This window comes from Megasphaera sp. An286, assembly GCF_002163455.1.
GTDB classification, from domain to species: domain Bacteria; phylum Bacillota; class Negativicutes; order Veillonellales; family Megasphaeraceae; genus Megasphaera; species Megasphaera stantonii.
This window is the reverse complement of record NZ_NFIY01000014.1, coordinates 1-57,671: the sequence shown is the minus strand read 5'-3', so window position 1 is coordinate 57,671 and position 57,671 is coordinate 1. Positions and strand designations below refer to the sequence as shown.

The 57,671-nt window shown below is 53.4% G+C and carries 50 protein-coding genes and 4 tRNA genes; 12 read left to right on the top strand and 42 right to left on the bottom strand.

Annotated features, from left to right (window positions below; all coding sequences use genetic code 11):
• Positions 1-84: 84 nt before the first annotated feature.
• The 18 genes from B5F80_RS07675 to B5F80_RS07590 form a co-directional block, all read right to left on the bottom strand.
• Positions 85-888, bottom strand: coding sequence for a polyphenol oxidase family protein (locus B5F80_RS07675; protein ID WP_087478235.1), 804 nt, complete (start codon positions 886-888; stop codon positions 85-87).
• Positions 869-2,617 (bottom strand): radical SAM protein, encoded by a 1,749-nt coding sequence (locus B5F80_RS07670; protein ID WP_087478234.1) that lies wholly within the window; start codon positions 2,615-2,617, stop codon positions 869-871. The genes B5F80_RS07675 and B5F80_RS07670 overlap by 20 nt, the downstream gene beginning before the upstream one ends.
• A 25-nt stretch (positions 2,618-2,642) precedes the next feature.
• Positions 2,643-4,253 (bottom strand): FAD-binding protein, encoded by a 1,611-nt coding sequence (locus B5F80_RS07665; protein WP_087478233.1) that lies wholly within the window; start codon positions 4,251-4,253, stop codon positions 2,643-2,645.
• Between the two features lie 8 nt (positions 4,254-4,261).
• Positions 4,262-4,945: a 4Fe-4S dicluster domain-containing protein gene (locus tag B5F80_RS07660; protein ID WP_239386329.1), complete on the bottom strand. Its 684-nt coding sequence runs from the start codon at positions 4,943-4,945 to the stop codon at positions 4,262-4,264.
• Positions 4,946-5,166: 221 nt separating this feature from the next.
• Complete coding sequence (locus tag B5F80_RS07655; protein WP_087478232.1) at positions 5,167-8,601, bottom strand: pyruvate carboxylase; 3,435 nt, start codon at positions 8,599-8,601, stop codon at positions 5,167-5,169.
• A 237-nt stretch (positions 8,602-8,838) separates the two neighbouring features.
• Positions 8,839-9,621, bottom strand: coding sequence for a phosphonoacetaldehyde hydrolase (gene phnX / locus B5F80_RS07650; protein WP_087478231.1), 783 nt, complete (start codon positions 9,619-9,621; stop codon positions 8,839-8,841).
• Positions 9,622-9,625: 4 nt separating this feature from the next.
• On the bottom strand, positions 9,626-10,726 hold the full coding sequence (gene phnW, locus B5F80_RS07645; protein WP_087478230.1) for a 2-aminoethylphosphonate--pyruvate transaminase: 1,101 nt from the start codon (positions 10,724-10,726) through the stop codon (positions 9,626-9,628).
• Positions 10,727-10,751: 25 nt separating this feature from the next.
• Positions 10,752-11,747: an extracellular solute-binding protein gene (locus tag B5F80_RS07640; RefSeq protein WP_087478229.1), complete on the bottom strand. Its 996-nt coding sequence runs from the start codon at positions 11,745-11,747 to the stop codon at positions 10,752-10,754.
• 42 nt (positions 11,748-11,789) lie between these two features.
• Positions 11,790-13,502 carry an ABC transporter permease subunit gene (locus B5F80_RS07635; protein WP_087478228.1) on the bottom strand — a complete coding sequence of 571 codons (1,713 nt, stop codon included), beginning with the start codon at positions 13,500-13,502 and terminating at the stop codon, positions 11,790-11,792.
• A gap of 11 nt (positions 13,503-13,513) precedes the next feature.
• Positions 13,514-14,287: an ABC transporter ATP-binding protein gene (locus tag B5F80_RS07630; protein WP_087478227.1), complete on the bottom strand. Its 774-nt coding sequence runs from the start codon at positions 14,285-14,287 to the stop codon at positions 13,514-13,516.
• A gap of 244 nt (positions 14,288-14,531) precedes the next feature.
• Positions 14,532-15,317, bottom strand: coding sequence for a twin-arginine translocase subunit TatC (gene tatC, locus B5F80_RS07625; protein WP_087478226.1), 786 nt, complete (start codon positions 15,315-15,317; stop codon positions 14,532-14,534).
• Positions 15,301-15,543, bottom strand: coding sequence for a Sec-independent protein translocase protein TatB (gene tatB / locus B5F80_RS07620; protein ID WP_087478225.1), 243 nt, complete (start codon positions 15,541-15,543; stop codon positions 15,301-15,303). Before tatB ends, tatC begins: the two co-directional genes overlap by 17 nt.
• A gap of 76 nt (positions 15,544-15,619) precedes the next feature.
• On the bottom strand, positions 15,620-16,123 hold the full coding sequence (locus B5F80_RS07615; RefSeq protein ID WP_087478224.1) for a nitroreductase family protein: 504 nt from the start codon (positions 16,121-16,123) through the stop codon (positions 15,620-15,622).
• A gap of 511 nt (positions 16,124-16,634) precedes the next feature.
• Complete coding sequence (locus tag B5F80_RS07610; RefSeq protein WP_087478223.1) at positions 16,635-17,549, bottom strand: DNA/RNA non-specific endonuclease; 915 nt, start codon at positions 17,547-17,549, stop codon at positions 16,635-16,637.
• Positions 17,546-17,956: a hypothetical protein gene (locus B5F80_RS07605; protein WP_087478222.1), complete on the bottom strand. Its 411-nt coding sequence runs from the start codon at positions 17,954-17,956 to the stop codon at positions 17,546-17,548. The genes B5F80_RS07610 and B5F80_RS07605 overlap by 4 nt, the downstream gene beginning before the upstream one ends.
• A 90-nt stretch (positions 17,957-18,046) precedes the next feature.
• A tRNA-Leu gene (locus B5F80_RS07600) sits at positions 18,047-18,132 on the bottom strand.
• A 12-nt stretch (positions 18,133-18,144) separates the two neighbouring features.
• A tRNA-Phe gene (locus B5F80_RS07595) sits at positions 18,145-18,220 on the bottom strand.
• An 8-nt stretch (positions 18,221-18,228) separates the two neighbouring features.
• Positions 18,229-18,305, bottom strand: a tRNA-Asp gene (locus tag B5F80_RS07590).
• 354 nt (positions 18,306-18,659) lie between these two features.
• On the opposite strand from B5F80_RS07590, the gene B5F80_RS07585 reads away from it, so the two are divergent.
• Positions 18,660-20,519 carry a phosphoethanolamine transferase gene (locus tag B5F80_RS07585; RefSeq protein WP_087478221.1) on the top strand — a complete coding sequence of 620 codons (1,860 nt, stop codon included), beginning with the start codon at positions 18,660-18,662 and terminating at the stop codon, positions 20,517-20,519.
• A 73-nt stretch (positions 20,520-20,592) separates the two neighbouring features.
• Here the strand turns inward: B5F80_RS07585 and B5F80_RS07580 are convergent, their stop codons facing one another.
• The 5 genes from B5F80_RS07580 to B5F80_RS07560 form a co-directional block, all read right to left on the bottom strand.
• The gene (locus B5F80_RS07580) at positions 20,593-21,291 is read right to left on the bottom strand and encodes a response regulator transcription factor (RefSeq protein WP_087478220.1); all 699 of its coding nucleotides are present in this window, start codon (positions 21,289-21,291) and stop codon (positions 20,593-20,595) included.
• A 36-nt stretch (positions 21,292-21,327) separates the two neighbouring features.
• Complete coding sequence (locus B5F80_RS07575; RefSeq protein ID WP_087478251.1) at positions 21,328-22,152, bottom strand: D-alanyl-D-alanine carboxypeptidase family protein; 825 nt, start codon at positions 22,150-22,152, stop codon at positions 21,328-21,330.
• Positions 22,153-22,353: 201 nt separating this feature from the next.
• On the bottom strand, positions 22,354-23,166 hold the full coding sequence (locus B5F80_RS07570; protein ID WP_087478219.1) for a CpXC domain-containing protein: 813 nt from the start codon (positions 23,164-23,166) through the stop codon (positions 22,354-22,356).
• 39 nt (positions 23,167-23,205) lie between these two features.
• Entirely contained in the window at positions 23,206-23,994 is a 789-nt protein-coding gene (locus B5F80_RS07565; protein WP_087478218.1) for a macro domain-containing protein, read from the bottom strand.
• Between the two features lie 82 nt (positions 23,995-24,076).
• Complete coding sequence (locus B5F80_RS07560) at positions 24,077-24,991, bottom strand: metal-sensing transcriptional repressor (protein WP_087478217.1); 915 nt, start codon at positions 24,989-24,991, stop codon at positions 24,077-24,079.
• Positions 24,992-25,157: 166 nt separating this feature from the next.
• Here B5F80_RS07560 and B5F80_RS07555 point away from each other — a divergent pair, with 166 nt between their 5' ends.
• From B5F80_RS07555 to B5F80_RS07545, 3 genes are all read left to right on the top strand, one after another.
• Positions 25,158-26,495 (top strand): MFS transporter, encoded by a 1,338-nt coding sequence (locus tag B5F80_RS07555; protein WP_087478216.1) that lies wholly within the window; start codon positions 25,158-25,160, stop codon positions 26,493-26,495.
• A gap of 75 nt (positions 26,496-26,570) precedes the next feature.
• On the top strand, positions 26,571-26,999 hold the full coding sequence (locus B5F80_RS07550; protein ID WP_087478215.1) for a hypothetical protein: 429 nt from the start codon (positions 26,571-26,573) through the stop codon (positions 26,997-26,999).
• Positions 27,000-27,057: 58 nt separating this feature from the next.
• Positions 27,058-28,458: an FAD-binding oxidoreductase gene (locus tag B5F80_RS07545; RefSeq protein ID WP_087478214.1), complete on the top strand. Its 1,401-nt coding sequence runs from the start codon at positions 27,058-27,060 to the stop codon at positions 28,456-28,458.
• A 115-nt stretch (positions 28,459-28,573) separates the two neighbouring features.
• On the opposite strand, the gene B5F80_RS07540 is transcribed toward B5F80_RS07545, so the two are convergent.
• Both B5F80_RS07540 and B5F80_RS07535 read right to left on the bottom strand, forming a co-directional pair.
• The gene (locus B5F80_RS07540) at positions 28,574-29,527 is read right to left on the bottom strand and encodes an L-lactate dehydrogenase (RefSeq protein ID WP_087478213.1); all 954 of its coding nucleotides are present in this window, start codon (positions 29,525-29,527) and stop codon (positions 28,574-28,576) included.
• A gap of 124 nt (positions 29,528-29,651) precedes the next feature.
• Entirely contained in the window at positions 29,652-30,251 is a 600-nt protein-coding gene (locus B5F80_RS07535; RefSeq protein ID WP_087478212.1) for a 5-formyltetrahydrofolate cyclo-ligase, read from the bottom strand.
• A 206-nt stretch (positions 30,252-30,457) separates the two neighbouring features.
• On the opposite strand from B5F80_RS07535, the gene B5F80_RS07530 reads away from it, so the two are divergent.
• The gene (locus B5F80_RS07530; protein WP_087478211.1) at positions 30,458-30,784 is read left to right on the top strand and encodes a cupin domain-containing protein; all 327 of its coding nucleotides are present in this window, start codon (positions 30,458-30,460) and stop codon (positions 30,782-30,784) included.
• A 284-nt stretch (positions 30,785-31,068) separates the two neighbouring features.
• Here the strand turns inward: B5F80_RS07530 and trpA are convergent, their stop codons facing one another.
• The 8 genes from trpA to B5F80_RS07490 form a co-directional block, all read right to left on the bottom strand.
• A complete protein-coding gene (gene trpA, locus B5F80_RS07525) occupies positions 31,069-31,848 on the bottom strand; it encodes a tryptophan synthase subunit alpha (RefSeq protein ID WP_087478210.1) in 780 nt (259 codons plus the stop codon).
• Positions 31,841-33,025, bottom strand: coding sequence for a tryptophan synthase subunit beta (gene trpB / locus B5F80_RS07520; protein ID WP_087478209.1), 1,185 nt, complete (start codon positions 33,023-33,025; stop codon positions 31,841-31,843). The genes trpA and trpB overlap by 8 nt, the downstream gene beginning before the upstream one ends.
• A gap of 10 nt (positions 33,026-33,035) precedes the next feature.
• Positions 33,036-33,635: a phosphoribosylanthranilate isomerase gene (locus B5F80_RS11425; RefSeq protein WP_087478208.1), complete on the bottom strand. Its 600-nt coding sequence runs from the start codon at positions 33,633-33,635 to the stop codon at positions 33,036-33,038.
• The gene (gene trpC / locus B5F80_RS11420) at positions 33,628-34,416 is read right to left on the bottom strand and encodes an indole-3-glycerol phosphate synthase TrpC (RefSeq protein ID WP_087478207.1); all 789 of its coding nucleotides are present in this window, start codon (positions 34,414-34,416) and stop codon (positions 33,628-33,630) included. Before trpC ends, B5F80_RS11425 begins: the two co-directional genes overlap by 8 nt.
• 9 nt (positions 34,417-34,425) lie before the next feature.
• Positions 34,426-35,436, bottom strand: a complete 1,011-nt coding sequence (gene trpD / locus B5F80_RS07505; RefSeq protein ID WP_087478206.1) for an anthranilate phosphoribosyltransferase — start codon at positions 35,434-35,436, stop codon at positions 34,426-34,428.
• 27 nt (positions 35,437-35,463) lie between these two features.
• Positions 35,464-36,036 carry an aminodeoxychorismate/anthranilate synthase component II gene (locus tag B5F80_RS07500; RefSeq protein ID WP_087478205.1) on the bottom strand — a complete coding sequence of 191 codons (573 nt, stop codon included), beginning with the start codon at positions 36,034-36,036 and terminating at the stop codon, positions 35,464-35,466.
• Complete coding sequence (trpE, locus tag B5F80_RS07495; RefSeq protein ID WP_087478204.1) at positions 36,020-37,495, bottom strand: anthranilate synthase component I; 1,476 nt, start codon at positions 37,493-37,495, stop codon at positions 36,020-36,022. The genes B5F80_RS07500 and trpE overlap by 17 nt, the downstream gene beginning before the upstream one ends.
• A 488-nt stretch (positions 37,496-37,983) precedes the next feature.
• Positions 37,984-39,279, bottom strand: a complete 1,296-nt coding sequence (locus B5F80_RS07490) for an amino acid permease (RefSeq protein ID WP_233127935.1) — start codon at positions 39,277-39,279, stop codon at positions 37,984-37,986.
• A 733-nt stretch (positions 39,280-40,012) separates the two neighbouring features.
• Here B5F80_RS07490 and B5F80_RS07485 point away from each other — a divergent pair.
• The gene (locus B5F80_RS07485; RefSeq protein WP_087478203.1) at positions 40,013-40,936 is read left to right on the top strand and encodes a LysR family transcriptional regulator; all 924 of its coding nucleotides are present in this window, start codon (positions 40,013-40,015) and stop codon (positions 40,934-40,936) included.
• An 81-nt stretch (positions 40,937-41,017) separates the two neighbouring features.
• Here B5F80_RS07485 and B5F80_RS07480 read toward each other — a convergent pair whose 3' ends face one another.
• Positions 41,018-42,385, bottom strand: coding sequence for a DUF389 domain-containing protein (locus B5F80_RS07480; protein ID WP_087478202.1), 1,368 nt, complete (start codon positions 42,383-42,385; stop codon positions 41,018-41,020).
• Positions 42,386-42,617: 232 nt separating this feature from the next.
• Between B5F80_RS07480 and B5F80_RS07475 the strand changes: the two genes are divergently transcribed.
• The 4 genes from B5F80_RS07475 to B5F80_RS07460 all read left to right on the top strand — a co-directional run bounded on the left by B5F80_RS07475 (position 42,618) and on the right by B5F80_RS07460 (position 46,609).
• Positions 42,618-44,204, top strand: coding sequence for a BCCT family transporter (locus B5F80_RS07475; protein ID WP_087478201.1), 1,587 nt, complete (start codon positions 42,618-42,620; stop codon positions 44,202-44,204).
• Between the two features lie 139 nt (positions 44,205-44,343).
• A complete protein-coding gene (locus B5F80_RS07470) occupies positions 44,344-44,925 on the top strand; it encodes a TetR/AcrR family transcriptional regulator (protein WP_087478200.1) in 582 nt (193 codons plus the stop codon).
• An 11-nt stretch (positions 44,926-44,936) separates the two neighbouring features.
• Positions 44,937-45,905 carry a 4Fe-4S double cluster binding domain-containing protein gene (locus tag B5F80_RS07465; protein ID WP_087478199.1) on the top strand — a complete coding sequence of 323 codons (969 nt, stop codon included), beginning with the start codon at positions 44,937-44,939 and terminating at the stop codon, positions 45,903-45,905.
• Entirely contained in the window at positions 45,902-46,609 is a 708-nt protein-coding gene (locus B5F80_RS07460; RefSeq protein ID WP_087478198.1) for a flavodoxin family protein, read from the top strand. Before B5F80_RS07465 ends, B5F80_RS07460 begins: the two co-directional genes overlap by 4 nt.
• Positions 46,610-46,683: 74 nt before the next feature.
• On the opposite strand, the gene B5F80_RS07455 is transcribed toward B5F80_RS07460, so the two are convergent.
• The 6 genes from B5F80_RS07455 to B5F80_RS07420 form a co-directional block, all read right to left on the bottom strand.
• A complete protein-coding gene (locus tag B5F80_RS07455; protein WP_087478197.1) occupies positions 46,684-47,865 on the bottom strand; it encodes a UxaA family hydrolase in 1,182 nt (393 codons plus the stop codon).
• A gap of 5 nt (positions 47,866-47,870) precedes the next feature.
• Positions 47,871-48,176 carry a UxaA family hydrolase gene (locus tag B5F80_RS07450; RefSeq protein WP_087478196.1) on the bottom strand — a complete coding sequence of 102 codons (306 nt, stop codon included), beginning with the start codon at positions 48,174-48,176 and terminating at the stop codon, positions 47,871-47,873.
• A gap of 1,851 nt (positions 48,177-50,027) precedes the next feature.
• On the bottom strand, positions 50,028-50,441 hold the full coding sequence (locus B5F80_RS07445) for a hypothetical protein (RefSeq protein ID WP_087478195.1): 414 nt from the start codon (positions 50,439-50,441) through the stop codon (positions 50,028-50,030).
• A gap of 1,598 nt (positions 50,442-52,039) precedes the next feature.
• A complete protein-coding gene (locus tag B5F80_RS07430) occupies positions 52,040-52,297 on the bottom strand; it encodes a hypothetical protein (protein WP_087478192.1) in 258 nt (85 codons plus the stop codon).
• A 117-nt stretch (positions 52,298-52,414) separates the two neighbouring features.
• Positions 52,415-52,720 carry a hypothetical protein gene (locus B5F80_RS07425; RefSeq protein ID WP_087478191.1) on the bottom strand — a complete coding sequence of 102 codons (306 nt, stop codon included), beginning with the start codon at positions 52,718-52,720 and terminating at the stop codon, positions 52,415-52,417.
• A gap of 384 nt (positions 52,721-53,104) precedes the next feature.
• Entirely contained in the window at positions 53,105-53,317 is a 213-nt protein-coding gene (locus tag B5F80_RS07420; RefSeq protein ID WP_087478190.1) for a helix-turn-helix transcriptional regulator, read from the bottom strand.
• Between the two features lie 161 nt (positions 53,318-53,478).
• Here B5F80_RS07420 and B5F80_RS07415 point away from each other — a divergent pair, with 161 nt between their 5' ends.
• Together B5F80_RS07415 and B5F80_RS07410 are read left to right on the top strand one after the other, a co-directional pair.
• A complete protein-coding gene (locus B5F80_RS07415; protein ID WP_087478189.1) occupies positions 53,479-54,150 on the top strand; it encodes a helix-turn-helix transcriptional regulator in 672 nt (223 codons plus the stop codon).
• 526 nt (positions 54,151-54,676) lie between these two features.
• Entirely contained in the window at positions 54,677-55,855 is a 1,179-nt protein-coding gene (locus B5F80_RS07410) for a site-specific integrase (RefSeq protein ID WP_087478188.1), read from the top strand.
• 276 nt (positions 55,856-56,131) lie between these two features.
• On the opposite strand, the gene B5F80_RS07405 is transcribed toward B5F80_RS07410, so the two are convergent.
• Positions 56,132-56,207, bottom strand: a tRNA-Ala gene (locus tag B5F80_RS07405).
• Positions 56,208-56,444: 237 nt separating this feature from the next.
• Positions 56,445-57,650: an IS256 family transposase gene (locus tag B5F80_RS07400; RefSeq protein WP_087478249.1), complete on the bottom strand. Its 1,206-nt coding sequence runs from the start codon at positions 57,648-57,650 to the stop codon at positions 56,445-56,447.
• Between the last annotated feature and the right edge of the window lie 21 nt (positions 57,651-57,671).

The window sequence follows — 57,671 nt, the reverse complement described above, 5'->3', positions numbered from 1 at the left end:
TATATTTAACGCTGCAAATGCTAGTAATTTTTATAAAAAATTCTCACTCCGTCCCTTCGTCTTCGTCAGCCGTCCCCGCTTCCCTTACAGAACAGCGAAGGCCGCCATGCGACCCGTACGGCCGAAGTCCCGCCGGTAGGAAAAAAATCGTTCCTCCTCCTCGTATACGCACGAAGGAGAAATATCTATATGGCCCGGCAAAAGTCCCGCATCTGTCAGCAGCTGCCGCGCAATCTGCTTCAAATCGATCGTCCGCCGGGCTCCGCGGCCGATGCAGCAGGCATAGGCAGGCCCCATGCGTGCTACGGCCTGGGCGAAGCCTTCGCTGATTTCGACATGGCCCGCGCCGGCGCAGGGGCCGACGTAGGCGTACAGGTCGGCGGGAATAGAACCGTATACCAGCTCCATGGCCAGGACCATTTTCGCAGGCAGCCTCGTCGTCGTTTCCCGCAGGCCGGCCCGTCCGACAGCACAGGCATGATGGGCCGGATCGAACAGGATGACAGGAGCGCTGTCTGCAGTAAAAACGGCCAAGGGCAGGCCGGCGCAGTTTGTCATCAAGGCGTCTGTATGAGCCAGCTCCGTATGGACGCTGCCGGCGCCACAGCCGGCTTCGGCAGGGCCGACGGCGACGATGTGGCCTTCGCCGGTCTGGCGGCACGTCGTCAGCTTCGTTAGCTCCATGCCGACGGCCTGACACAAGCGACGGCGGTTTTCCAGCACATGCAGCGCAGCGTCCCCAGTCTGAAACGACAGGTTCAGCGATTCATAGGCCCCCTGGCTCACGCCGCCGCAGCGGCCCGTCGCGCCGTGACGCAGGCCGGCCTGCCGCAGCAGGCGACTCTGTTCCCAGCCGAGGCCATCGCGGCTAATCCATTCCGTCGCCATCGCCGCCTCCGCATACGTGACACCGCCGGCAGCCGTCGAAGCACGGTATGGTAAACGCGCCCTTGCGAGCCAGCTCCAGCTCTTTCACCAGGTAGTTCGCATCTAAACCCATATCCAGCACGCTCCACGGCAATACGGCGTCTACAGGCCGCTCCGTATACAGGAAACCCTGTACGTCGAAGCGGAGCTCTTTCACGGCCCGCTTCCAGCCCTTTACGCCGCCGTATTGATGGGCCAGGGCCAGCAATTGGCCGACTCTCCGGTCGCCGCGGGCCAGCACGCCCTGAATATAGCATTGCCGCAGCGGCTCGGCCAATATTTCGATTTGCTTATCCTTGTCCAAGGCCTTCTTTATATAGGACAGCCGTTTTTCGACGGTCTTCTGGTCGGTCATGGCCATCCACTGGAAGGGCGTGCACGGCTTGGGAATAAAGGGATTGATGCTCAGAGTAATCTTTCCCTTATTGCCGATGGAAGCCATATGGGCCTGCACGCGCCTGGTCATCGTCACGATGCCTTCGATGTCCTCGTCTGTTTCCATAGGAAGGCCAATCATGATGTACATGCGGACGTGGCGGATGCCGGCAGCCGTCGCCAAATCGATGGAATGGAGCAGGTGCTCTTCCGTAATCCCTTTATTGATGATGTCGCGCATGTGGGTGCTGCCCGCTTCCGGCGCCAGGGTAATCGTCTTTTGGCCGCTTTCGGCCAGCCCCTTAACGATGGCCGGCGTAATCGAATCGGCCCGCAGGGAGGCGCAGGAAAACGCCAGCCCCTGGCTGCGGATAAATTCGACGAGCTCGTCGATATAGGGATAGTCCGATATGGCCGCGCCCATGAGGCCGATTTTCTTGCCCAGGCGCTTGCCCCTCAGCACGGCTTCCTTCACGTATTCCAAAGGCCGCACGCGGGGCCGCCGGTAACAGTAGCCGGCCATGCAGAACCGGCAGTGCCGGCCGCAGCCGCGGGCGATTTCAATGAGGTACATCGCTCCGAATTCCGTATAGGGCGTCGCCACGACCGTTTCTCCCGGCCCGGTAAGCTCCCGCCACTGCCGCCGTACCGACGCCGGCGCGCCGTCTTCCGGAACGATGGCCCGCAAACGGCCGTCCTCGTCGTATTCATGACGATACAGGGACGGCACGTATACGCCGGGCACCTTCGCCAGCCGCCGCAGCAGCGCCTGCCGGCTTTCCCCAGCCTCGCGGCCCGCCGTGTAGGCGTCTAAAAAAGAATGGATCAGCCCTTCGCCTTCTCCGATCAGACAGACGTCGACAAAAGAAGACAAGGGTTCGGGATTAAAAAACGCTACGGGGCCGCCCATGACGACGAGAGGGTCCATTTCCTCCCGATCCGCAGCCAGCACGGGCACGCGGCCCTGCTCCAGCATAGCCGGAATATTAAAATAATCCATTTCAAAGCTAACGGATAAGCCGATGATTTCAAAATCACAGAGAGGCCGGCCGTTTTCCAGGGTCAGCAAAGGAGAGCGCTCTTTAGCGTACAAGGCGGCCAATTCTTTATCGGGAAGGAAGGCCCGTTCGCACAGCCAGTCGGCCCGTTCGTTCACTTCGCGATAAATGATCTGCATTCCCAGGTTGCTCATGGCGACTTCATACGTGTTGGGGTAGCAAAGGGCCATAGCCCGCCGCGTGCCGAAGGGATACTTGTAATATCCCGTCTCGTCAGCCAGGCGCTCGGCTAATTTCCGTTCAATCTGCCAGCTCATGACATGCTCCTTTCTCTCATCGCCGTCATCCTCTCGTACCGCGGTTATGGGTATAGTTCGGCAGCAGCTTCGGCGACGGCGTCCCGTTTTTCACGTGGGCCGCCTCCCGCTCTTCTTCAAAGTGCTGCACGTGCGCTACCGTCAGCGCCCCCAGAGACGCCGTCCGGCTGTAGGCCGCCGCTTCCCTGCCGGCAATGCGCCCGAAGACGATGATGTCGAGGAGGCTGTTGCCCATCAGCCGGTTCGTCCCGTGAATGCCGCCGACGTCTTCCCCTGCTGCATACAGGCCGGGAATCTTCGTCGCGCTGCGCTCGTCGATGCAGATGCCGCCGTTTTGATAATGAAGGGTAGGATATACTAAAATAGGCTGCTTGCGGATATCGATGCCGAACCGCTCGTACATATGAATCATCGCCGGCAGCCGCCGCTCCATCGTCCCTTCGCCGTGAATCATATCTACCATTGGCGTATCGAGCCACAGCGCAGACCCGTGAAGGGCATGGACGCCTTTATGGCGGGCCAGGCATTCGCGGATAATCGACGCCGCTACGACGTCGCGTGTCTCCAGCGGATGCAGGAAGGCTTCGCCGTCCTTGTTGACCAGCATCGCGCCGAGGGAACGGACCTTTTCCGTCACCAAGGCGCCGTAAATCTGCGGCGGATAAGCGGCTCCCGTCGGATGATACTGTATCGCGTCGGCGTATACCAGAGGCACGCCGGCCCGATAGGCCAGCACCAGCCCGTCTGCCGTCGAGCCGTAGTGATTGGACGTGGGAAATCCCTGGTAGTGCAGCCTTCCTGCGCCGCCCGTAGCGATGATGACGCTTTTCGCCCGGACGACATGATATTCCTGCGTATCGAAATCATACAATACGGCGCCGGCCGCTTTTCCTTCTTCATCTAAAATGAGCTCTACAGCCGGCGAATACTCCAGTACCTCTACGCCTTCGTCGCGCACTTCGTCGCGGAGGACCCGCATGATTTCGGCTCCCGTATAATCGCCGCAGGCGTGCATCCGCTTGCGCGACGTGCCGCCGCCGTGGGTCGTGACCATCGTGCCGTCGTCGTATTTATCAAACATGACGCCCAGGCCGCCCAGCCACTGAATCGCCGCAGGCCCCTGCATGACGAGGCATTTCAGCAGCTCCGGCACATTTTTGAAATGGCCGCCGCCCAAGGCATCCAAGTAGTGAATCGCCGGTGAATCGTTTTCCTTGTCAGCTGCCTGAATGCCGCCTTCGGCCATGCCCGTATTGGCGTCGCCGAGACGCAGCTTCGTCGCCAGCAGGACGGACGCACCGTGCTGCCGCGCTTCAATAGCCGCCGCGGCTCCGGCTCCCCCGCCTCCGATGATGAGGACGTCCGTATCGTGCTCGATATGGTTCAAGTCAAAATCCGCGCCGAGAAGGCGGCTCTTTCCCTCCAGAACCGCCGCCAGCTCGCGGGGCACCTTATCGCCTTTGTTGGGGCCGACCATCAAAATAGAAAAATCCTTACGGCTGTAGTCGGGATGATAATTCCGCAGCAGCTCCTGCTTTTCCTGAGCCGTATACCGGCGCAGCTCCGCATACAGGCGCTCGTTCCGCGTAGCGTCTACGCAGGCCTGCGACGCCAGCATTTCTTCTGTATATTTCATGGCGCCTCCTACCTTTCCATGTCCCGCGCTTCATACAGCCGGTGAATTTCTGTATCCGACAGATGCATAAGACGTTCCAATTCCTCATCGTACAGCCCGGCCTCAATATCCTGAACCCGTTGATCCAGATGGACGCTTTTTTTCGCGATATACCGGCCCGTCAGGCGGCGGACCATGAGGCTGACCGCGCTGTGGCTGATCTTTACCGGACAACGGGAGGCGCAGATATCGCAGGCGACGCAGCGGAAGGATTCTTCGGCGCAGCCTTCGTAATCGCCGCGCTGGGCCAGGGCGATGTACTTCATGACGTTGATGCCCTGGGGGCAGCTCTTCGTACAGGCGTTGCAATGAATGCAGTTGTAGATTTCCGGGTAAAACTGCCCTACGACGTTGCCGGCCAGGGGCAGATTGTTGATATCGTAATCCTTTTTATTGATGGGAAAGGATTCCAGGCGTCCAACGCACATCCCCTCTTCTACCTTCGTCTGACAGGCCAGGGCGGAATACAGCTTCGTCTCGCCCTGAATGCGGTACACGACGGCGCAGGCTCCGCAGAACCCGCTGCGGCATCCGCAGCCCCGCACGAGGCGGAAGCCGGCGTACTCCATGGCCCGCATGATCGTTAAATCATCAGGCACAGTGCATCGTTTTCCCAATATATACAGGGTAACCATATGATGTTTCGTAGTCATATATGCTCCTTTTCTTTTAATGCAACCAGCTCTGCCGCTTCCTGCGGCATGAGGTGTGTTTCATTATACCATACTTCGGCCGCCTGCAACAAAATCGATTTTCCCCTGCCTGCCGCAGCTTTCACGCCGCAACCATAGAGGCACTCCGTCTAAAGGAAACGCCAAGCACGGAATGCATGCTTGGCGTTTTTTTCCTGCCTGTTCAGCAGGTACATATTCTATTAGGCTAATACTTCCAGGAGGCAGTCGCCGCTGATGATGGCCTGGCCCTTGGTGACGTAGATTTCGCCGATAGTGCCGTCGATAGGAGACGTAATGGTCGTTTCCATCTTCATGGCTTCCGTTACGACGAGGTCGTCGCCTTTCTTGACCTTCTGGCCCGGCGATACGAGGACGTTGACGACGGAGCCGGACAAGGTCGCGCCGATATCGCCTACCTTAGACGGGTCGGCTTTGCGTCTCGTCACGGTCTTCATGTCGACGCTCTTATCCTGTACCTGGATTTCACGTTCGACGCCGTTGAACATAAACGTAATGGTACGCATGCCGCTTTCGTCGGGGTCGCTGATGTTGATCATCGTGATGACCAAATCCTTGCCCTTTTCGATTTCAACGTGGATTTCTTCGTTTTTCTTCATGCCGAAGAAGAAGGTCGGCGTATCCAATACGCTTACGTCGCCGTACAGCTTGACGTTTTCATTGTAATCCTTGAATACTTTTTCGTATTGGCAGTATGCGTTGATATCTTCGTCTTCATGCTTGTAGCCTGCGCCGGCCAGCTTCTTGCGGACGGCTTCAAAGTCTACGGGAGCCAGGCTCTTGCCCGGGCGTTCCGTCAACGGCTTGCGGCCCTTGAGGATAATCTTCTGCAATTTTTCCGGGAAGCCCTGATAGGGAATGCCCAAGCGGCCTTCAAAGAATTCTACAACGGACTGCGGGAAGTTGAGGATATCGCCCTTTTCGTAGACATCTTTTTCCGTCAGGCCGTTCTGCACCATGAACAGCGTCATGTCGCCGACGACCTTAGACGACGGCGTTACCTTGACGATATCGCCGAACATCATGTTGACGTCGTGGTACATCTTCTTGATGTCGTTCCATTTTTCGCCGAGGCCAACGGCTTTCGCCTGCTGACGGAGGTTGGAGAACTGTCCGCCAGGCATTTCATGCTGGTATACTTCCGTGTTGGGGAACGGTTCGGCCTTGTCTACGCCCTTGTAGTACGGACGAACTGTCGCCCAGTAGCGGGACATTTCTTCCATGGCGTCGATGTCCAGATCGGGCTGGCGGTCGGTGCCGCTCAACGCATAGTACAGCGTGTTCATGCTCGGCTGGCTCGTGCCGCCGGCAAAGGACGAGTAAGCTGCGTCTACGATATCGACGTTGGCAGCCACGGCGCGGCTCAATGTCGCGACGCCGTTGCCCGAGCCGTCGTGCGTATGGAGATGGATCGGCAGGTCGACCGTTTCTTTCAGAGCCGAAACGAGGCGGTATGCCGCTTCCGGCTTGAGCAGGCCGGCCATATCCTTGATGGCGATGATGTTTGCGCCGGCGTTCTGCAGTTCCTTCGCCATGTTGACGTAGTACGCCAAATCGTATTTCGTGCGGGAGCTGTCGAGGATATCGCCGGTGTAGCACAAGGCGACTTCGGCGATCTTGCCCGTTTCGCGGACGGCCTGAATCGTGCCGTACATGTTGTCCAGGCTGTTGAGGCTGTCGAAAATACGGAATACGTCGATGCCGTTTTTCGCCGACAGTTCGACGAAGTTCTTGACGACGTTGTCCGGATAGCTCGTGTAGCCTACGGCGTTTGCGCCGCGGATGAGCATCTGGAGCAAAATGTTCGGCGCTTTTTCGCGCATCTGGCGGAGGCGTTCCCACGGATCTTCATAGAGGAAGCGGTAAGCGACGTCGAAGGTCGCGCCGCCCCAGCATTCATAGGAGAAGAACTGCGGCAGCTTCTTGGACGCCGTTTCGAGAACGCGGAGCATATCGATGGTGCGGACGCGGGTAGCCATCAGGGACTGATGGGCGTCACGCATCGTCGTATCCGTAACCAAAACTTTTTTCTGGTCGAGAATCCATTTAGAGAACTTTTCCGGCCCCATGGAATCGAAAATCTGCTTCGTGCCGGCCGGATACTCACCTGCTACAGCTGTCGGCATTTCCAATCGTTCGAATTCCGGTTTTTCCTGATGGCCAGTGCCAGCATAGCCGTTAATCGTCGTGTCGCCGATGTATTTCAGCAGCTTCGTGCCGCGGTCCTGTACGACGGGCAGGTTAAACAGTTCCGGATGGTTGTCAATGAAGTTGACATTGTACGAACCGTCCACGAATTCCGGCGATTTCAGCACGTTGATGAGGAAGCCGATGTTCGTCTTAACGCCGCGAATACGGAATTCTTTCAGCGTACGCAGCATTTTCTGCACAGCCCCTTCATGGGTCAGCGCATATGTCGTAGCCTTAACGAGAAGGGAATCATAATACGGCGTAATAATCGCGCCGGTATACGCATTGCCGCTGTCGAGACGGACGCCGAAGCCGCCGCCGCTGCGGTATACCATAATTTTGCCCGAATCCGGCATAAAGTTGTTCATCGGGTCTTCTGTCGTAATACGGCACTGGATGGCATTACCTTGGCAATGAATCGATTCCTGCGACGGAATGGCAATTTCCTTGCTGTCCAGCGCATAGCCTTCGGCCACTTTTATCTGGGTCTGCACAATATCGATACCCGTAATCATTTCCGTGACAGTATGTTCTACCTGTACGCGGGGGTTAACTTCGATAAAGTAGAATTTTTCATCAGGCGTAACGAGGAATTCGACTGTGCCGGCATTGACATAGTTGACGTTCTTCATGAGCTTGATCGCCGCGGCGCAGATGTCATGGCGAAGCTTTTCCGACAAGGAGAAGGCCGGAGCGATTTCGACTACCTTCTGGTGACGGCGCTGGATAGAGCAGTCCCGTTCGAACAAGTGGATGACGTTGCCGTGTTCGTCGCCCATGATCTGGACTTCGATGTGCTTCGGATTGACGATGCACTTTTCCAAATAAATTTCGTCGTTGCCAAATGCCAATTTAGCTTCTGACTTTGCCCGGTCATAGGCTTCGCGCAAATCAACCATGCGGTTGACCATGCGCATGCCGCGGCCGCCGCCGCCGTTGACGGCTTTGAGCATGATGGGGAAGCCTTCTTCGCGGGCGAATTTTTCGACTTCTTCATAATTCATAACCGGGCCGTCGCTGCCGGGAATATACTGGATGCCCGCTTTTTTAGCCTGAATACGGGCGTTGATTTTATCGCCGAACATGATGAGATGTTCGACCTTAGGCCCAATGAAAATAATGCCTTCTTCTTCGCAGCGCTTCGCCAAATCGGCGTTTTCGGACAAGAAGCCGTACCCCGGATGGATTGCGTCTACGTCGTGTTCATGGGCAATGCGGATAATATCTTCAATATCTAAATATGCATCTACCGGTTTCTTACCTTCCCCAACCAGATAGGATTCGTCTGCACGGAAACGGTGCAGCGACAGCGAATCTTCTTTGGAGTAAATAGCTACGGTGCGGATTCCCAGCTCGTTGCAGGCACGGAATACGCGGATAGCGATTTCCCCGCGGTTGGCCACTAAAACCGAACGAATTTTTCTCATGAAAATACCCTCCTGAGTAATGATTTACAGTACATAACAATGAATGATAGGTATATTACCTTTTCTTTTCACTGTAGTTTTAATTATAACAAAATAGGAAAACATTACAAGAGAAGGAATCGTTATATACGGAATAAATACTGTATACAAAATAAGAACTGCCGAGTTATCCCCGAATCCTTCCGAAAATGATAAAAAGCCCGCCGCACATTGCTGCGCGGCAGGCAGGGAGAGGCGTTACCGATGCTGAATCGCTTCGACGACAGCCGGTAATTCTGTAATATTCTGGATCACGTAGTCTGCGCCGGCTCCTTCAAATACGGCCCGCACGTCCTGACGCTTCTGAGTTTTTTCTTCTTCGCTCAAGGCGTTGAACTGGTCTTCGTTCAGCCCCATGACGGAACTGCCGTCGATAATGCCGACGGACCAGACGCCGGCGGCCTTGCCCTCTCTAATATCCGACACGGTATCGCCGACCTTGACGACGCAGCGTACGTCCGACAGGCCCAGCTTCATCATGTTTTTAAAGATCATATAGGGATACGGGCGTCCCTTGCCGTCCGTCGAATCAGGGGAAAACCAGCAGTCCGGCTCATAGCCCTGGTCCGCCGCGGCTTTGACGACGATGTCCATCATGACGTCCGTATATCCCGTCGTCGAGCCGATGGCCAGCCCCATAGCCCGAAGCTTGGCTACCGTCTCGATGACGCCGGGCTTTACCTTCGAATAATTGGCGAGCGTCGACAACAGCTCCGGTTCAAAATGGCTGTAAACTTTTTCTACGTCTTCTTCCGCCCAAGCGCTGCCGTTTGCGTCTTTCCAGGCTTCGCCGATGCGGTCCATGGACAGCATCGTGCGGATGTGGTCGCGCTTGAGCATCCCCATGGGCTTTCTCGTTTCTTCTTCCGTAACGGTTACGCCGTTGGCGGCAAAGCTGTCCATAAAGGCCCGGACAGGAGCCATGCAGCCGAAGTCGACCGTCGTGCCTGCCCAGTCAAAGATAATTCCTTCTATTTTCATCGTCTTACTTCAATCCCTTCATATAATCTGTGAAAATCTGCAGAATTTTCTGTACGTCTTCGTCGTAAATTTCGCCGATATTGCCCAGGCGGAACGTATCCTGGGCCGTCAGCTTGCCCGGATAGATGACGTATCCCCGTTCTTTCAGGAAGGCGTACATATCCTGGAAGTCGAAAGACATGGTTTCCGGATACAGGAAGGTCGTAATGATCGGCCCCTGCACGTCCTTGTCGATATACGCCGTAAAGCCCAGGGCTTCCATCCCTTCGCGAAGGGCGGCGTTCGTGCGGGCGTACCGTTCGTGACGGGCCGCAATCCCTCCTTCGGCGCGCAGTTCTTCCAGCGCCTTGCGGAAAGCCGCGACGACGTGTGTCGGCGACGTGAAGCGCCATTTGCCGCCGTCCTTTTCCATCGTTTCCCACTGGGCGTATACGTCGAGGGACAGGCTGCGGGCCGTGCCCTTCGTTTCCTTCAAATCAGCTTCCTTGGCAATGATGAAGGAGAAGCCCGGCACGCCCTGGATGCACTTGTTGGCACTGCTGATGAGGTACATAATCCCCAGAGCCGGCACGTCGATATCGACACCGCCGAAGCTGCTCATAGCGTCGACGATGAATTTCTTCCCGTACTTCTTCGCCACTTCGCCGACGGCGGCAATATCGTTGAGAATGCCCGTCGTCGTCTCGCTGTGGACCATGGAAATATGGGTAATGGCCGGGTCGGCTTTTAAGGCTTCTTCAATAGCGTCCGCCTGGGGAATCGTATCGTACGCCGTTTCAACGACAGCGTAGGGAAGGCGGTGATAGCGGCAGATTTCCGCCATGCGCTTGCTGTACGCGCCGTTTACGGCGATGAGAAGCTTGTCCGTATCCTTGATGACGCTGGACAAGACGGCTTCTACGCCGAAGGTGCCGCTGCCCTGCATGAGCACCGTCGTGTATCCCGATTCCGCATGGGCCAGGCGGAGGAGCTCCGCCCGGATTTCCTGGGTCATGTTCTTATAGTCGTCGTCCCAGGTGCACAAGTCGACGAGCATTTCTTCTTTTACCGTTTCCGTCGTCGTAAGCGGCCCCGGAGTGAGCAATTTATATTTATTTTTATCCATAATTCGTTACCTGCTTTCTCTTCGATTATCCTTTAATGAGCTGCTGATGCTTTTTCAAGAGGTCTACAGTCAGCGCTTCCTTATACTGCTTCGGATAGGCCGGTTCGAAGGTCTTGTCTACGGTTTCGCCTTCATACAGGGCCATGGGGTAGAATTTGAGCAGTTCCTGGCGGCTGTTCTTGACGATGCATTCGGCCATCTTCATAGCCAGCTCTTTCTTCTTGCTGTCGGCCTTATTGATAACGGCTACGCCTTCGGTGAGGAAGAAGTTGCCTTCCGTCGGGTCGACGACTTTAATGGGCAGGCCTTTCTGTTCTTCCATCAGGCCCTGATGACGGAGACCGAAGCCGACGGCCACTTCGCCGGCCTTAACTTTTTTGAGGGGGCCGGAACCGGATTTTTCCATGTGCGGGCCGGCATTGGCTTCGAGCTGTTTCAAGATAGCTGCGCCTTCCTGTTCGCCGTAAGCGTCAAATACGGCCTGGGCCAACAGCCAGGATGTAGACGAGCCCATGATATCAGGCAGGGAAATCTTATCTTTATATACGGGGTTGGTCAAGTCTTTAATGGATTTCGGCATGGGGAGATTTTCCTTCTGCAATACTTCCGTATTGACGAAGATGGCGCCGAACTGGCCTGTCGTCGGCTTGTAATACGACGGCGTTTCCTGCAAGGTCTTGGCGTCGAAGGTCAAGTCTGCGAACATCTTGTTTTCCTTCTGGGCCGAATCGATATAATAGGTGCTCATAGTAATCAAGTCGGCTTCGATATTCGTGCCTTCGGCCATGAGCTTACCGCCTAATTCGGACGTGCCGAAGGCCTGCATGACATATTTTCCTTCAAAGCCGTTGCTGTCCAAGGCATGCTTGAAGGCGTCCTGCGCTTCCGGGTCGGCGTTGGTATAGATGACGACTTGTTCGTCTGCCGACGCGCTGTCGCCGCTGCTGCCGCAGCCGGCAAATCCGGCGGCCATAGTCACGGCCAAACATCCGGCGATTAAATACTTGTACCATTTTTTCATGATGTAAATCCTCCTCGTAGTAGCTGATACATATTGTGATTTTTATATGCGTTCCGGCAAATCTTCCAGGCCGGCGTTCTGCCGTTTGGCCTCTTTGCCGAAAATGCTTTGGAATTTCTGCTTGACATGGAGCACGATATCGTCATGGCTCGACAGATAATCGAAGATGACCTTGACGATGATATTCGTCAGGAAAATGAGCAGGGACAACACGAATACTTCGTCGTATTTTTCAAAATACTGGGCCTGGGTGATCTTCGTCGTCATGACCATCGTGCGGGCGCCGGTGACGAAGATAATGGCGCTGATCGTGACCATAGCCTGAATGAAGATATAGCTGAGCATCTGGAACACCGTCGACATCGTGTTGGGAATGATGACCCGGAAAATCGTCTTCAGCCACGAATCGCCCATCAGAGCCCCCGTCGTTTCCCACGACATGTTGATTTTAGACAGAGACGCCTGAATCATGAGATACGGTGTCGTAAACTCGCGAACCGAGTTCAGCAGGATAATGATGATGAAGGTGTTCTGAATCGGCGAGCCCGTAAAGGCAAACAAGAATGCCACGCCGAGGACCATGCCGGGAACGGTATTCGTCACCATGGCGCAGGCGTCCATGAGCATCTTGCAGACGCCGGGAAGCTGGGAACGGGCGTTGACCAAGGCGGCCATGTAGGCCAGGACCGTGCCGATGACGGCTGTAGCGGCGGCTACCATGACGGAGTTCGTATACACCGTTTCAATAGACCGGTCGCTCAAAATACGCTGCAGTGTTTCCGTCGTAAAGACGATCTGATAGGGCCAGCTCTTAATGAACGGCACGATAAACATGATGGCAAAAATAGAGAAGATCGCAGCGATAACGATGACATAAACGGCAGCGAAGAAGCCGTCGCGCACTTTATCGTCGGCCAGCTCAAAGGTACTGATCTTGTTGTAGCGGAAGTTGAAGCGTTCTGTAAACCGCAGGAGCCACACGGCAACGATGGACGGAATCAGCATGATAACAGCTATAGCCGAGCCGGACTGGAAATCAGGCACGGCGCCCATCATGACCATGTACAGCTGCGTTGCCACGACAGTGTACTGCCCGCCGATGGACGCGGGAATACCAAAGTCGGTAAAGGACAAGAAGAAAGACAAAATAAAGGCCGCAGCAATCGTCCCAATCATAGGACGCACGCTCGTAATATAGAACGTGCGCAGCGGGCTGTCGCCCATAATCTGCGATACGATGATGAAATGTTTGTCTACGTACTTAAAGGCGTTGTACAGCAAAACAAAGGCTGGCGGCAGCGTGTAGATAACGTAGGAAATGAGCAATCCCCAAAATCCATAAATGGAAAAGAGCTGGTGCCCGATAATCTGAGTAATTAACCCCTGTTTGCCCAAGGAATAAATGACGGCAAACCCATAGGTTAAGGTCGGCAGAAACATGGGAAGGATGATGAGTATCTGCACGACAGATTTAAAGCGGTCCGGCAGCTTCGTATAATGAAGCCCATAAGCCAGTACAAAGGCCAGTACGACTGTAATAAGAGCTTCTAACCCCGATACGGCAAAGCTGTTGCGCAGGGACAGTAAAAATTCCTCATTGTTCAGCACGGCCAGATAATTTTCCAATCCGACGCCGCCGGAAGCCTGCAAGAAGGACTTGCTGAGCAAGATAGCCAAGGGACAGCAAACGGCGCCTAAAAAGACGACGCATATAAGCCCGAATATAAACTTTAACTCTATTCGTTCTTTTTCCATGACCTTCTCCTTTACTGCGCCTGCCGCGCCGCAGGCATCGCGCCGGGTTCAAACAGCTTGTAAATGTTGTCGCGCTTGATTTGCAGCTGCGACAAGATAAACTTTTTGATGAAATCGTCCTTCGGAGCATGGATAATGTTGTCCGGCGTATCGAACTGGGCGATTTTGCCGCCGTTCAAAATAAGCACCCGATGAGACAAGGTAAGGGCCTCTTCCGGGTCGTGGGTTACGATAATCGTCGTCAGATGATACTGCTTGGCAATGGTGCGGATGCGTTCTTTAATGGATTCCTTAATAACGCCGTCCAGCGCGCTGAGCGGTTCGTCGAGCAGGAGAATCTTCGGCTTCATGACCAACGTCCTGGCTAACGCGACGCGCTGCTTTTGGCCGCCCGAAAGCTGTCCAATGCGTTTATCTACGTGATCCTGCAAATCGAGGAGCCGAATGAGATCCGCCACTTCGTCCTTCGTGGCGATTCCCGGCTTATTGCGCAGTCCGTATACAATATTCTGATAGGCTGTCAGATTGGGAAACAGCGCGTAATCCTGAAATACAATGTTGAAGCCCCGTTTCTGCATGGGAACGCGGCTTAAATCTTCGCCGTTATACATAAGCTGGCCGCCGCTGAGCGGCGTAATTCCCAAAATGACGTTCAGCAGCGTCGTCTTGCCGCCGCCGGACGGGCCTAAGATAGAAATAATTTCGCCGTCTTCTACGGTCAGGGAAATATCGTTAAGAATCACTTTTTCATCATACTTTTTAACAATATGCCTTAACTCCAGCATAGGGGATGTCCTCCTTTTTCAACATTCTTGTTGCAGTATACGTCCCCTTTGCAAAGATTATATTTATATATCGTAATTTTTAGGTAAAATATGGAAAATAAAAGCAAATAACATTAACTTATTGCTTTATAACGATAGCCTATAAAATGCAGAAAAAAGACCATCCAGTCTTTATAGCGCACTGAATGGTCTTCCTCAACATATTTCTATTTACTTCATGTTGCAATATTCTGCAAATATTATATTATTTCCTCAAAATAAACCGCACCAGCAGGATGCTCGCTTCGTACAGTACGATCATCGGCACGGCGATCATGACCTGTGTGAATATGTCCGTCGTCGGCGACACGACGGCAGCGAAGATAAAGGCGACGACGATGAGGACGCGCCGCTTAGATTTCAAAAAGGCCGACGTAATCAGTCCCATCTTCGCCAGGAAAAACAAGACGAGGGGCAGCTCGAAGACGACGCCGAAGGGCAGCATGAAGGCAATAAAAAAGGACAGGTACGAGCTGAGTGAAAACATAGGCTGCAGCGACGCCGTAGCAAAGCCCATAAAAAACAATACGGCCGCCGGAAATACGGCGTAATACGAAAAGGCCAGGCCGGCGTAAAACAGCAGCACCGCCGTGGGAATAAGCCAGAACACGGCAGCCCGCTCCGAAGGCATCAGGGCCGGACGGACGAAGCCCCATAGTTCATAGCAAATGATCGGCAGCGTCACCAATACGCCTGTACATACGGCTACCTGGATATACGAAAAAAAGACTTCTGCCGGATTGAGAAAATACAGCTTGCCTGCCGGAGCCGATATGATATCGATAATCTCCTCCACGAAATTATAGGAAACGCCGCTGGCAGCGGCTACTACTACCAGGCAGATTATCAGACGGCTGCGAAATTCCTGTAAATGTCCGCTCAGCGGCATTTCTCCGTCCGAGCCTTCATGAACCGGCGAGAGGCTGCCGCCTGCTTCCGATACGCTCTGGGCGGCCGAAACTTCTTCTGCCTTATCAGGCTTTGTCTCCATGACTTCCTCCTAAATGTTTTACGTCTTTAATGTCTTTTTGAATAGACTCTTTTACTTCCCGTATTTCTTCTGCATTGAGGTCATCCGCAACGTCTTGCATGGCCTTTCGAAATTCCCGCAGTCCCTTCCCTACGGCTCTCGCCACTTCCGGAAGCTTTCCCGGCCCGAAGACAAAGAGCGCGACGACAGCTACGACTATCATCTCACCCATTCCTATGTTGAACATAACTCCATCCTCTCTTTTTTACGAAAACAGGCGCCTGATTTGCTCAAGCACCTGTTTAAGCCGTCGTATTATATACTTAGAGATAATGAACCCGGGACGGGTCGTAGCGGTCTTCTTTCAGCCGTTCATTACCGCTGTCTTTCGGATAACCGAAAGATACGATAGCAAAGGGCGTAAACCCTTCGGGAACGCCTACGGCGCGGCGGACGATGACTTCTCTCGATTTATACGGCGAAACGCCGATCCACACGGCGCCTAATTCCAAATGAACTGCTTCCAGCAGTATATTTTCTACACAAGCGCTTAAATCGAGGTTGACGAAGGCCGGGAAGCGCTGATTTGTATCGCGGCTGCAAACGACGATAGCTGCAGGCGCATTTGCCGCGCAGCCGGCGTAGGGGCTGCAGCGGGATAAATCCTGAATCACCCGTTTATCACGAACGACGTAAAATTCCCAAGGCTGTTGGTTTCCCATGGAAGGGGCGGCCATGCCGGCGCGCAGCAAGAGTTCTATCTTTTCATCTTCAACCATGGTCGGCAAAAATTTTCGAACGCTGCGTCTGGTAAAGATTTCATTCATACTAATCTACTCCCTCCTGAGTACTAAAATAAAAGTACTATATTGGTTTATTATACCATACATAGTAAAAAAGAAGAATAGAAAATAAGCTGTAAAAAATTCTTACACGCCCCGTAAAAAGGACGTAAAATAGAAAGGACGCCGTCCGAAAGCTCAGCGGCGCGCCGTATATCCTTACGTATATCGTTAAACCTATATTCCATCATTACTAACAGCCAAGCACTCCTCCTTCTGGCTGGAAACACAAAAAAGCTGCCGCACGAAGAGGAATGCGAATCCATAACACCACGATTCCACAACATCAAATCGAGGCAATAGTCCACTGTCTTTTACCTAACATTCTGCCCTTCTGCGAGACCGAGGAAGGTCAGTGAGAATTTACAGCGCGGGGTGCCTTCGGCAGTTGACGAAAGAAACCGCAAAAGGCCAAGCAGTCAAAAGAGTATCAGCATCTACAAAAAAATGAAAGCCCACTGCCGACAGGGGCTTTCATTGCACAATATAAAAATATCTAAGGCTTGCAGCTGCCGCAGGGTGAATATCCCTGGGCCAATAAGTCGCCGCGCGAGCCGGTATAGGTTTCCTTATTCTGGCTCTTTATGGTCTTAGCGCCGGAACAAGAAGGCTTGTGAAATTTTTTAGAGTTCGTATTTAATATGTACGTATCGGTTTGGTCTGCGCCGACAGGAGCTGTTCCGTCATGAGCCGGCACGGTTCCGCCGCCTTCTGCATGGCTTTCGCCCGTTCCATAGTCGATGACGATGCCTGGCTGGACATTATAGCAATAGACGTTAAAGCAAATGCCGGCGCCCTTGTCCTCTACCGATTCCGCTTCGATCTGCACGCCCCGGGCGACGAGCTCCTTTCCCTGAAAGACCGGCGTAACCCGGTACAGCACGTGGTTTCCCGTTTCCTTCACATAGTCGGCTACCATGTTTTCAAAGGGAAGCATTCCCTGTACGTTCATATACCGTGTGCCCGTAATGAGGTTTTGCTTATTTGCATTTTCCGCCGACAGCTGATAGCCGATGAGATGGCAGCGGTTATACAAATATTTGCCGTCGACACTGTCGTATTTCGCCACCTGCCAGCCTGAAGGCTTCACCTGACCGATAGCGTCCCTCTTTTCCGTCGGCATAATATCCCTGCCGATATTGGCGAAGGCGGCGCCGCAACGTCCCAGCGAATCTAAAGGGCTATACCGCTCAAAGGACGACTCCGAAAAGTCGCTTTCCGAAAAATCCGGCTTATTGTCATGAAGAACGACGTAGGGCTGGCCGGAAAAGGCTGGTATGTCGGCCAACGACGCGGCAGCCGATACAGAGCTGGCCTGTACCGGACGCGAAGTCTCCGTACTACTGCATCCCGACAAAATCAGACACAACGCCGCAACCAACGTCAATAACAAAGATATACATTTTTTCATTTTTTATAAATCTCCTCCGTAATGCATGCATGGGAATTTCCCGAAAAATCCGTTTTTTCCGCAAGCTTCCATCCCTGCGTCAGGGAAATAGGAAAAAATACGTCTCCCGGATAGGCCCGATTCCAGCGATACAGCCATATTTCTTCAATCTCGTCCGCCCAGGACGCAAAGGCAGCCGTTTCTACGAAGCAAATATCGCCGCTGCCGGCCTGCTGCAGAAAATCCTCGGCAGCGCATACGCTGCCCGCCTCCTGCGCTTCAAACAGCACGGCGCTGTCCGGATGTATCCACACGGTCCGGCCCGCCGCGCGCTGCAGCAGACGCCGTATCAGGAGCACATCCCGGCTTTGCCGGCGATGATTGAAGGCCATCCCCATAGCGTCGTCTACGCAAGCTGCAATAATCATTCTGCTGTCACCTGCCCTTTCGCATGAGTATTATGATATAATGAATATTACGAAAAAAAGAGCTGTCAATTTCTCGACAACTCTTTTTCCTGGTGCGGTTGATGGGACTTGAACCCATACGAGCTTTCGCTCACTACCCCCTCAAAGTAGCGCGTCTGCCATTCCGCCACAACCGCATGTGTAATTGTTGGTGCTCAGGGACGGAATTGAACCGCCGACACGGGGATTTTCAGTCCCCTGCTCTACCGACTGAGCTACCTGAGCAAAAAATATGGCGACCCCGATCGGATTTGAACCGACGATCTTCGCCGTGACAGGGCGACATGTTAAACCGCTACACCACGGGGCCGTTTCATACTTTTCAGAACGTCTCGCGTTCCGACAAAAAGTATTCTATCATGTTCCAGCTCTTTTGGCAAGTACTTTTTTTATAATTTTTGCAGAACACGCCTCTTTTTTTCAAATCCCCCTGCCGCCTCAGGACATTCGGCGTCTTACGCTGTTGGGAAGGCCTTGCTAAGGAGATAAAAGCGTGATCTCTTTTCTCAGTGAGACCCGTCGCGGCTTCACGTCGCCTTAAATCTGAAAAAAATCTCGATTTCCCTGGCTGTCGCTACTATGTAAACCCTGTATTTTGATGTATAATAAGGTCGATACATGCATTTACATAGTATTTACATTATTTACAGAAAGGTGACATTCCATGGTAAAACCCGCCAACAAACCGCAGCGGCTGTCCTTGTCTTCGTTGAAAGCGGATTTTTCTTCTGCCGTTTCAAGACGCAGGCTCGTTTACTTGCTATGTACGTTTTTCGTCATCTACGCCTTGTGCTATCAATGGCAGTTTCTCGTGTCCCTCGGACTGGGGCCTGATAATATACATCATATGACGGTCGGGCTGATTCCAGCCGTAGGAGCCGTCGTCCTGTCCCTGGCCCTGTATTGGCGTCATCTATGCATCGCCTCCGTCGTGCCGACGGCCCTCATCGCCGTCAGCTGGATCGTCACGGGGCCTTATCTGAGCTACATCACGCTGATACAGCAAAATACAGTGTATTTAAATAATATGTACGATATTTACGTCGGCCTGTATCTCTTCGCCATTCTCTTTTGTCTGAACATGGCGGCCCGGCAGTTTTTAAACCGCAAAATCAGCGCGGCCATCATGACGGCCGTGCAGTTCGCGGCCTTCTTCATCATCGCCCTGCAGTGGGTGTACTTCGCCCTGTACCACTCGTGCATTACCACGTCGGGGGCGCTGCTCATCTTCCAAACGGGGCCGGCGGAAACGCTGGAATACTTCCATTCCCTCGGCGTCGGCCGCATCGTATTCATCGCATTGTTCGTAGCGCTTTTAATCGGCGGCCTTCTCTTCGCCAACTACACGCAGAAGACCTTGCCCCGCACGCCGGTGTACCGAAAGATCCTCCCCTTGCTGTCGCTGATGATTATTTTCCCATCTGTCGGCGCTCTGGGCGAGGAAATTTTCCCTCAGGCCTTCCCAATCCGCACCTTTATCGATACGCACGATTACATGGAACGCTCCGCCTTGTATGCGGAAAACCATGACGGCAAATTCGCCGCCCTGCAGGCGGTCCAGCTGAATCCGGCCGAGTACCCCAATACGGTCGTCGTCGTCATCGGCGAATCGGAAACGCGGACCCTCATGCACGCCTTCAACCCGAATCACGTAGAAAATACGCCATGGCTGACAGCTATGAAGGAAGACCCGGACTTTACGCTGTTTTCCAACGCCTACAGCTGCGTCTGGTACACCGTCCCCGTTTTGGAACGGGCCTTGACGGAAGCCAATTTCTACAATAACAAGGAATTCAACTCTTCTATTTCCATTTTGGATATGGCGAAAAAGGCCGGCTATAAGACGTACTGGTTCAGCAACCAGGGCTCTATCGGCGTCGCCGACACGCCCATCACGCTCGTCGCCAAGACCGCTGACGTATCCGAATGGGTAGACCAGGAATTGAAGCAGTCGACGATGGACGGCGCGCTCCTGCAGTTCCTGCAGCGCGTCGACCCGAATGAAAAGAACTTCGTCGTCCTTCACCTCATGGGCAGCCACATTGAATACCGCAACCGCTATCCCAAGGAATTCCAGGTATTTAACGACGGCACGGTAAATCAGCAGGCCGATTTCGACAACACCGTCTTGTATACAGACTGGGTATTGTCGCAGATTTTCGAATACGCCAAGGAAAATCTCAACTTGGACGCCATGATTTACTTCTCCGACCACGGCAGCGACCCCGACAAAGGCCGCCAGCCCGACGACATCTCCTTCAAGGTGCTGCGCATCCCCATGTTCTGCTACTTATCGGAAAGCTATCAGGCCCGCAACCCTGAAGTCGCCGAAGCCGTCAAGCAAAACAAGGACAAGTTCTTTACCAATGATTTAGCCTATGAATTTGTCTGCGGCATCCTCAACATGCAGTCGCCCAACTACGACCCGACGTACAGCATCGCGTCGCCGCAGTGGAAAATGGAACGAAAGGATCTCGTAACCCGCTTCGGCAAGGTCAGCTTGCTGGAGGATACGGAATTCTAACGGGTTCCCATTCTTTTATACGATACGAAAGACCCTGTCTGAACCGGTTCAGACAGGGTCTTTTTCGTATTGCTTATGCAGTTTGAAAGCGGTAGCCGTTTCCCCATACGGTTTCAATGGCCGTAAACGCCGGCGATACTTGATTCAGCTTTTCCCGCAGCCGGTTGATGTGGACCGTTACAGTCGCCAAATCTCCGCTGGCGTCGAGATGCCAGACCTGCTTAAACAGCTCCTGCTTGGAAAACACCTGATCGGGATGGCCGGCTAAAAATGCCAGCAAGTCGAATTCCTTAACGGTCAGCGGGATTTCCGTCCGGCCGCGGAAGGCCTGGCGGCGGCGAATAAAAATCGTTAAGTCGCCGACGCAGATATCCGCGTCTTCGCCGACGGTCCGCCGTTCTTCCAGCAGCCGGCGGCGCATGGACAAGCACGCTTCGATGCGCGCCGCCATAACGGCCGGCGAAACGGGAGCCGTAATATAGTCGTCCGCCCCGGCTTCCAAGGCCTTGATCTGTTCTTCGTCGCAGCCCCTTTCTGCGACGAGAAACACCGGAACGCTCTGGGCCGCGCGGATCTGACAGCACAGGCCGATGCTGTCCCCATCCGGCAAGGGCGAATGAATCAGGATTACGTCGGCCCCTCCTTGCTTTGCTGCTACCAGCCCGTCTTTTCCGCTGGCCGCGGCAACAACGTCGAATCCTTTCTTTTCAAAAAAGCCTTTTTCCCAGGCACTCGCCGTGCCCGTTCCCCCAATAATCAACATGTGCGCCATTGAAATTCCCCCTCTGCGCCAGATGAATATAAAGACTTATTTGCCTGTCTGAAGACGCCGGAACCCGTAATCGAGAATAGCCGGCGCATCTTCCCAGCGGTTGTCGTCGTTGAACAGGACGACGAGGAGCGTGCGGCCGTTCCGCGTCGCCGACGCGACCAGGCAGTCGCCGGCCGCATTGGTAAAGCCCGTCTTGATGCCGTCGGCGCCCTTATACCCACTGGTCAAAAAGCGGTTTGTCGTCGTGACGTGCTTTGGCGTCCGGCCGTCCAGATACTGCACGTCGTACGACGTAAGGCCTACGATGCGGCGAAATTCCGGGAATTTCTTCATGCCGTAGGCGGCCATCTTCGCCATGTCGACGGCCGTCGTGTAGTGCTTCGCCGCCGTCAGGCCGTGAGGATTGACGAAATGCGTGTGCTTTGCCCCCATTTTCGCAGCTTCCGCATTCATCATGTCGGCGTACCCGGCTACGGACCCGCCCAGCGTTTCCGCTACGGCAACGGCAGCGTCGTTCCCCGATACGACCATCATGCCGCGCAGCGCTTCCCGCACGTTCAGCTTATCCCCCGGCGCAATGCCCAGCGAAGAAGGCTCCGTATTCGCCGCGTAGCTGGAAATCTTCAGCGGCTGGTCCAGCTCGTCTTCTTTCTGGTCCAACGCCGTGATGAGCGTCACGATTTTCGTGGTGCTCGCCGGGTGCATCCACTTTGTCGGATTGACCTGATACAAAATCGTTCCCGTGTCGGCGTCGATCATGCAGGCCGCTTCCGCGCCTGTCGACGGTACCGCCGCCTGAGCCGCGCTCCCGCTTACGCCGGAGCAGACTGCTAAAATCAAGGCGCACAGGCCGACTGCCATGATGCGCCGCCATTTACAAAACATGCTGCATCCACTTCCTTATCTAAATACATATTCTGCTGCCTGCTGGCAGTTTCTAAATATAATGCTTATTATATTTTTTATTAAATCATCTGTCAATTTTCCAGGCTGTAAATAAAAAACACGCGCCTCCGGCAGGGCTTCCGCCGAAAACACGCGTTTCGTATGCCAATAGTATCCTTATTCAGCCGGCTGTATCTCCGCATGGAACAGCTCCTTGCCCAGGGTCTGCACCCAAAATCCGAGGAGCTGGCTATACGCCTCCTGTCCCGACGACGCGGCTTTTAAAACCTGGGCCATGAATTGCTGAGCCCAGGAATAGCTGAAGCGGTCGAACCGTCCCGTTTCGTTCATAGCGGGAATCCGCTCCAGCAGAGGCAGGAAGATATCCGCCGTCACTTCTTTCGCCTTCGGCGTAATATCGTATACGTATCCCATGCCCTTACGGTCCCGTTCCAGGAACACGAGGGACACGTCCTCGCTGCCGCCGCCTTCGGTCAAATCGATGTGATAGGCCTCCAGAGGCAGCTTTTCCCGATCTCCTTCCTTGACGAGCTGGTACGCGCCGTATTTGATGATTTCATACAGCCTGTCGTCATATCCGCTCTCTATTTCGATGATTTTTTCCCGCCATTCACCCCAGGTCAGCGCCGCCCGGCAGCGGTACTCTGCGAACGAATCGCCGCCTAAAAAGGAGCGCACCTCTTCCGACGTAACGGGCGTCTTGGGGTCCGGTATATGCCATACCATAAACTTCTTATGCTTGTCGACGTACAAACAGGGGCTTTCTACATGTATCTGGCTATGGCAATGGGGGCATTGATAAAAAAATAATCCTTCGTCGTGAAGCACGCGCCGGCGCATCTCAGCGTTTTCCCCGCCGTCGATGCAGTCCCATGTGGAAAATGCGCCGACGCCTCCGCAGGCCGGGCACGTGAGCTGCAGCTCGGTGCGGTGCGTCCTGTCTTTCTGCTGATTGTCTTCAACTGCCATGATATATCCTCTCTTATCCTATAGTGTTTCGCGTGCCGCTCAATAATACGACTGCAGCAGCGATTCCAAGCCGGAACTGCTCTTGATTTCCGGCTGCTCCTGGTACGACTGCATCACCGTATCGGCGGCCTTTTCAATATCGACGATGCCGCGGGGCTGGCTCATATCCAGGAAGGGGCGCAGCACCCGCTTCATAGCCCGCACCTGCTCGGCAAAGGCGATGGGGTCGGGCTTATCCGTTTCCACCTGCAGCATGACCAGGGAAATCATCGCTTCTTCTATCATGTCGGCCAATTCATCCTTATGAGCATCGTTGAGGTGGCGCAGCCAAAAGAGGACGGCCGCTCGCGTATACACAGCCTGCATCTCCGCATCGGCGCAGACCAAATCGATGCGCTCCATTCTTCCGTCCTCCTCCATGAGCAGCGGCACGACGGCAGCGGCGGCGCGCTGTCGGGGATAGCGCTTATCTTCCGTGCTGACCGAGGTAAAAGCCAGATAACGCACTCCCTTGTCTTCAGCCAGGCTCAGGCTCTTTCGATAGCAGGACAGCAGCTCCTCTTCTTCGCCGCGCTTGCCGCCGACCCAGATGGGCCCTACGGCATGAATCACATATTTCGCAGGCAGCTTGTAGCCAAAGGTTATCTTGGCGTCGCCTGTACGGCAGCCTTTCAGAGACCGGCACGCCGCCGTCAGCGAAATGCCGCCTGCCTTATGGACGGCCCTGTCGACGGCGCCGCTCAGGCCCAGCAGGCTGGAGCTGGCCGAATTGACGATGGCGTCGGCCGGCCATTTCGTTATATCTCCCACTAACACGCGAAATTGCATGGTATCACATCCTTTACGATATACGCTCGTACATATAAATTCATTATACCATACGGGAAAAGGCGGCGCATAGCGAAGCGGCCTATTTCACAAAAATACTGATGGCCTTCTTGAGCTTTTCTACAGATTCTAAATCGTTTCCCCGCACGGCGTCGGCCAGGCAGTGATCGATGTGGTCCTTTAAGATGACCTTGCTGACGCTGACGACGGCCGAGTCGACAGCGGCCAGCTGGACCAGCACGTCGCTGCAGTCGCGCTCGTCTTCTACCATCCGCTTGATCGCTTCCAAGTGGCCTTCGACCCGGGCCAGGCGGTTGACGACGGCCTTCTTCTGCGTATGGCTGCGGTGCAGGCTGCCTGCCGGTGACGAGGCACCGACACGGCCGTAGGGATCGTAAGAAAATTCATCAGCCTTCGTCACGCTGACAAAATACAGGTCGTCCCAATCGACGGCAGCTGAAAGGGTAAATCCCCCGCCGACAAGATCGGCCGCCAGCATATCTGCAGGAGGCAGCAGCCGGCGGTCTGCGCGGTCGTCGTGAATGCGGTTTACCTGCTGCCGTCCCATGTCATGCATGACGATCAGGGAGCCGCCGTCCTTTAAGGCCCGCCGCATCTTTTTAACAAAGTCCTTGCTGCGGCTGCTGATATGGGGATAAAAATTCAGGCAGACGACAACGTCGTAGGCCTGCTCCGGCAAGTCGTATTTCAGCACGTCGCCCTCTATCAGCGAGAGGCCCGGCAAATCGGAAAATTTTTTCCTCGCCTTATCCAGCATTTGCCGGGAATAATCGAGGCCCGTCACCGTTCCCCCTTCGCCGACAGCCCGGCTTATATACGGCAGCAGCACGCCGGTGCCGCAGCCTGCGTCCAGCACCGACGCCCCGGCCTGTATCCTTGCCAGATTCAGCAGAAACTGCAGCTTTTCCGGATTTTCCTTGCGGTCCCGGTCCCACGTATCGGCATAATTTTCAAAATATATATGTTCTTTATCCATTGTCTCTGGTCGTTTCCTTTCATCCTTTTCTATCATTGTAACGGCTGGCCGCAAATTTTACAAACATGAAGTCCGCTCCATCGCGCTCCGAAACAAACGACTGCTCCCGTCGGGGCTTTTTTGCTATAATACAGATAAGGGAAACACATTCGCGAGGTGAGCCTCTATGACTATGGAAAAACATATCTTTTACTCCGTCTGCATCATCAGCTTTGCCGGCTCGTTTTTATCGACAGCCGTTAACATCGCTATTCCCGTCATGTCCCATGAATTCGGCCTGACGCCGGATAAGCTGAGCTGGGTCGTCACGGCCTTCCTGATCCCCACAGCGGCCTGCCTGCTGCCGATGGGAAAGGTATCCGATATCTATGGCCGCAGAAAAACATATGCCGCGGCGCTCTTGGCCTTCGCCTTTACGACGGCTGCCGCTGCTCTGGCAGCGACGCTGCCGGTTCTCGTCGCAATACGGGCCTTGCAGGGCATCGCCTTGTCAGCCGTATACGTATCCTATATGCCCCTGCTGCTGGCAACTACAGACGAGGATTGCCAGGGCCGCATTCTCGGAATCTGCGTCGGCCTGACCTACCTGGGCCTGTCCCTGGGACCGGTCGCAGGCGGCCTGCTGACGGAATACGCAGGCTGGCGCTCTATATTTCTCCTGTCAGCCGCCATGGCTTCCGCAGCCTATCTGTTCATCCGCCCGGTGCGTCAGGAATGGTACGCCAGCGGCGCTCCCTTCGTCAACGCCGTGAGCTCGGCCTTATCCATTGCCGGCATCGTGCTCTTTCTCTGGGGAATATCGTCCTATGCCGAAACGAACCTCCCCTTATGGGCCGGCTTGTTCCTGCTGCTGGCCTTTATCCTTCACGAAAGCCGTTCTTATCATCCCCTGCTGCCGCTGTATATTTTCCGCAGCGTCTCCTTTTCCATGTCCAATCTGGCAGCCTTCATTCAATACAGTGCGACGTACGCCATGTCCTTTCTGCTGTCTCTCTACCTTCAGGTGCTGACGGGCTTATCGCCGGCCGTCTCGGGCCTGATACTCCTCGTCCAGCCCATCATCATGGCCCTGCTGTCGCCGAAAGCCGGCGCCTTGTCCGACGCCTACGGCCCCATGCCGATCGCGACGGCCGGCCTGGCCCTGACAACGCTGGGACTGGCCTGCTTCGCCGTATGTCCCGACGCGTCCGTCGCCGCAGTCGCAGCTTTTCTCGTCCTCATCGGGACGGGATCTGCCTTGTTCGGCGCGCCGAACAACAGCGCCATCATGAGCGCCGTCAAGCCAGCCTATCACGGCATCGCGTCCAGCATGCTGGCCCTGGCCAGAAATCTCGGACAGGCATCCAGCATGGCCGTCGTCACGCTGATTCTGTCGCAGTACACGGCGGCGACGGCCATATACGCCGACGCCGTGCGCGCCGCCCTGCGCCAGTCCTACACGCTGTTTGCCGTCCTCTGCCTGTGTTCCGTCTTCGCCTCCCTGGCCCGCGGAAAAAAGAAATAGCCGAACAGGCCGTCTTCGCGTATAATAGACATATTAAATCTATCATATAACATACCTGCAAGGAGGTTTTGCCTTATGAAAAAACAAGTAATCGCCGCCATGCTCACCGTATCGCTGCTGGCCGCCGGCGGCACGGCCGTCACCCAGGCCTTCAGCCTCGGCTCGATTTTGAAGGTCGGCGGCGTGACGGTCCTCGTCGATAAATTCGGCGGCCAAATCAACGATTTCCTCAACAAGCTGCTCATGAAAAACGGCGTCGGCACCGACTACGCGACGAAGGTCGTCCCCGTCCTCAGCATCGGCACGGGCAAATACATCGGAGCCGTCCAGGTCGTCGGCCCGACGGCACAGGTCGATAAGGTCAAGGCCGTCGGCCAGCTTGAAGGCAGCTTCAACGATATTGCCCGGGCCAAGGCTCTCATCCCTCTCGAATCCGTCGATATTACCCACCTCAGCCGCGTTCAGGGGGTCGGCGTATCGGCCATCATCGACTTGAAATTCTAGTTTTCTAATCCCCCTCGTCGTGGTAGAATAATAACAGCGACATAAAGGGGGAATTTTTTTGAAAACATATCAACCGATAACATCTGAAATCATTGATAAACTCAAGGCCATTACGGGCCCGTCATACGTCAAGACCGACCGGGACATTCTCCTGCAGTATCAGACGGATTACGAAACGAATCCGGCCATGTTCCGCGTCCCCGAAGCGGCGGTCCTTCCGGCGAATGCCGAAGAAATCGCGCAGATCGTAAAGCTGGCCAACGAATACGACTTCCCGATTACCGTCCGCGGCGGCGGCACCAGCCTGGCTGCCGGAGCCATCCCGGTCTGCGGCGGCCTCGTCCTGTCTATGGAACGACTTAATAAAATCATCGAGCTGAACGAAGAAGGCATGTACATGACCGTCGAAGCCGGCGTCCGCACGATCGACATGCAGAATGAAGCTAAAAAAGTCGGCCTGCTTTACGCCGGCGACCCGTCGAGCGCCGAAAGCTGCCTCATCGGCGGCAACCTGGCCACCAACGCCGGCGGCCTCCGCGCTGTCCGCTACGGCGTCACGCGCGACCAGGTCTACTCTCTGGAAATCGTCACGCCGACAGGGGACATCGTCGAATGCGGCCGCATCCTGAAAAAATGCTCCACCGGCTACGACCTGGAACAGCTTATCATCGGCAGCGAAGGCACGTTGGGCATCATCACCAAGGTCACGGTCAAGCTCATTCCCTTGCCGCCGTACCGCATCGACGTCCTGGCCATCTACACAGACCCAAAAAAGGCCCTGTACATGGTGCCGAAGCTGCTGAAAGCCGGCGTCGACCCGACGAGCGTCGAATACATGGACAACTCCTACGTCCGCGATACGGCCGACTACTGCCAGTATTCCGACATGCCCCATTACGAAGACGGCATCTACGTCATCATCACCGTCGAAACGTTCCGGGAAGACGAATTAGACGCCAAGATGGACACGGTCTGCACGATTTGCGAAGAATCGGGAGCCGTAGAAGTACTGGAAGCCGACGACCGCATCTGGAACATGCGCCGCAACGTCCAGACGTCGTGCGAAATGATCAGCAAGGTCTTCCTTACTGACGACGTCGTCGTTCCCGTCCATAAAATCGCTTCGACTATCGAAAAGATCATGGAAATCGGCGAAAATTATCCCTTCCAGGTTAAGATCAACGCCCACATCGGCGACGGCAACCTGCACATCGTCCTCTGCAAGATGGACATGAGCGACGAAGAATGGAATAAAAACGTTGAAGAATTCCATCAGCAGGTGTACGCCTACGCCTACAGCGTCGGCGGCAGATTGGCCGGCGAGCACGGCATCGGCGCGAAAAAGCTGAAATATATGGAACAATTTACGCCCCAGGGCGAGCTGAAAGTCATGAAGACCATCAAGCGGGCCATGGACCCCAACCTTATCCTCAATCCGGGCAAGGTAATCGACGCGTAAGGCTCGCAAACGCTGCGCCTCACGCGAAATGGCAATATAAAACGGGATGATTCCGGTACCTGCCGGTGTCATCCCGTTTTTTATATGCTGCGCATCATCTGTGCGCAGGAGGTTCTTATTTCAGCAAAGCCGCGGCTTTAGCGATGTTGTTGCGAATCGTCTGGCAGCAGCTCTTGAATTCCTGCAGTTCGTCGTCCGGCAAATTGTATTCCATAACCTGTTCGACGCCATGGATGCCGATGACGGCAGGCACGCCGCAGAAAATACCCGTTTCGCCGTATTCGCCGTCCAAGGGGACGCTGGCAGCCATGATTTTCTTTTCATCGTGGAGAATCGCCTTGACGATGGACGCAGCCGTCGAGCAGATGCCGTATTCCGTGCAGTGCTTGCCCTTGTAGGTTACCCAGCCGCCGCCGATAGCCCGTTTTTTCATGTCTTCCCGGTCAAAGGCAAAGCGGGGATCGTCGCCATAGTCGGCCAGCGGTTTGCCGCGGAAGTTGACGATAGACCAGGGAACCATCTGAGCGTTGCCGTGTTCGCCCATCATATAAGCCGTGAAGGAGTGGTGTTCCAGGCCCGTCTGCTGCACGATGGCGCTGATAAGGCGGGATGAATCCAATCCCGTGCCGGTGCCCAGCACGCGGCCCTTCGGCAAGCCGCTCTTCTTGGCGATCAAGTCGGTAATGACGTCGCAGGGATTCGTAATGTTGACGAAAATGCCGTCAAAGCCGCCGGCCATGACCTTGGGGACGTAGTCGGCTACCTGGGCCACGGTAAATTCCATTTCGTCGTCGCGGTTGCCCGTAGCGCACAAGTTGATGTCGCCGACAGCGTTGACGATAACGTCGCAGTCCTTCAAATCAGCGTAATCCGCTATCGTATACGTGACGCGGTGCGGCATGAACATGACGGCGTCCATTAAATCCTGCCGTTCGCTTTCAGCCTTCTGGGCGTTGCAGTCGCAGATTTTTACTTCATCGGCAATGCCCATCACGCCCAAAACAAAGGCGACATGAGCGCCTACGTGGCCTAAGCCGACGACGCCGACAACTCGTTTCTTTAACTCCATATGTATCCCTCTTTCTGCATAAGTGCTGTAAATAATAATGTAATGGTTTTATGATAAAATATTTTTACGGCAAATACAATAGATGTTTTTAAATTCAACGGATTTGGTCAAATACTAAAACGTTTTAACGGAAAACTTCTTCAAACTTTTTACGGCTGCGGCAATGCACGGCCCCGTCTTCGGAAACGACGATGTCCATCGCGGCGTCGTGGGGCTCCATGGGAATCGGCGCAGTCATCATAGCGTTGCGGCACAGCAGTACCCGCAGGAAGGGCGCCTTCGCCAAGTAAGCGTCGTAAAATCCGCCGCCATAGCCTAGGCGCTGCCCTGCTTCGTTGCCGCTGACGCAGGGAATCAAGCCCAGGTCGATCTCATCGGGCTGCAGCAGCGGCGCATTCGGAGACGGCTCCAGTATGCCCCAGGTTCCGGCCTGCAGCTCGTCCAGCCCGCCGATTTCCCGCATCTCCATGACGCCTTTGCCGACGCACAAGGGGACGCCGACCCGTTTTCCGTCGGCCAGCATGCGTTTAATCAGGGGCTTCGTATCGATTTCATGGGCCATGCCGACATAGGCGCATACCGTACGGGCCGTCTGATAGGCCGGCAAGGATACTACATGGCGGTATATGGCCTCGTCAGCCTTCCGGCAGTATGCCGGCAGCAAGGTTTGCACCCGTTCCAGCAGCAGCCGTCTCAGCCGTTTCTTTTCTTCCCTCTTCGTCATCTGCTCCGCCTCCTGTATCAAAGTCTCATGGCTTCATTATAGCATACCCGCCGGCCCTTCCTGTACAGTCCCTATGAGCCGCCGTTAAGATATCTTATGTATTGATAAAAAAGTATAATAATTTTAACTTTTCCTCATGACAAATTAAAAATACCATGCTATAATATAGGTAAGAAATGCGGAAGCATTAGAAAGGGGTGAGTCCAGTGAACACAGAGATTATTGAACATGCGTCTGGAGGCAAAGGGCATCTTGTAAAAGAGCACCTATTGTCGGCGGAACAGTTGCTGGGCAAGAATGACATGTTCGCGAGAGTCACTCTGGAACCTGGATGTTCCTTAGGCTATCATGTTCATCATGGCAACGCAGAGGCTTATTATATCCTTTCCGGTGAAGGCGAGTACGACGACAACGGCACAGTCCGAACCGTCAAAGCAGGAGATGTCACTTATACGTCGGACGGAATGGGTCACAGCATCGAAAACAAGGGCGGCGAAAACCTCGTTTTCATCGCGTTGATTATTAAAAACTAAATATTGTCCACTTATTTCGCTTGATGATTCGCCAATGTTCGTTAGTACTAACTTGTCGGATTTTAGTTCTTCGAGCTTTTCGAATACTTGCAGATTTGCAAATCAGGATAGTCCACAGTTTGAGACGAATGTATGTATTTAGCGAGGTTAAAGATACCAGAACCAAAAACCATATGAATATGAATCCTATACCATAAGGCCCGGTACGCATATGTCGCGTGTATACCGGGTCTTTATCATGGGTAAAGCAATCCCCTCGGCCAACAGGCTGAGGGGATTGTCCTTTATATGCTTCGGCTCGCCGCGGCCTTCATGGCCTTGACGTATTCGTAAATATGGGGGCCCGCTTCGGCTCCGTACTTGCCGATGATCTTGACGATGGCACTGCCGACGATGACGCCGTCGGCGACGGCGGCGATCTGTTCGGCCTGCTCTGTCGTATTGATGCCGAAGCCGACTGCACAGGGCACGTCGGTCACGCTTTTCGCCACGTCGACGATTTCCTTCAAGTCCGTAGTAATCTCGCTGCGCGTCCCCGTAACGCCCAGGGACGACACGATGTACAAAAAGCCCTGGCCGACAGCGGCGATTTCCTTGATCCGCTCCTTCGACGTCGGCGCGATCATGGCGATGATGTCGACGCCGTACCGCGCCGCCTCGCCGGCAAATTCGCCCCGTTCCTCAAATGGCACGTCGGGAACGATGACGCCGTCGACGCCCGTTTCAGCGCATTTTGCAAAGAATGCATCCTTTCCGTAATTGAAAATCGGATTGGCATAGGTCAAAAATACGAGCGGAACCTGGGACTGCTGCCGTACCATTTCGACGAGGCGGAACACGTCTTCCAGCCGCGTGTTGACCGACAGAGCCCGGATGTTGGCTTCCTGGATGACGACGCCTTCGGCGATAGGGTCGGAAAAAGGAATGCCGATTTCCACCAAATCCGCGCCGGCCCGTTCCATCGTCAGGATATATTCGCAGCTCTTTTCTATCGCCGGGTCGCCTGCCGTCAAAAATCCAATAAAAGCTTTTCCGTCTTTAAATGCGTTTTGAATCTTACTCATGGATGTCCCTCCCTTTATATCTGGCAATTGCCGCTACGTCCTTATCGCCGCGGCCCGATAAGCAGACGATCATCACGTCGTCCTTGTTCATCGTCGGCGCCAGCTGCATCGCGTGGTATACGGCGTGGGCACTTTCAATGGCACAGATGATGCCCTCCGTACGGGCCAAATATTCAAAGGCTTCGACGGCTTCGTCGTCCTTTACGGGAACGTACTGGGCCCGGCCGATTTCGTACAGATGGGCGTGTTCTGGCCCGATACCCGGATAGTCGAGGCCGGCAGAAATGGAATATACTTCGTCGATCTGCCCTTGGTCATTCTGGCAGAAAATCGATTTCATGCCGTGGAAGATACCGACGCTGCCTTTGGAAATCGTTGCGGCGTGGAATTTCGTGTCGATGCCCTTGCCGGCAGCTTCGCAGCCGATGAGCCGTACCGATTCGTCGCCGATGAAGTGGTAGAACATGCCCATGGCATTGCTGCCGCCGCCGACGCAGGCCAGCACGGCCGCCGGAAGCTTGCCTTCCCGTTCCAAAATCTGCGCCCGCGCTTCCCGGCTGATGACGGACTGGAAATCGCGGACCATCATCGGGAAGGGATGGGGCCCCATGGTCGAGCCGATGACGTAATGCGTGTCGTCTACGCGGCTGACCCATTCGCGCATCGCTTCGTTGACCGCATCCTTGAGGACTCTCGTCCCCGTGGTGACGGCGTGGACCTTCGCGCCCAGCAGTTCCATGCGGTATACGTTCAGGGCCTGCCGTATCGTATCTTCTTCGCCCATAAAGACTTCGCATTCCAAGCCCATAAAGGCCGCGGCCGTCGCCGTCGCCACGCCGTGCTGGCCGGCCCCTGTTTCGGCGATAACCCGCGTCTTGCCCATCTTCTTTGCCAGCAGGCACTGGCCCAGGGCGTTGTTGATCTTATGGGCTCCCGTATGATTCAGGTCTTCCCGTTTCAAATAAATTTTTGCGCCGCCCAAGTCTTCCGTCATCTTGCCGGCGTAGTACAGCAGCGACGGCCTGTTGGCGTAATTATCCAGCAGGTCCTTTAATTCCCGCTGAAACTCCTCGTCCTGCTTATAAAAGGCGTAGGCCTTTTCCAACTGATGAATCTCGTTCATCAGCGTTTCCGGTATGTACTGTCCTCCAAAGAGTCCGAATCTTCCATTGCTCATGATGTACCTCCTAAAAAGTATGTCTTATTCGCCTTACGAATTCTACCATCTTCTGTCTGTCTTTTACGCCTTCTGTTTCTATGCCGCTGCTCACGTCTACGGCATAGGGGCGAAGCTCAGCCGCCACGGCGGCGTTGCCCGGGTGCAGCCCGCCGGCCAGAAAATAGGGCCTGTCCAGGGCCGCAGCCAGTGACCAGTCAAAGGCCTGCCCCGTGCCGCCGGCCCCCTGGTCCAGCAGGACGAATTCTGCCGAGCTCCGGCCTGCGGCCTGTATATCCTCAGGCGAGCGGACGGAAAAGGCCTGAATGACCGGTACCGATACGGCCTGGCGCAGCTCACGGATATAGGCCTCGTCCTCTGCGCCGTGGAGCTGCACCAGCTGGATGACTCCCTGCCGTACCAGCGCCGCAACGTGGTCTATAGGCTCGTCGACGAATACGCCTACGGCCGGGATGTCCTCCCGCAGCAGCTTCCGCAGCTGCGCCGCCTGCTCGTCTGTCACGCGGCGTCGGCTGCCGGCGAAGACAAAGCCGACGTAGTCCGGCAGCAGTTCATTGGCCCAATCGATATCGCAGCGCCGCGTCAGGCCGCACAGCTTGATCTTAACCATGACGTTCTCCCGTCAGCTCTGCCAGGGCCGCTTTCTTGTCGGCGCTGCGCATGAGCGTTTCACCGATGAGAACGGCGTCGGCTCCGGCCTCGCGCAGACGGTCTATGTCGGCGCGGCAGCGTATGCCGCTCTCCGCTACGAAGAGGACGTCCTTTGGGACGAGAGGCCGCAGGCGGCAGCTCGTGTCCAGGGATACGGAAAAGTCCTTCAGGTTGCGGTTGTTGACGCCGATGATGCGCGCGCCGACAGCAACGGCCCGCCGCACTTCATCTTCATCGTGCGCTTCCACCAAGGCCGATAATCCCAGCGAGTCGGCCCGCCGAAACAGCCTGTCCAGCTGTTCGTCATCCAGCAGGGCGCAGATGAGAAGTATGGCCGAAGCGCCGCTGCGCCGCGCTTCATCCACCTGGTATTCGTCGATGATGAAATCCTTGCGCAGCAGCGGTGTCTTTACGGCTGAGGAAATCTCCTGCAAGTACCGGCAGCTGCCCTGAAAATAATCCCGCTCCGTCAGGACGGATATGGCCGCTGCGCCGGCTTGTTCGTATTCCCTGGCAATGTCCACGTAGGGAAACTGCTCTGCAATGACGCCTTTCGACGGAGACGCCCTCTTGACTTCGCAGATAGCCGATATACCCGGCCTTCTGAGGGCCTGTTCGAAGGGAAAGCCCTCTGCCGCCGGCGTGGCCAGGGCCATCTGCCGCATCTCGTCCCGCGAAATTTGCCGTATATCTTCCGTCAGCCGTCTGGCGACGGCGGCGGCAATCGTATCTAGTATCATGATATCCTCCTAAGCGATGTGGCTCTGGGCAATAAAGGCATCCAAGGTCTGAATCGCTTTGCCGCTGTCGATAAGCTCTTCGGCCAGCCGAACGCCGCCTTCAAAGGTCGACGCCTTTCCGGCAACGTACAAGCCGGCCCCGGCATTGAGGACGACGGCCGTCCGCCGCGTGCCTTTTTCCCCGCTCAGGACGCTGCGGGTAATCGCGGCGTTTTCCGCCGGCGTGCCGCCGACGATATCCGACTTCGCGCCGCGCTGCAGTCCGAACTGTTCCGGCTCGATGACGTAGGTCTTAAAGGTATCGCCGTCGAATTCGCAGATTTTCGTCGGCGCCGACGCCGATATTTCGTCCATCCGGTCCAGTCCGTACACGGCCATTCCCTTTTTGACGCCCAGGCCGTGCAGGGCGTGGGCCAGGGGCTCTATCAGGCTTTCGTCGTACACGCCGAGGATTTGGTGATCTGCATGGGCCGGATTCGTAAGGGGCCCCAGGATATTGAACACCGTCGGAACGCTCAGTTCTTTGCGGACCGGCCCGACGTACTTCATGGCCTTGTGATAATGCTGGGCAAAGAGGAAGCAGAACCCTACGCTGCGGAGCAGCTCGGCGCACCGTTTCGGTTCCATGCTGATATTCGCTCCCAGTGCTTCCAGCACGTCGGCGGCGCCGCTCTTGGACGTAGCCGCCCGGTTGCCGTGCTTCGCTACCTTGCAGCCGCCGGCGGCGCAGACAAAGCCCGATGTCGTGGAAATATTGAACGATCCCGACTTATCGCCGCCGGTTCCGACGATTTCCAATACGCCGTCGCAGCCGTCTACGGGCAGGGCATGGGCCCGCATCGCCTTGGCGCAGGCCGTGATCTCATCGATCGTCGTCCCCTTGGCCTGCAGCGCCGTCAAGAAGGCCGCCGTCTGAACCGGCGTCGTTTCGCCGCTCATAATCTCGTTGATGACGGCCATCGTTTCTTCCATGGTCAAATCTATCTTCTGTATCAGTTTTACCGTTGCTTCTCGTATCATGATGACATCCCCCTCCGCATAGATCTTCTACGCCGATAGCTGTAAAAAATTCCGAATCATTATCGGGCCTTCCGGCGTCAAGATGGACTCCGGATGAAACTGCAGCCCGTATATAGGATACTTTCGATGGCCGACGGCCATGATTTCCCTTTCTTCCGTCTCAGCCAATATTTCCAATTCGTCCGGCAGCGTTCCCCTCTTCGCCGCCAGAGAATGGTAGCGGCCGACGTCGATAGCCGGCGGCACATCCCGGAACAATGGCGACGGGCTGCAGATATGCGCCACAGACTGCTTGCCGTGCATGAGCCGTTCGGCGTACGTAATCTCCCCGCCGAAGGCTTCGCAAATGGCTTGATGGCCTAGGCACACGCCTAAGATGGGAACCTTGCCGGCAAAATGCCGGATGGCTTCTTCACAGATGCCCGCCTCGGCCGGCTGCCCCGGCCCCGGTGAGATGACCAGGTGATCGGGATGCATGGCTTCGATGGCCTGGACCGTCGTCTCGTCGTTCCGCACGACGGTAATCCGGCGGTCGAACTGCCCCAGCAGCTGGTAGAGATTGTAGGAAAAGCTGTCGTAATTATCAATAAGCACAATCATCGTCTATCCCTCCGTCGGCCTGCCGGATCGCCATGACCACGGCCTGAATTTTATTGAGGCATTCCTGATATTCCCGTTCGGGCTCGCTGTCGGCGACGATGCCCGCCCCGGAACGGACGAACACGCGCCGCCCCTTCTTATAAGCCAGGCGGATGCCGATGCACATATCCATGTTTCCCGTGAAATCAATATACCCGATAGCGCCGCCGTATACGCCCCGCTTTTTTCCCTCCAGCTCGTCGATAATCTGACAAGCCCGGATCTTCGGAGCTCCCGACAGCGTCCCCGCCGGCAGGACCGCTCCTACGGCGTCGACGGCCGTCTTATCTTTGCAAATCGTCCCCTTTACCGTAGACCCCAGGTGCATGACGTGGGAAAACCGCAGGACGTCTAAGTACGACTCGACGTGGACGGAGCCGAATTCGCTGACGCGCCCCAAGTCGTTTCGCCCCAAATCGACGAGCATGTTATGCTCCGCCAATTCTTTTTCGTTGTGCAGGAGCTCCTGCTCCAGCGCCGCGTCTTCTTCGTCCGACGCACCTCTGGGGCGCGTCCCCGCCAGGGGGAAAGTAAAGAGCGATCCGTTATGAAGCTTTACCAGCGTTTCCGGAGAAGAGCCGGCAATTTCCAGATCCTTTCCCGACAAATAAAACATGTACGGCGACGGATTCGTCGTCCGCAGGACGCGGTATACGTCGAAGAGGCTGCCGTCAGCTTCCGCCTCCATCCGATTGGATAAGACGACCTGGAAAATATCGCCCTCGCGTATATAGTGCTTTCCCGCCTCTACCATGCGGCAGTATTCCTCGCGGGAAAACATGGGCTGGAAAGGGCTTTGCAACCGCAGGGGCGCGATGTCGGCCCCTTTGCCGCGGCGGATGAGCCGCTCCATCTGTTCCAGCTCCAGCAGCGCCTTCTGGTAATGCTCGTCCGCTCCGTCAAGCCGTATGTTGGCAATCAAGAAGATAGTCTGCTTCAAATGGTCGAAGACGATGACCTTATCGAACAGAAATAAGTCGAAATCCAGTATATCTTCATCGTCGTCAGCCTCCAGATGCAGCGACGGCTCGGCATACTGGATATAATCGTAGGCGACGTATCCGACAAGGCCGCCGGTAAAGGGCGGAAGGCCGTCGATGCGGGGCGCCGCGTTGTCTGCTAAGACCTGCCGCAGGAAGGACGCCGGGTTCTCCGTTTGAACCTCTATGTCCGTGCCGGCCCGGATGTGAACAGTCCCGTCCTTGCAGGCCAGCTCCATCTGGGGATCATATCCTAAAAACGTGTACCGGCCCCACCGCTTGGAGTCCTCCATGCTCTCCAGCAAGTAGCACTGGGAGCTCACGTTTTTTAAAATCCGCATTACCTCGACAGGCGTCCGGATATCGGCGTACATGCACCGGCTGACCGGCACGGTTTTATACTGGGGGCCGTAGGCCTTTACTTCTTCTAATGACAGCATCGCTGGTTCCTCCTATAAAAAAATCCGCCCATGACAAAGTCTACAACTTGTCAAGGACGGATATAGTTTCTCCGCGGTGCCACCTTGCTTTAGGATATGACTCCTACTCTCGACGGAATGCCATCACATTCCCGGCAACTGACGTATGCCTCCACGTCGCAGAATACTCGGCTAAAGCCTTTGACTGCGCCCTCAGCGGTCCATTTAACGAGCTGCGTTCGGCCGGCTTCTCAGCACCCCGGCTCTCTGTACGTGCACGACATCGTTTTTACTTCCGCCTCACTGGTTTTCATGGGCTATGTTCGTTTGTTGTTTTGTATGATATATCAAAAAAACTAATATGTCAAGGATTTATCTCTTTAAATTTTAAAACAATCGTTTTACGTAATTAAGATAATACATTATAGTGCAAAAAAACGCATCTCTCTTCGTTGGAGGGAATGCAAAGAGAGATGCGCTGAAAGCTATGTATGGCTTAGGTAATCCGATTAGAAGAAGGCCAGGAAAGGCGATACGACTAAGAGCACGCCGGCGAAGATGATAAGGGCCAGCGTAATGCCCTTATATTTGTGCAGGGAATTGACCTTGTACACCAGGTAAGCCGGGATCAGACAGCCGATCAAGCCGAAGATAGGTCCGAGAAGGGTTAACAGCTTGAGAACCGGCGCGTTGAGGACGATAGCGCCCCAGGCAACGGCTACGGCAAAGACGAGGATACCCGTTTTTACCATCGACTTGTTAATCCGTTCTTCCGGCATCACGCGGCGCAGGATGTTCAGGGCAATGCCGCCGCAGGCTTCGCGGAAGCCAAGGAATACGCTGAAGAAGGCCGTCATGACGGAGAAGATGTTCAAAATCAGGCTGAAAATCTTAACGGCGCTGCCGTCAAACCCTCTAGCTACGATAGCCAGAGCGGAAATATTCTGAGAGTAGGCTTCTACAGCCTGTTCATGGCCCATGGCCAGGTTGAAGGACATGGCGTAAGAGAAAATCGTAATGAACAGGACGCTGAAGGCAATCTTCATAGCCCGCATCGCTTTATACCGCGCTACGTAGATAGACTTGTGATGAGAGCGGTAGGAAATAACCATCGGGCTGATGCTGGGCAGGAACAAAATCGACGTCAGCGTAACCGGCAGCATGGCGATGGTATTCTTAATCAGGAATCCTAAGTCGGGGAATACGCCGATGTTGGCGATATTCCAATGCTGAACCATGATGCCGCCGAGGCAAATGACGACGAGGAGCTTGGTCAAAACCATGAGCGTAGACATGCGGAACAGCAGCTGTTCGCCCCGCGACGCCAGTGCAACCATGACGCAGATGATAGCCAAGCCGTAGAAGGGGCTGTCCGACAGCAGCGTATCGGTCACGCCGAAGGAATACAGGAACGACGCGCTGTCATTCGTCAGGGCCGTCGAATACATGAACACGCAGATCAAAATGCTGAGGAAATAGAGAATACCGAGAAGGAAACCCCAGTTTTTCCCCAAATATCCGCTGATGACGCTGGGATAATCTTCGCACCGCGGCGAATCGGCCAACGTGTTGATAAATAAGCGCTGCAAGAGATAAATAGCCGGATATGCGATAATCGCCGAAAACAGATACACCCAGATACCAACAAGACCGACCTGTACGGGAAGGAATACGATACCGGCGCCGATTGCCATGCCGATACTCATAATAACCCAGCCCCAGTCCGTGCTGTCAAACTTAACGGCCGCTTTCCATTCTACGTCCGTCATCCCTGCCTGCCGCGCAAGCGCTGCCGATGAGTTCATTGTGCATAACCTCCTAAATGAATACAGAAACCGCAGTAAAATGATAGCCGCTCGCATTCTTTCGAGCTAACTGAAACAGACTAGCCATCGTCCCCACACGATTAGCTGCTTCCCCCATCGTAACTCCTTACAGTACGTTGTTATGCGTGTTGCAAGCATTTCTTCAAGCAAGTACCGCATATTTGTATATTTAAATTTCCGGCTGCGCTTTATATACGAAATTCCTATAAGCCATTACAGCCCGTATATTGCCTGCCGTAAAATTTAAAGCTATAATAGTGGTATAACCTTCTACTCAAACGTTTTATTTGTTATCTAAAGTATAACATGGATTGCATAGGCTGTAAAATATATAGAATGCATTTCTAGGTCATAGTTTTATCTTATATCAAGTCGACAAATTTATCGGAAATAAAAGATATTTTCCATAAAACATTAAGCTCGGTCTTTATATGCATGATTTGCATTTATAGTATGCTATTTCATTATTCTATTGCCGGTTTTATGGAATTTAATCGGTAATTATTTTCAAATCAAGAAAACATTTAAAAAATAAATAAAAATTTATATATTTCTGATTTTTCTCCCAAATTTCAGCAAAAATTTTTTTAGAGCGTTGGCAGCAACATCGCCTTTCTGTCTTTTAACAGCCAAAAAAACCTGTTTTTTGCCGGCCCATATCTTCGTCACTGCCAATTCCATAGTTTCTCTATATAAAGCAAGGAGGTATAGTATGACATTACAGCAACTCAAATATGTAATCGAGTTATCTAAACACAATTCCATCTCGTCAGCTGCCCAATCCCTGTCTATTTCCCAGCCCAGCCTGAGCATGGCCGTCAAGGAATTGGAGGAAGAGTTCCATATTACTATCCTGAACCGCAATCACCGCGGCGTATCCTTCACCGCCCAGGGCCTCGATTTCCTGCGCTTCGCCCGCTCAATTATCGAGCAGACCAGCCGCCTGCAGACCTACTTCGACCGCAGCGCCGGCAGGCAGGATAAGCCCCATCTGACCATTGCCGCCCACTACGATATCTTCGCCGCCGACTCCTTTACCAGCTATCTCCAGACGCTAAGCGGCGACGCCTACTCTCTGTCGATCTGCGAAGGCCGCACGGGAGAAGTCATCCGCCAGGTCGCGGAGCAGCAAAGCCAGATAGGCGTCCTGCTCATGTCGCCGCGCACGACGGCCTATAATCACGCCGTGTTTACGAAGCGCAATTTAGACTTCACCAGCCTGAAAACGGTCTCCCCCTGCCTGTACGTCCGTTCCACCCATCCTCTGGCACAGTCCGCATCGGTATCCCTGAAGGACCTCGTCTCGTATCCCCACGTAAAGATGAAGAGGGAAAATACGAACAATTACCTGTCGGAAGAGCTGCTCCCCGATATACGGTCTGAAAAGGAAATTCAGGTAACCGACAGAAACACGATGTTTACGATCATAAAAAACACTGACGCCTACGCCTTAGGGTCCTGCCGTCTGCCCCAGGGAATCTGCTGCGACGGGATTTGCTCCATTCCGCTTCACACGGCCAATACCCTGACTGTCGGCTGGATTCATTTAAAAGGCATTTCCATTGCACCGGAATGCCGCCATTACCTCGAATGGCTCGAACACTGCCTGCAGGCGTCTCAGCCGGACCAGGACTAACAGCCTGTCCGACTCCGCTCCCATATACAGAAAAGCCCTGCCGTACCATCTCGATACGGCGGGGCTTTTTCGTCATACCTATTATGGATTCCAGTCTATGCCGTTGCCGTAAAATTGGCTCGGCGTATCCTGTAATTGAATCGTGACGACGACCGGCATGTCGGCCTGCGTCTGTATCCACTGCTGCAGCCGCCCGGCTTCGTCGGCCGTGAGCTGTCGGCTGACGACGATATAGGCCAGCCATTGACGGCCTTCCGTTTCTTCTTCTCCGTTTAAGGTGCTCAGCGTGCCGCCGCTGATCTGCCGTACTGCAGGGAATAAAACCGGGGCCTGCCGGTTCAGGCTGCGCAGGAGATTTTGATCCGCCGCGTCGCGCTTGTACGAGCCGTAATACTGATTCGCCAACTCCTTATAGGATTTGCCGCTGTCGTTTTTCAGCTCGTTGGCCAGGCGGGCGTTGATGATTTCCTGCACCTGTTCCTGATTGAGCTGCGACGCCGGCCCCTGCACAACCTTCAGAGTCGTCTGCCGCAGCTGTCCATACTGATGCAGAGACGCTTGCAGCCGCTCTATCTCCTGATCATCTAAAGGAGCGCCGATGACGTCGACGGTCAGCACGCCGTGATCCAGCTCATAAGCGACGACGCTCGACGCCTCGAGATCCATGTCCTGTGAAATAAACGATTTGACCTGCGAATCACGGATATTTTCATTCGCCGTGACATAGGCCATGTACAGGCTGGGAACCGTCACGACCAAACCGCAGACGATGAGAAACCATCGCTGATAGCGAAAATGCGCCTCCGACACGCCGCCGCACACGGGCACCCGCAGGATTTTAAAAATGAGGAAGCTGGAAAAGGTAATAAAAAAGCAGTTGATAAAAAAGAGGTACAACGCGCCGCCGAAGAAATGAAAGGAATGGGCGGCAATACCGTAGCCCGCCGTACACAACGGCGGCATGAGCGCCGTCGCAATCGCCACGCCGGGAATGACGTTGCTCTTCTCCTGCCGCGTATTGCCGATAGCCCCGGCAATCCCGCCGCACAGGGCAATGATGACGTCCCAGGCCGTCGGCGCCGTGCGAGCCAGCATTTCCGGCGACGGCGTCGTAATGGGCGTCAGCGAAAAGTACACGGCCGCGGTGAGCAAGGCGAAGACAACCTGAAAGCTCAATTTTACCAACGACTTTTTAATAAAATGCATGTCGTACGTCGCCATGCCGTATCCCGTCGCCACGATGCCGCCCATGAGCGGCGAAATGAGCATGGCCCCGATAATCACGGCCACGCTGTTCATGTTGAGGCCTACAGAGGCGATAAAAATCGCCATGATTAAAATAACCAGATTCGCACCCTTCACTGTAGAATCGGCGTCGATCCGCGCCGCAATCTCTTCCACCGGCGCGCTGTCCCGTTTAATATCAAACACATCCCGCCATTCGCCCATGTCCATCATCCCTTCGTCTATACGCATTTCATATGAAACCAGCACGGTTTTATTACTAACTATTATACAAAAAATATCAAAATTAGGGTAGACATATGCTCGTTTTCAATGCGGATTACCCTGCATTTGCATATACGTAATACATAAATGAACGTCTTGCCTTTGTTTTATTATTACTTTTGTAGTATACTTTATATATAATACTTTTTTTATCCACAAAAGGAGGTTTTATATGAAACAACTAAAACAAGCATATTCCAGCATACGCCGCCGCTATACCCCGACAGGCGTATTTTTATCGGCTGCCGGTACAGTCGTTCTGATGGCGCTGGCATCTGCCGCCCTGCCCGGGCCGCTGCAAACTCTGACCAATCACCTGAGCTACTCGATCATCAGTCATTTCGGCTGGTACTATTTGCTGTTAGTATCGGCCATCGTAGTGCTCTGTCTATTTTTTATACTTACGCCTATGGGCCGCATCCGCTTAGGAAACCCCGGCTCTAAACCGGAATATTCGCGGCTGTCCTGGCTGGCCATGCTCTTTTCTGCCGGCATGGGCATTGGACTCGTCTTTTTCGGCGCGGCGGAGCCCTTGTCTCATTTCGCCGTTGCCACGCCTCAGGCCGAGCCGGGAAGCCAGGAAGCGCTAGCCGATGCCCTGCGCTACACCTTCTTCCACTGGGGCATTCACGCCTGGGCGATTTATGCCATCGTCGCGTTAGCGCTGGCCTATTTTAAATTCCGCAAAAAAGAACCCAGTCTCCTGTCGATGACCTTAAAGCCGCTATTTGGCCGGACGATGGAACGATTTCCCGGCAAATTAGTAGATTACGTCTGTATTATCACTACAGCCTTAGGCGTCGCCACGACATTAGGCTTTGGAGCAGCACAAATCGGCAGCGGCCTAGAGTATCTCGTCCAGGTTCCCAACACGCTGCAGCTGCAGCTTGGTATCATCGCGGCCGCCACGATACTGTTTCTCCTTTCTGCCGTCTCCGGCGTAGACAAGGGCGTACGCATGTTGTCAAACATCAATATCGCCCTGGCCGTCTTTTTAGTCGCCGCAGCCTTGTTCTTAGGACCGACAGTACAGATTTTAAACACCTTAGTAGACACGTTAGGCTCGTATCTGCAAAATTTTGTCCGCATGAGCTTCCGCACCGGCGCCTTCAACGCCGTTCGGCAAGAATGGATTGAACAGTGGACTATTTTCTACTGGGCCTGGTGGCTTTCGTGGTCGCCCTTTGTCGGCATGTTCATCGCCCGCATTTCGAAAGGCCGGACAATCCGCGAATTCCTGACCTGCGTGCTGCTTATCCCGACGCTATTCAGCTTTCTCTGGTTTTCCGTATTCGGAATCCTTGCCAGCGAAACCTATGCGGCTTATCCGCTGATCGCCCAGATGCCGTCAGAGCAGGTATTATTCGGCATACTCCAGACCTACCCGGCCAGTACAGCCCTCTCGGTTATAACCGTATTGCTGCTGTTTATCTTTTTCATCACGTCGGCTGATTCCGCCACCTTTGTGTTGTCCATGCTGTCGGAAAAAGGCAACCTCATGCCGCACGACAGCGTAAAAATCGTCTGGGGCCTCTTGGTGTCCCTCATCGCCGGGCTGCTCCTGACCATCGGCGGGCTGGCGGCACTGCAAAACGTCATGATCATCGCGGCCTTCCCCTTTTCCTTTATCGTCATTTTGATGATGATCGCCTTATATATCGAATTGTCCCACGAGCAGCGGGAAATGGGGCTGTATATCAAGCCGGAAACATATCCGCCGAAAAACGCGCCCTTCCGTTCCTATGAAGAGAATTCGTAAAAACAATATATAGCTGCTAAACGCAAGGGGCTGCATAATCCAAAAAAAAGATTATGCAGCCTCTTTGTATGTCAGCATTGACAAAATAAACCAATCGGTCTATTTTAGTATCAAATACATTGCGAAGGACGGTGATGAAATGAAAAAAGGCGACCAGTCTAAACATCATTTAATCGAATGCGCGGCCCGCCTCTTTTGGCACGACGGCTACAATGCGACGGGAATCAATAAAATTCTTCAAGAGTCAGAGATGACAAAGGGTTCTTTTTATTTCTATTTCAAGACGAAAAAAGAGCTTGCCGCCGCAGTGATTTCCTATTACCAGCAAGTCATTTTCGAGTGGCTTCAGGAGCTGTCCCAGGATACGCAGTGGGAGGAATTCGTCCGCCAGTTTTCCTCCCGCATGCTGGAGGACGCCGCCGACGGAAGGCATTACGGCTGTCCCTTCGCCGTCGTAGGCATGGAAATCGCCTTTGCCGAGCCCGACATCTCGCCATACTACGCCGCCGCCTTAGAAACTGTCGCCGCATTGTTTCGCCGCGTGCTGGAGCAGTCGGGAGTCCCCTCGTCCCATTCATCCACGCTGGCCGACCGCCTGTTTTCCATCTATGAAGGCGAACTGCTGCGATACCGCATCAGTAAAGACCCGGTATACATAAAGAATTTAGAAACCCAGCTCATCGGCACGTACTGGGAATACCGCAAAATTCATTCTATATAAGAGGTGATACTATGAGTCGTTCTGCTCTTGCCCAAGCCATCTACGAAACAGCCCTGTCCTGCGGATTTGATAACTGCGGAATCATTCCCATATCGGCCCTGGACGGCTATAAGAAGCGCCTGCAGGAACGGGAAGAAGCCGTTCCCCAAAGCCGGCCCGTTTACCAGGATATAGAACATCTGGCGGCAGTCAGGAAGCTATATCCGTGGGCAAAATCGGTCGTCGTCTGCATCACGTGGTTAGGAGCGTACCGCTATCCCCTCTCGCTGCAGGGACTGTACGGCAAGGCCTTCCTCCTGTCTCCCGATACGGTGCCGGACTGCGAAGCCCACCGGCAGAAGCTGCGCTTTGAAGCTTGGCTGGCCGAGCAGGGCCTTCGCTTCGAAGGCGGAGAAACGAACGCTCCGGCCCGCATCATACCGCTACGCTACGCAGCCGTCGCCGCAGGCCTGGGAATTTTCAGAAAAAACAATTTCTTCTACGGGGAAAAGGGCTCCTATTACGAGCTGGAAGGCTATCTCATCGATCAGCTCTGCGAGTACACGCATGAATGCCGGCTGCGCCCCTGCGCCGACAGCTGTACGCTCTGCCAAAAGGCTTGCCGGACAAAGGCCTTGTCCGCGCCGTATACGATGAATCCCCTGTCCTGCACGTCCTTTTGGACGACCTTTGGGCAAGGCGCCGTTCCGCCGCACCTGACGGCAGACCAGTTTACGACCTGGCTATGCGGCTGCGACGCCTGTCAGGACGCCTGCCCTTATAACCGCCACGACTGGAGCCAGGGCAAAGAGTTTCCCGGCTTGCAGGAACTCGAACCGCTGCTGCAGCCGGAAAACATCGTCGCTGCATCGGATACAGTCCTGCGCCGATATGTAATTCCCAAAACCGATCTTCACGTTTCCCCAGACCAGGTACAGACCCTCAGAACATCGGCATCGCGTGTATTAGGTTATTTAAAGAAAGGAGTAATGCAGCAATGAACATCCTCGTATTAAACGGAAGCCCTAAGGCGCACAGCACGACCTTGGATATGACGAAAGCCTTTCTCAACGGCCTGTGCCAGACAGAACCGGGACATATCCAATACATTTCATCGTACGACAAGCACGTCAAATACTGCCAGGGCGACCTGTCGTGCTGGTTTCGCCAAGATGGCCAGTGCATCATCCAGGATGACGACATGAACGATATCTTGGCCGCCATGAAGGAAAGCGACGTCATCGTCTGGAGCTTCCCCCTCCACTGCCACGGCCTCCCCGCCTCCTTAAAGGCCATATGGGACCGAACCATCGCCTTTTTGAAAATCAATATGACCCAAGGCGAGACGTACGTAGAACACGAACGCACCTTCGACCTGACGGCGAAGAAGCACGTCGTCATCGTCGGCGGAGGATACCCTTATTATCCCGAGAATTTTGCCGCCGTAAAAACGCTGATGCAGATATACTTAAAGCATCCGGCCATGGCCTGCATCTGTGAAACGGCCCTGCTGGACGCATCAGCTCCGGAAATTGAGCCGCTGAAAAAGGCATTATTCGCCCGCCTTCACGAAGCCGGCATAGAATACGGCCAAACGGGGCAGCTTTCGGCTGAAACAGTTCGGCAGCTTGAAGCCCCTTTCGTCTCGAACGAAAAATACATCGCTATGATCAACAGCCTCGCGCCGGACAGCAAGGCGCAGTAAAAAAATCCCTGACCCATCCGCATTCAGCAGACAGGTCAGGGATTTTTCTTTCCATGCAGTACGATATATCTATACTAAATAACCGGCCCTACGCAGAAAATATCCATAGAACCAAAGTACCCTAAGGCTTCATTTTTCGTCATCCGGCCCGACAGCACCTCCAGCAGCAGCTTAAAGGCTTCTTCACCGATTTCTTCAATGTGGCTCTGCCCCAGCAGGATGCGTCCGGCATTCAAATCCATATCGTGCTGCATCCGTTCGTACGTATTGGGATTGCCGCAGATCTTGATGACCGGCATGGACGGGAAGCCCTGCGGCGCGCCCCGGCCCGTAGAAAACATCATGACCTGCGCGCCCGTACAGGCCATGCCGGTCAGAATTTCCGGCTCCCGGCCCGGCGCGTCTTTAATCCACAGGCCCTTCAGGCCATCGGCGCGGTCGCAGTACTCCAGCACGCCCTGAATGGGACGGTGCCCCGATTTTACGATAGCCCCCAGGCTCTTTTCTTCTATGCTGGACAGGCCGCCGGCAATATTTCCCGGCGTCGGCTGGCCGCCCCGCATGTCTTCGCCTACCGATTTAGCCCGTTCTTCCATGCGGTTTACGATGTCGAAAATCTTTTGCCCTACGGGACCGTCGGGCCCGCCGACGGCGCGGTTTGCCAGGATATGTTCGCCGCCGATGAATTCCGTCGTTTCGCCGAAGATGACCGTCCCGCCGAGGTCGACCAGCTTATCAGCCACGTAGCCGATGACGGCGTTGGAAGCCAGGCCCGACGTCGCGTCGGAAGCGCCGCACTTGATGGACATCATGATTTCCGAGGCATCGACTTCTTCCCGCTGGCAGCTGGAAATCTCCATGACCATCCGCTGGGCCGCGTCGATACCGGCCTGAATGGCCCGCGACGTGCCGCCCAGTTCCTGAATCCGGATGATGTCGACGGGCTTTCCGCAGGCCCGGATTTCTTCTACCATCCGCTCGTGATCCGTCCCTTCGCAGCCGAGGCTGACGATTAAGGCCGCGCCGACGTTCGGGCTTTGCCCCAAGTTGGACAACACGTCAGTTACGCGCTTTAAGTCGATGGGCAGCTGACAGCAGCCCTGATGATGAAAATACCCGATCGTCCCCTGAACCTGCCGGCAAATCGCCTGTCCTACGTCGTTGGCGCAGATGACGCTGGGAATGACGGCAACCAGATTGCGCGCCCCTACTTTGCCGTCGGCGCGGCGATAGCCCTGAAATGTATACTTGCTCATACTCATTACCTCCCTGCAATATCTCCTCTGCCGCGGCGCGCTTCTAAGTTGTGGACGTGCACGTAATCGCCCTTTGCAATGTCGCAGCTGGCCGTCCCGATGCATTCGCCGTACTTCATGATGAAATCGCCCCGATGCAGCTCCTTCAAGGCAATCTTATGACCATAGGGAATATCGTCGTTGACCCGTATAATTTCGGCGTTCCCTTTTTTATCGCGCACTTCGACGTCCATCCCCTTCTGAATACCTTCGGCAAAAATAGTCGCCACGTTATCCAAATCGTCAATCTTTAAAGCCAATTTCAAATCCATAAGCGTCCCTCCTGTCTCGTCTATCAGAACAAACCTTACGTACGCAAAATTCCGCATCACGCTCCTATCTCCAGCCGCAGTCCCTGTAAGCTGCCCTGGCTGCAGCAATAGCCCTTTCCAACCTGCCGCAGCGACGATTGAATTATTCTTAAACCCAGTATATCACTTAAATAATTTATTGTGAACATTATGAACTCATCATATTTTAAATTACTTTTCTGAATTACTATTTATATATGCCGTACAACTATCCTACAGCATTTTATGCCCGACATCGTGTATACATCCTGCCGCAAATAAATCTATACAAAACATACCGCAAAAAAAATAGGACTCACCGTCGTCATTCCAGTGAATCCTATGCATCAGAAATATATGATACCGCGCCGCATAGCCGCCATATCAGCGTCGTTCCTGTAAAAAAAGAGGCAGAAAGGGAGCAGCCCTCTTTCGCTGCAAGGGCTCGCCCGTCATCTTGACAGGTATGTTTTATGCGCCGGTCATGGTATAATAGTGGCGTTGCTTACCCCATACCGGCAACGGAAAGGGGGAGTGTTTCAATGCCTTTACGATTTTTGGAAGCCGTCGTGGCTAGTGTAGTGGCCTACTACCTATGCAAATGGTTAGACGTGCTTCTGCGTGAGATAAGCAACTAGCCTAGGTGCAGCGTTCACCGTAAAGAACGCCAGAACCCCACAAGGTGGCCTAGACCTTGTGGGGTTCGTTGTGTTTCCATGCCTTTACGGTTCACCTTTAGTATATCAGCACCAATGCCGGGCGTCAATACATCGCCGCGAATATTTCTATTCGTTCGCATTCGCAATACCAGGCGGTGCCCTGCTGTTGCTTTGGTATCCGAATTTCCGACCGCCAACACGTTACATGGCCTTAGGCCCAAACATCATTACGGCCAGCGTGTCAAGGATCTTCGGCAGCCGACGGCAGCAAAGCCTTCACTCACGGCGTTGTCGCTTGCGATAAAATCACATAACCGCGCCATATTCGCCTTATTTCCTGCAACAAAAGGACAGAAAAGGAGCACCCCTCTTTCGCTGCAAGGGCTCGCCCGTCATCTTGACGGATATGTTTTATGCTCCGGTCATGATATAATATTGGCGTTACTCTCCCTATACCGGTAACGGAAAGGGGATAAGCAGCATGTACGATTTACTCATATCGTTTTTTGTATCTGTCGGAGCAAATGTAGTTGCCGCCTGCATTTGTAAGTGGCTGGATAGATACCGTTAACAGAGTAACCAGCACATAGCAAGACACCCTGGGAAGTTGCCGCTTCCCAGGGTGTTTTTTACAGCACATTTTACTCATATCGTTACCTATTTGTAGTATATCAGCACCAATGCAGGGAGTCAATACGTTGCCGTGAATCTTCTGTTTCATATTGATTGCTCCATACATCGAACTTCACAAAATGCCGCACATAAAACCATCCTATTTTTTCCCATATCGCAAAAGAGGTTTCACCGTTTTCAAAAACAGTGAAACCTCTTTTTTCTGGTGGAGATAACAAACAAATCGCATAACCGCGCCATATTTCGCCTTATTTTCTGCAAAAGGGGCAGAAAAGGGGCAAACCGCTTATACATGGTCATCTCTGCAAGGGCTCGCCCGTCGTTTTGACGGGTCAGGGCATAAGAACGCCAGAACCCCACAAGGTGGCCTATACCTTGTGGGGTTCGTTGTGTTTCAATGCCTTTACGGTTCACCTTTAGTATATCAGCACCAATGCAAGGCGTCAATACGTTGCCGTGAATATTTCTATTCGTTCGCCTTCTCCATGCCGGGCGGGGCCCTGCTGCCGTTTTCGTAGCCGAATTTTCGACCGCCAACACGTTACATAGCCTTAGGCCCAAACATCATTACGGCCAGCGTTTCTATGATCTTCGGCAGCCGACGGCGGCAATAGCCTTCACTTACGGCGTTGTCGCTGGCGATGATTCGCCACGATTCGTTATGAATCATGCGCCGGGTCACTATTTCCCTGTCAGTATCATTCAGGGCTTCTATAGACCGGCTCAAACGATTTAGGGCGGGTTCTATGTCCGCTATGTTCTGCATAAGGCGCTGTATTTTCGCGTCAAGCTCTTCCTTTTTCAGGTATTCCCGTTCTTCTTGGCTGATACCTTCGCCGCAGCCGCCGGGAACACCGGCAGGCGATAAGGAAGCCACCCGCGGCGACGCCAGCAATGACAGCTGCGCCCGGCAGTCTTCTATGTCTCCCTGTACATTGGCGACGTACGCCGTCATGGCATTGTATTGCTTTAGGTATTTACGCACCTTCTCAATATATTCTGCCTGTGCCAGCTATACCACCTCTTTTTTTTAGCGTGAAAATGCCGCATGAAGGAGTCGGCGAAATACCGTCCCTCTTTGTATGCGTATGTTTTTTGCACAACCGCTACACCCGTAGACCGTGCCCCCGGCTATACATAAGCTTACGGCCTGCCGCATCCTTGGCGCAATTTTGCGCTCTGATATTTTCAACTGCGCCTACCATAGCCCTTATGCGCCGGGCCGTCTCTTTTTGCGCCGACGCCCCCGCAATACCTGACAGGCGTTATTGTACCCCGCATCATAGGCCCTAAGGGCTGCATGCATAGCAAATAGGGCTATTTGGGTTGCGCCTTTTTCCTTCATGGCGGCCGCCTCTTCCAGCGCGCTATATAAAATATCATGAACGGCCTTGTCTCGTCTATTCATATGTCAATACCTCCGTATTTTTGTAACAAAAAAGATAATTCTTGCAACAGGAACCCGCATTCCTGCGTCAATAAATGGGGTTTATGTAGCAATAACAGGGGTTTATGTATACATTTACCCCCATAAATGCGCACATCATGTATGCATTTACCCCGTAAATGTACGCATGTTTCCTCCTTCTGCGTATCGGTTTGTGTATCAGGTTGCGGCTCATATTGCGTATCTGTGTGATACGCAAAACCGTTCTTCCTGCCTTGTGTGCCACATTGCGTGCCAATTTATGTGCCTGTCTGGCACGCAATCCGACGCAGGCGGCAAGACAGGAAAATCCCTGCCCTGCCTCGCAAAGGATCCGCCCGGCTACGACGGCGACGGCTGCCCTATGTTACTCTCCCCTGTCCCTCATTTTCGGCACCTTAAAAAGTGCCCTACTATGGCTATATATAGATAGTGTGCCAAAATGCACCAGTGCGGAAAATATCGCCTATTCCAGAAAATGGCTCTATTAAGCCATTTCTTATTTTTTGCACTGTGCCAAAATGCACCAGTGCAGGAAAACGCGAATATTTCCATGCTTTTAGCACTGTGCCAAAATGCACCAAGACACTGTGCCAAAATGCACCAGCCAACACAATAACAAATAATCATTCTTCATTCTTCCAATCATTTATGAACCGATATTGGTTAGGCGTCCTCGTAGCCTTGCCATGTTCCTTTACTCGTATAAATCCGGCATTTTCCAATTCCATTATAGCTCTTATGACTGTTCGCTTAGCAAAGCCCCGTTTATCATAAAAAGAATGGGAAAAGGTAAACTCCCGCTTTCCGGCGGCAGCGCGGATCATGTAAAAGTATATCAGTCTAGTACTATTACCCAGCTTGCAAAATGTCGGGCTGTCTAGCAAAGAATCACCCAAACGGCTAAAGTGTACGTCATATTCATCACCCCTTTTCGCTGTTTCCCAAAAATTAAGCGGTACTCTTTTAGTTCTTCTCATGCCACCACCTCGAAAGGAAGCGGGGCGCGAACACTTGGCAACCCGCTTCACCGTGCTATAATAAAAATAAGGCTTTTCAAAAATCGCCGGTAAGCGTGTAAAGCCTTATTGCCCTTATGAGTGTTTGCGCCACTCGTAAGGGCCTTTTTATTTGCGCAGATACGCCTTTTTCCGGCTGCGCTCTTGTAAAAACTGCTCAAAGTCGGCCAACTTTATAAGTTTCAGCTGATACCCCAAATCAAGAAAGGAATCCCTATACTTGGGTATGGCCTGCATTTCCTTCGTCAGCTTCCAAACCGTCGTACGGCCAATAGAAAAGAGCTGCACCAGCCGGGCGGGCTGTACCCACAACGCGCCCTCTTTGTCGGCATGGTCTCGAATCATGGAATGCCCTAAATTCTTCATGGTTGCGCCTCCTAACTATTCACAAAATCAAATACGATACTTTTCGCCCATCGTATAAAACGGGCTTACACAAGCATTTGCAGAGATTTTTTTCATTGCCAAACCTTTTTACTAAAATTATTGGGAAATAATGCGCCGCTTTCTGCTTAATTCTATGGAAGCGGCTTCTTCATTACCCGCATCCCATGCGTCGACGGCGGCAAACCGCGTCAAATACTCATCGGTACTATACCCGCAATGCTGGCACCGAATGGAGTAATAATCATGGTCTATGCCTCGTTCCTTGCTTTCAAGTACGCCGTGTAATTTGAAATTCAATTTTCCGCATATGGGACACGGATTTTTAGGCATCCCCTCTTGCTCTTTCCATATTTTGAGCTCCCACGGCTCTAACGGCTCGCCATAGTCGTATTGTTCCATCATGAAATACCCTCCCTTATCTTGTATACGTCCGCCGCATCCATGGCCGCATCTTCTAAGCAGTTTCAAGGAAGCGGCCTTTTTGCATCATACGCCGTTTTTAGGCGTTTTGATATGTCGGTACTAGTAAAGATACCTAATGCCGTCGTTTTGTGCTGTACCCCCTATTATTTAAGGGGTAGGGATAATTTTTATGCTGTCTGTGTATCGACGCATGGCCACTCTTGGACTACACCCGAACCGATACGGGAACAGCGGGCAGCGTACAACCGTACAGCGCCGCACCTCTGCCGCATTATCACAGCAACAATCAAGGCACTTATTACGAATAGCCTTCGCAAAGTTATTCCCTTGGGTCTCAATCATGAGTATATCCCTCATGCCGCATCACTCCTGCTCCTTGATGATCTCCGCCGGTTCCACGCCTAACGCCGCCGCCAGCTTATTCAAGGTAGCCCACGTGCCGCGGCGTCGGCCAGACTTCAAGGAAAAGACCGTAGCCGGTGAAAGGCCTGCCTTAATAGCCAACGTCGTAAGCGTCCAAAATTTTTCGTTTGCTTTTTGTTCTACCATCGCCATATCAATGTTTGCTGTTTTCATCGTTATGCCTCCGCCTCATTACTAATTAGAGCTATTGAATAATTTTAAGATTCACATGTAGTATAGCAAATGTTTTTGTACTAGTCAATTATTTTTAAATCTATTTAGCATTTACAAGCTCTAAACAAGATGATACACTACAAGGGAAAGGAGGGTTATTCATGAATACCCGCAACAGGAAGAAAGAATATACGCCATTTAATAAAAATCTAAAAAAATTCCGAGAGGCAAGCGGCGTATCTATCGGCGACTTTGCCGATTCTTTAGGCTTATCACGTAATACTTACATAGCCTACGAAAACCAAAATCGGGAGCCCAGTTATGCTATTCTGATGAAAATAGCCGACGCCTTACACGTATCTATTGACAACTTAATAGGCCGAGAAATCGGCGATTATGAAATATTGCTAAGCAAATGCCAGCAAATGGGCTTTCTAGTACTGCCCGATAACACCACCAAAGATGCTCCTAGTGTAAATATCTTGTATTTCTACGAAGACGGCAGAGAAGAAGCCTTCCATTTTGCAAAAGATGAATTTATCGAGATCATGAAGGTAATTCCAAATACACAAGAGTATACACAAGTATATTTAGAGGCCTTTAAAGAGTGGGAAAATCAAAAAGCAAACAAATTCATGACTATGCTATTAAAAGATAAACAATACCAAGAGGCGCGAGAGCTATTAAAAGAAAAATTCCCGCAACTTTGGGAATGGCTACATAATATTGAGCATACACATGACATAGAAACGGTATCGATACACCACCATACAATATTTAAATCCAAACCAGAGCCGCCCAATAGTGAGGGCCACCATGACCCCAACTTATAGGGCCTATGCCGCATAGTATCAGGTTATATATAGCCCGTAACTACCCTAAAACAGGGCCCCATAAGGCCCGCCGGGCTACGTAGAAATACGTACCCCTAAGACGGGAAACGTTCAGCCGGAACGATCCGCCGCATACTCGACGCCAAACCGTCGCCGAGCCGCAAGGAAGCGGCCAGCCTCCCCAATTTTGGGAACATTGGCACAATTTTGGGCAGATGTACAGGGCAGCTACTGTACCCCTACGGCGTTTTACCGTAGCCCTAGACGACAACACCCCAAGGGAGCGGCATTTTACCGCCCCCTAGACGGAAAGCAAAGGGCATAACAAAACGGAACACCCATTGAATGAGGCGCAACGGCGTAACGAATCGTTACCCCCTGCACTACCAAAACAGTACCGCAGCCCATAAGACACAAAAAAAGCCCCGCCGCATCACCGGCAGGGCCAGAAATAAATACCCGGAAAACGAGCTTACACGAGCATTTGCAGAGGTGACCATGTACAGCTTAGAAAGGGGTATGTACTATGTGGATTGAAGAAGTAACAAACGCAAAGGGTACGCGGTATAAGTATTGCGAGCGCTTCACGCACCCGGTAACGCGCCGGGCCGCAAAAATAAGCGTCACCCTGAACAGCAACACCCGGCAGGCCCAGCGGGCCGCCTTGCAAATGCTGCGCGAAAAATTCGCCGAAAAAACGAAAACCGCCGACGAGAAGCGGCGGGAAAAGCTGGAACAGCTGACCATGGCGCAGGTACTCGACGAGTGGCACGATCTGACGCGCTGCCGCATCAAAATGACCACGGCGAAACATCATGGCTATGCCGTCGAGAAAATAAAAAAGGAACTGCCGCCGGGCCTGCTCTTCGTAGACTTTACGCCGGCCATGGCCGAACGTATCGTATACGACTTGTACTATAAAAAATTGCGGTCATTCAGCTATGCAAAGTCTATTCTGTCGGTCATACGCAACGCCATGAGATACGCCAAAAAAGCCCGCTATGCCGACGACATCGCCGCCTTTGAAGAGATTGAACTAAGGAAGCGGCCCGCGACGCCGGGCGAGCTCCAGAAAAAGGCGAATAAGTTTCTGAATAAAGACGAAATGCGCCAATGTCTGGAACAGCTGCGCCCGAATTACCCGCGAATCGCTATGGCCATGGAGTTTATCACCCTTACGGGCCTTCGCGGCGGCGAACTGCTGGCCCTGCGCGTACAAGACTACGACAAGGCCCGGCAATGCGTACATGTGACGGGAACTATCATTTCCGGCGTGCCGAACGGCAGCGACGAACAGCGGGGAACGCCCAAAAACGCCTATTCCTACCGCGACGTCTATCTAAACCGCCGGGCCATGTACATTCTTGACTGGTTTATCATGGAAAACAAGAGGGCCGCCCTGTGGTCACAAGGCCGGTACGTCGACCGGGGCTATATCTTCACGACGGCGACGGGCTTTCCTTACGACCTGTCGACGATCAATAAACGCCTGCAAACCGTGCATATTGAAGGTAAAAAGCTGACGACGCACATATTCAGGCATACGCATATAAGCCTGCTGGCCGAGCAGGGCATACCCTTAAAGGCCATCATGCAGCGCGTCGGCCACAACGACCCGAATACTACGCTTTCCATCTATACGCACGTCACCGACGCCATGAACAAGGAAGCCCGGCAGAAAATAGACGCCATTGCCGCCTTATAACCGCCGCGCCGGGGAAGCGGCAGGCTATGAATTGTCATAAAGGCCGCATCCTAAAGGCGCGGCAAGGAAGCGGCCCCCAAAAAAGGGGCAAACCGGCAGAAAAAAAGCCCCCTCGCCGCCGAAAATACGCCAAAATTCAGGGGGCAAAAAAGGGGCAAACTACCGAAAAACAGGCAAAAAAATAGGAATATTCAATAACCGCAGAAATGCCCGCCACTCCGCATAGTTGACAGCATAGAAACGATTACGAATATTCCTATTCATGATAATAAATATTGGTGGAGATAAGCGGGATCGAACCGCTGACCTCTTGAATGCCATTCAAGCGCTCTCCCAGCTGAGCTATACCCCCATGTGTGTTTGACAAGGAGTATTATAGCATAGGGAAACGCATTTTGCAAGGGATTTTTTCCTAATATGTTGAGTCCTTGCGAGCCTGTGAAAAAATCTCTGTAAACATAGATCTTCTATGATACTTGGTAAGCTGAAAGCGAATTTGAGAACTTTCAGCTCATGGTTTATATATAACAACACATGCTGAACATGTCAAGTACAGACAGGATTTTCGCCTGCTTTTGCCAGCTATGCGTTACTCTGGGAGTCGGCCTTCGTACATTATGCTCAGTTCCCCATACACCTGTCCCCAGTTTCGGATTGGCATGGTCCATTTTTTGGTGGCTTCAAACGTCGCCAGATACAGGGCTTTTAAAAGCGCTGTATCGCTTGGAAATACGCTTCTCTGACGGTTCAGCTTCCGGTAGGTGGAATTCAGGGATTCGATGGCATTGGTCGTGTAAATCACTTTTCTTACGTTCATGGAAAACTTGAAAATTGGGCAGATGGCATCCCAGTTTTGCTTCCAACTTTTCATGGAATTCGGATATTTTACAGACCATGTTTTGGTTACCCTTTCCAGAGATTCCAAAGCCTGTTCTTCAGACGGAGCCTGATAAATAGTCTTTAAATCATTGGCAAAAGGCTTACGATCCTTGTCTGCTACATATTTCAGCGTGTTTCGTACCTGATGTACGATGCAGCGCTGGTATTCCGTGTTAGGATAGGCTGCGGCGATGGCTTCTTTGATCCCGCTCAGGCCATCGGCACAGAGAATCAGGATATCTTTTACCCCGCGATTTTTCAATTCATTCAGCACGGAAAGCCAATATTTTGCGCTCTCATTGTCTCCGACCTGAATCGTCAGAACTTCTTTTTGTCCGTCTATGTTGATTCCCAGAATGACGTAGGCTGCCAGCTTCCGGATCACTCCGTTATCCCGGACAGAATAATGAATGGCATCAATATAGAGGACAGGATACACTTCCGACAGCGGGCGTTTCTGCCAGTCTTCAATTTGAGGCAGGATTTTATCGGTTACATCGGAAATGAAGCCTTCGGAAGCCTCAAATCCATAGATATCCTCTAACGTTTCTGAAATTTGCCGGGTCGTCATTCCCTTGGCATACATGGAGATAATTTTCTGGTCGATAGAAGAGATATCTTTTTGCCGTTTACGGACCACCTGCGGTTCGAACGTGGAGTTGCGGTCCTGCGGTACCTGGATATCTACGGTACCATACCGGCTGTTGACCCGCTTTCTCTTATACCCATTGCGGTAATCCTCGCTGTCAGACCGCTGGGATTTCTGATAGCCAAGGTGTTCGTCCATCTCGGTTTCCATCATTTCTTTGATGGTACCGCCCAGCAGGTCTTTCAGTGCTTCCTGAATATCTTCTGCGGATTGAATGTCATATTCTTGAAACAGTTGTTGAATAATGCTGCGTTTTCCTTCGGTCATAATGACCTTATGTACCGGTTT

Excerpts from the sequence above, each read along its gene's own strand:
- B5F80_RS07675 (WP_087478235.1), bottom strand. The coding sequence starts at position 888 with ATGGCGACGGAATGGATTAGCCGCGATGGCCTCGGCTGGGAACAGAGT.
- B5F80_RS07670 (WP_087478234.1), bottom strand. The coding sequence starts at position 2,617 with ATGAGCTGGCAGATTGAACGGAAATTAGCCGAGCGCCTGGCTGACGAG.
- B5F80_RS07665 (WP_087478233.1), bottom strand. The coding sequence starts at position 4,253 with ATGAAATATACAGAAGAAATGCTGGCGTCGCAGGCCTGCGTAGACGCT.
- B5F80_RS07660 (WP_239386329.1), bottom strand. The coding sequence starts at position 4,945 with ATGACTACGAAACATCATATGGTTACCCTGTATATATTGGGAAAACGA.
- B5F80_RS07655 (WP_087478232.1), bottom strand. The coding sequence starts at position 8,601 with ATGAGAAAAATTCGTTCGGTTTTAGTGGCCAACCGCGGGGAAATCGCT.
- phnX (WP_087478231.1), bottom strand. The coding sequence starts at position 9,621 with ATGAAAATAGAAGGAATTATCTTTGACTGGGCAGGCACGACGGTCGAC.
- phnW (WP_087478230.1), bottom strand. The coding sequence starts at position 10,726 with ATGGATAAAAATAAATATAAATTGCTCACTCCGGGGCCGCTTACGACG.
- B5F80_RS07640 (WP_087478229.1), bottom strand. The coding sequence starts at position 11,747 with ATGAAAAAATGGTACAAGTATTTAATCGCCGGATGTTTGGCCGTGACT.
- B5F80_RS07635 (WP_087478228.1), bottom strand. The coding sequence starts at position 13,502 with ATGGAAAAAGAACGAATAGAGTTAAAGTTTATATTCGGGCTTATATGC.
- B5F80_RS07630 (WP_087478227.1), bottom strand. The coding sequence starts at position 14,287 with ATGCTGGAGTTAAGGCATATTGTTAAAAAGTATGATGAAAAAGTGATT.
- tatC (WP_087478226.1), bottom strand. The coding sequence starts at position 15,317 with ATGGAGACAAAGCCTGATAAGGCAGAAGAAGTTTCGGCCGCCCAGAGC.
- tatB (WP_087478225.1), bottom strand. The coding sequence starts at position 15,543 with ATGTTCAACATAGGAATGGGTGAGATGATAGTCGTAGCTGTCGTCGCG.
- B5F80_RS07615 (WP_087478224.1), bottom strand. The coding sequence starts at position 16,123 with ATGAATGAAATCTTTACCAGACGCAGCGTTCGAAAATTTTTGCCGACC.
- B5F80_RS07610 (WP_087478223.1), bottom strand. The coding sequence starts at position 17,549 with ATGAAAAAATGTATATCTTTGTTATTGACGTTGGTTGCGGCGTTGTGT.
- B5F80_RS07605 (WP_087478222.1), bottom strand. The coding sequence starts at position 17,956 with ATGATTATTGCAGCTTGCGTAGACGACGCTATGGGGATGGCCTTCAAT.
- B5F80_RS07585 (WP_087478221.1), top strand. The coding sequence starts at position 18,660 with ATGGTAAAACCCGCCAACAAACCGCAGCGGCTGTCCTTGTCTTCGTTG.
- B5F80_RS07580 (WP_087478220.1), bottom strand. The coding sequence starts at position 21,291 with ATGGCGCACATGTTGATTATTGGGGGAACGGGCACGGCGAGTGCCTGG.
- B5F80_RS07575 (WP_087478251.1), bottom strand. The coding sequence starts at position 22,152 with ATGGCAGTCGGCCTGTGCGCCTTGATTTTAGCAGTCTGCTCCGGCGTA.
- B5F80_RS07570 (WP_087478219.1), bottom strand. The coding sequence starts at position 23,166 with ATGGCAGTTGAAGACAATCAGCAGAAAGACAGGACGCACCGCACCGAG.
- B5F80_RS07565 (WP_087478218.1), bottom strand. The coding sequence starts at position 23,994 with ATGCAATTTCGCGTGTTAGTGGGAGATATAACGAAATGGCCGGCCGAC.
- B5F80_RS07560 (WP_087478217.1), bottom strand. The coding sequence starts at position 24,991 with ATGGATAAAGAACATATATATTTTGAAAATTATGCCGATACGTGGGAC.
- B5F80_RS07555 (WP_087478216.1), top strand. The coding sequence starts at position 25,158 with ATGACTATGGAAAAACATATCTTTTACTCCGTCTGCATCATCAGCTTT.
- B5F80_RS07550 (WP_087478215.1), top strand. The coding sequence starts at position 26,571 with ATGAAAAAACAAGTAATCGCCGCCATGCTCACCGTATCGCTGCTGGCC.
- B5F80_RS07540 (WP_087478213.1), bottom strand. The coding sequence starts at position 29,527 with ATGGAGTTAAAGAAACGAGTTGTCGGCGTCGTCGGCTTAGGCCACGTA.
- B5F80_RS07535 (WP_087478212.1), bottom strand. The coding sequence starts at position 30,251 with ATGACGAAGAGGGAAGAAAAGAAACGGCTGAGACGGCTGCTGCTGGAA.
- trpA (WP_087478210.1), bottom strand. The coding sequence starts at position 31,848 with ATGAGTAAGATTCAAAACGCATTTAAAGACGGAAAAGCTTTTATTGGA.
- trpB (WP_087478209.1), bottom strand. The coding sequence starts at position 33,025 with ATGAGCAATGGAAGATTCGGACTCTTTGGAGGACAGTACATACCGGAA.
- B5F80_RS11425 (WP_087478208.1), bottom strand. The coding sequence starts at position 33,635 with ATGGTTAAGATCAAGCTGTGCGGCCTGACGCGGCGCTGCGATATCGAT.
- trpC (WP_087478207.1), bottom strand. The coding sequence starts at position 34,416 with ATGATACTAGATACGATTGCCGCCGCCGTCGCCAGACGGCTGACGGAA.
- trpD (WP_087478206.1), bottom strand. The coding sequence starts at position 35,436 with ATGATACGAGAAGCAACGGTAAAACTGATACAGAAGATAGATTTGACC.
- B5F80_RS07500 (WP_087478205.1), bottom strand. The coding sequence starts at position 36,036 with ATGATTGTGCTTATTGATAATTACGACAGCTTTTCCTACAATCTCTAC.
- trpE (WP_087478204.1), bottom strand. The coding sequence starts at position 37,495 with ATGCTGTCATTAGAAGAAGTAAAGGCCTACGGCCCCCAGTATAAAACC.
- B5F80_RS07490 (WP_233127935.1), bottom strand. The coding sequence starts at position 39,279 with ATGAACTCATCGGCAGCGCTTGCGCGGCAGGCAGGGATGACGGACGTA.
- B5F80_RS07485 (WP_087478203.1), top strand. The coding sequence starts at position 40,013 with ATGACATTACAGCAACTCAAATATGTAATCGAGTTATCTAAACACAAT.
- B5F80_RS07480 (WP_087478202.1), bottom strand. The coding sequence starts at position 42,385 with ATGGGCGAATGGCGGGATGTGTTTGATATTAAACGGGACAGCGCGCCG.
- B5F80_RS07475 (WP_087478201.1), top strand. The coding sequence starts at position 42,618 with ATGAAACAACTAAAACAAGCATATTCCAGCATACGCCGCCGCTATACC.
- B5F80_RS07470 (WP_087478200.1), top strand. The coding sequence starts at position 44,344 with ATGAAAAAAGGCGACCAGTCTAAACATCATTTAATCGAATGCGCGGCC.
- B5F80_RS07465 (WP_087478199.1), top strand. The coding sequence starts at position 44,937 with ATGAGTCGTTCTGCTCTTGCCCAAGCCATCTACGAAACAGCCCTGTCC.
- B5F80_RS07460 (WP_087478198.1), top strand. The coding sequence starts at position 45,902 with ATGAACATCCTCGTATTAAACGGAAGCCCTAAGGCGCACAGCACGACC.
- B5F80_RS07455 (WP_087478197.1), bottom strand. The coding sequence starts at position 47,865 with ATGAGCAAGTATACATTTCAGGGCTATCGCCGCGCCGACGGCAAAGTA.
- B5F80_RS07450 (WP_087478196.1), bottom strand. The coding sequence starts at position 48,176 with ATGGATTTGAAATTGGCTTTAAAGATTGACGATTTGGATAACGTGGCG.
- B5F80_RS07445 (WP_087478195.1), bottom strand. The coding sequence starts at position 50,441 with ATGACGGCGTACGTCGCCAATGTACAGGGAGACATAGAAGACTGCCGG.
- B5F80_RS07430 (WP_087478192.1), bottom strand. The coding sequence starts at position 52,297 with ATGAAGAATTTAGGGCATTCCATGATTCGAGACCATGCCGACAAAGAG.
- B5F80_RS07425 (WP_087478191.1), bottom strand. The coding sequence starts at position 52,720 with ATGATGGAACAATACGACTATGGCGAGCCGTTAGAGCCGTGGGAGCTC.
- B5F80_RS07420 (WP_087478190.1), bottom strand. The coding sequence starts at position 53,317 with ATGAAAACAGCAAACATTGATATGGCGATGGTAGAACAAAAAGCAAAC.
- B5F80_RS07415 (WP_087478189.1), top strand. The coding sequence starts at position 53,479 with ATGAATACCCGCAACAGGAAGAAAGAATATACGCCATTTAATAAAAAT.
- B5F80_RS07410 (WP_087478188.1), top strand. The coding sequence starts at position 54,677 with ATGTGGATTGAAGAAGTAACAAACGCAAAGGGTACGCGGTATAAGTAT.
- B5F80_RS07400 (WP_087478249.1), bottom strand. The coding sequence starts at position 57,650 with ATGACCGAAGGAAAACGCAGCATTATTCAACAACTGTTTCAAGAATAT.